We start from the raw sequence: 54,014 nt of genomic DNA on the forward strand, positions 1-54,014 counted from the left end.
GCTGCGCCGCCGCAAGGGCGACAAACAACGGGAGCCCTTCACCGTCCGGGACGCGCAGCGTGGCGTGGACGGCAACTCGTGGGGGCCGGAGGGCGTGACGTCCGAGACCGTGCAGGACGCCATCCATGTGCTGGTCGACAAGGGCTGGGTTGCACCTCTGCCCGCGCCCGAGCGGCCGGAAGGGCAGCGCGGCCGGGCACCGAGCCCTCGGTTCGCTCCCCATCCCCTCGTCTGGGATTCCACATGGAAGAAGAAAGAAGTATCAGAAACACGCCTAAGGAGTGCCTGACAGAAATGACAGAAAGCCGAGTCATTCCCGCCTCCCCTGGCTGGTACGTCGAGGAGACAGACGAGGACGGCGAGGTCAGCCTCGATCCCGTCATCGCCTGGAAGGTCGCCACCGACAAGGACGGCGACGACATCCTCCTGCCCTTCGTCGACAACTCCCCCGGCTTCCCGCCGTTCGCGCACACCGAGGAGTCGTTCGAGGCGCTCAACCGCCACTTCGTCTACCGGCCCAACCACGACCCCGAGAAGGAGACCAACTGATGTCCGGAGAGACCGTCATCACCGTCGTCGGCAACCTGGTCGACGACCCCGAGCTGAGGTTCACCCCGGCCGGCGCTGCCGTCGCCAAGTTCCGCATCGCCTCCACCCCTCGCGTGTTTGACAAGCAGACGAACGAGTGGAAGGACGGCGACGCCCTGTTCCTCACCTGCTCGGTGTGGCGACAGGCCGCCGAGAACGTCGCCGAGTCCCTTGCCCGCGGCGTCCGCGTCATCGTCCAGGGCCGGCTGAAGCAGCGGTCCTACGAGGACCGCGAGGGTGTGAAACGCACCGTGTACGAGCTCGACGTCGACGAGGTCGGCCCGAGCCTCGCCCGCGCTACCGCCAAGGTGACGAAGAACCCGGCGGCCAGCGGCCAGCGACAGGCAGGTGTAACAGCCGGCCAGGGAAATGTGACACCTGATCCATGGGCAACAGGCCAGCCCGCGAACGGCCAGCAGCAGAGCGGCGGCTGGGGCGGCAACCAGCAGCAGCCCGCCGCGCAGGGTGCCGGCTACTCCGACGAGCCCCCTTTCTAGGAGATCGACGTGACCCCGAACGAGATCCAGATGCTGTGCGTCGGCGTAAGCCTCGGCGCGCAGCTCATGGCGGGCCTGCACGCCTTCTGGAACTGGCGCGACGCCCGCCGCGACACCGCGAAGGCTCGAAGCCAGTGGCGGATCACCAACGCCGACCGCTTCCACAACAGCCTCCGCACCTACCAGGCGCAGCAGTTGACCGCCATCGACTCGGGCACCCGCCCGCCATGGACGCTGAAGAACGACGCCGCATCCTCGGCGACGACGTGATCGCCGCAATCCGCAAGAGGGTGAAGGAAGCCCCCGAGCCGAGCGACGAACTGGTTGAGAAGCTGCGCCGGATCATGACGAACCCCGCGGGCGAGATCCCCAAGAAGCCGACCCCACCAGACGACGAAACCACGGAGGATCCGTGACAGCATCCTGCGGCCTGTGCGAGCGGGACCTGGAACACGGCTACCTGTGCCAGCGCGACACCGTCGCCCTCGCCGGGCGCCTCGCCCAACTCCCCGCCTTGGCCAGCGAGCTGGCCATGTTTCTCGTGCCCGCCCGCTCCGGGTTCGGTGAGCTGGTCACAGCGCACACGGCTGGACCCCGGTCACCGATCAACGAGGCCGTGTTCGACGAACTCCACGGCAACCGTGCGGGCGACGTCGTGCACTCGTGGCGAGTGGACGTGCAGCGGGAGCGATGGCCGCAGCACTCGTCCCCGCCCCCGGCCGGACTGCCCGCGGACTGCCGGTGGCTGGCGATGGAGCTGGAGTGGATCGCCGCCACCTATCCGGCGGCTGGCGACCTGGCGCGCGAGGTGCGCGAGGTGGAGGCCGAGCTCCGGTCCCTCGTCGGGGATCCGGTGCCGCGCCGTCAGCGGCTCGGCGTGTGCGTGGCGGTGACGGACGATCAGGGCACGGTGTGCGGGGCGGTGCTGTCCCGGCTGCCGGGTGAGCCGGTGCGGTGCCGGTGGTGCGGGACGGCGTACCGCACCGAGCAGGATCTTCTGCTGCTTCAGCACTACCAACCGCGGGAGTCGGCGTGACCTCCTTGCATCCAACACCGGTATTGGATACCGTGCTGGGGATGGAACCGATGTCCTGGCGGGACCGGGTTCTCGGGGAAGAGACGCTGTTGGAGCAGCTGAACGGACTCGTATCTGATGCCGCCACCCGGCGAGCCGCAGCCCTACGCGAAGGCGTAGCGGAACTCGGCACGGTCGCCGACGTCGCCCGAGAACTCGGGCGCAGCTGGCAGGCCGTCGACCAGGCGCTCAAGCGAGACGAGCGCAAACGCAAGAAGGCGTCCAAACCGGACACCTCCACAACCGAATAGACAGCGAGGGCCGGACGACAGCTCTCCCCGGTGTTGGAGCACCGAGGAGGCGCGCGCGCCGCCCGACCCTCTACCGAACATCCTGACTACACCAGGAGTCGGCATGACCGATCATGTCGCGGGCCCGAACACGCCCGCAAGTTCCCGCCTGGCCGAGCTGCACCAGCTCTGCGACCAGGACTTCACCAAGGGCCAGGCCGAGCAAGCCTCCGCCCAGCCCTTCCCGCCTTACACCCCCTTCGCCACCGCCTTCGCGATCCCCCCGGCCCCCGAGCCCAGCGACCTCGCCGTCGCCATCCGGGTCGCCCGCAAGATGCTCGCCGCCTACGGCGACAGCAGCGCCGACGGCTTCGACTACCCCGCCGCGTACGGAGCCGTCTCCGAGGCGTTGCGCATCCTGGTCCGCGCGGTCGACGGCGAGAAGGGGTGCACGCTGACGGGTACCCCTGGCGGAGACCAGCAGCGTTGCCCGGCCGCCCACCCCGAGGACCCGGACCCGTGCGTGGGCCTGGTCGTTGTCACCGTCCTCGACCGCGAGAACGCCGGCGCCGACGGCTGCGAGCACCACGCCGCCCGGATGCTCGCGTCCCTCGACGGCGCCCGCGTCTACGCCCTGCCCGACGCCCCCGACGGCGCGGCCATCCGCGCCTTCAAGGCCGCTGACAGCCTCCGCCCGTTCCCGTGGGTCGACGGCCCGCGCACCCGCCCCGAGCAGCTGTCCCGCGCCGAGACCCGCGAGCGGGGTGAAGGCCAGTGAGCACCGAGCCCCGCACCGCCACCGTCAACGTGTTCGTCACCAAGCCCCTGGAGATCGACGAACCCGACTGGTGCGCCGGCCACCCCAGCCCGCTCGCCCAGTACAAGGTCGACATCACCCACTACGGGCCCGAGCACGTCATCGAGGCCAACGGCTTCCAGACGCTCCGCGCGATCCTCTCCTCGTCACCGTTCTCCCAGCACCAGCCCGGGCCCGTCCTCTACGTCGAGGGCGGCGACCTCACCGGCTCGTACACCCCCGACGAGGTCGAGCAGCTTGCCGACGCGCTCGTCCAGACGGCGGAGCAGCTGCGCGCCCTCGGCCGCCAGCTCGCCGACATCCTCGCCGGAGGCAGCCAGTGATCCGCCTCCCCAAGTTCCTGGCCCGCTGGTTCCGGCGCCCCGCCCCGGCCACCAGTCGCCCGGCCGCCCCGCTGTGGGTGCGCGGCCTCACCGCCGGCGGACGCCCCGTCGTCCTCGGCGTCGCCCTCCTCATGTGCGCGCCCGGCGAATACCACCTCGCCGAGAATGCCGGATGGAACGACCCCTTCACCTACGGCATGCCGGTCGTCCTGTCCGCCTACGCGGGCATCGCGGCCGCCGTCGCCTCCACCCGCCGCCCCGGCGACCGAGGACGGTGGTCCGCCATCATCGGCGCCTGCCTCGCCCTCACCCTGGCCATGGCCGCGCAGGTCGTCTCCCACCTCATCACCACCGGGCACGTCATCGCCGACCAGCCCGTCCTGATCGCCGTCACCTCGCTGGTCCCGCCCGCCGTCGTCGGACACCTCCTGCACCTCGCCGCCAGCCCGCCGGACGCGCACCAGGACGCACAGAACACCGAGGACACCACAGAGTCCGCTCCCGTCCCGGGCGTCCCAGCACCCGCAATTGCAGACACCGACGCGCCCACCGTGACCCTCGAACGGGAGGAGAAGCAGGACGCCCACGGGACGCCTGAACTCCCACCCGGGACGGACCAGGACACCGAGGACGCGCCCCCGCCCGAGCCGCCCCTGATGACGTCCAACGACGTCGCCGACCACTACGGGATCAAGCCGTCCACCGTCCGCAACTGGGTGGCCCTCGGACGCATCCCCGTCCACTGCAAGGACGCGTCCGGACGCAACCTCTTCCACCCCGACGAGCTGCCCAAGTTCCAGGTGGGGGTGCCGGTATGAAGGCGATCCTCTTCGGCGCCCTGCTCGGCGTGCTCCTGCTGTGGCCGGCCGCCCTCGACGCCACCGCGGCGACCATCAGCGCGTGCGCGCAGCCCGCCGTCGTCGCGTTCGTCCTCGGCGTCCTGACGCGTCCCGCCCTCACCGGCCGCATGCGGAGGTGGAGGCCGTGAGCGACGCACTGGAGAAGGCCGAAGCCGCCGCGAAGGAGGCCGCCGTCGACACGGCCGCCGTGCAGCTGGCGTTCGCGGCGATGGAGCTGGCCAAGCTGGCACAGCCACAGCCCACCGCCCAGCCGCACACCTGCCAGCACCAGCACCGGCCCGGCCGCAGCACCGGCGAGTGGATCGGCATCAGCTGCGCCGTCTGCATCGGCAGCATCGGGATCGCGTTCGCCTCCATCGCCATCGCCATCGCCATCGGCGGGATCTCCGTCGCGATCCTGGCCCTCGTCCTGCGCTCCATGTGGCGCGACTTCCACAAAACCCGCTGACCAGGAGGAATTCATGAACCGAGCACAGCACCTGAAGCTGGCCAACGCGGCCGTAACCCGGGCCGAACGACTCGCTGGTGACGCTGAGAAGTACGCCACCAACCCCGACTACCCGCACAAGGTCGCCCCGCTCGCCGCGGCCGCCACCCTGTGGGCGGACATCGCCCGCACCCACACCGCCATCGCCGCCGCCCTGCCCCAGATGGAGGTCTGACCCATGGCCGAGACAAACCCGGAGACCGGCAGCGAGGTCGAGATCGAGGACGACGGCGACTTCACCGTCACCTTCTCCATGACCCTGCCCGACGACGACACCAAGGAGGCCTGAACTATGGCCAAGGACCTCAAGTTCAGCGACTTCACCACCGGCGAGAAGATCCGCGTCGCCGCCCTCGTCGCCCGCATGGCCAAGCGTGGCGCGGCCGGGCCCAACGTCGACCTGAGCGACCTGCAGCGCAAGGTCGTGCGCATCGAGAAGCAGGCGGAGCGCCGCAAGAAGAAGTAGCTACGCCCCGGGGACGGCGTCCTACCGCCAAGCAGCCCGCCGTCCCCGGGCCCCGGACCGCCCAACAGAACGACCGGAGACCACATCATGCAGAACAACGTCGTCCAACTCCACAAGGACGCCCCCCAGGACGCCGAGGACGCCCCAGACACCCGCAGCGTCCTGACCGAGACCATCATCGACGTCATCCAGGACGCGGAGCCCCGGCCCGTCGACCCGCCCGCAGAAGCCCCACCCGCAGGCACGTGGATCGCGGAGAAGCAGGCCTACCTCGCCGAAGCCCCGCCCGTCGTCCCCACGTTCCTGCGCAACGCCACCGAGTTCATCAACGGCGCCCGCTGGACCGTGTCGTACTACGCGCACGTCACCGGCTTCCACGCCCTCCGCGCCCCCGTCTACCTGGCCCGCCTGCTGCTGCGCGCCCCGCGAGGCGCCGGACGGCTCACCGTCCGCTGGGGCAAGTGGGTCGCTGACACCGAGGCCCGGCCCGTCGAGGCCAAGGCCGCCGCCTCCGCGGACATCGAGGCGTGGCTGTCGCTGTCCCGGGAGAAGTCCCGGCGAGTGCGGCCGCGCCGGATCGCCTCCCTCGCCGTCGCCACGACCACCGGCATCACCTCCCTGATCAGCTCGTTCCTCGTACCCGGCTGGACGCTCACCGCCGCGATCGCCGCCGTCGCCCTGACCGGCGTAGCCGGAAAGAAGGGCGACAAGCCCCTCATCACCCGCTACGTCGCCACCAACGTCCTCAGGCGGCTCGACTCCACCGAGGTCTTCGACGCCCTCGCCGCCATCGGCATCGAGGGCAAGAAGGGCCGCAAGGGAGTCGAGTTCGCCTCCGAGGTGATGCGCGACGGCCCCGGCTGGCGTGCCGAGGTCGACCTCCCTCCGGGTATCGAGGCCACCGCCGTCCTGGAGAAGCGGTCCGCGCTCGCCGCCGCCATGCGCCGCCCCATCTCCACCGTGTGGCCGGAGGCCGACCGCACCGCCCACCCCGGCCGCCTCGTCCTGTGGGTCGCCCAGCGCGACCCCGCCAAGGCCGGCCGCAAGCTGTGGCCCCTCATGAAGGACGGCCAGGCCGACGTCTACGAGCCGCTCCCGTATGGCTTCGACCCGCGCGGCAACCTCATCACCATCACCCTCATGTACTCGAACCTCCTGGTCGGAGGCATCCCCGGCTCCGGCAAGACGTCCTGCGCGCTCGCCATCGTCCTCGGCGTCGCCCTCGACCCCAGCGCCGAACTGTGGATCTACGAACTCAAGGGCTCCGGCGACCTCGACTCCGTCAAGCCGATCTGTCACCGCTACGTCTCCGGCGACGATGACCCCGACCTGGAGGCTGCCCTCGCCGGCATGCGCTCCGGGATCGCCGAGTACCAGCGCCGTGCCGCGTTCATCCGCTCCCTGCCCGCCTCCGAGGTCCCCGAGGGCCGCAAGGTCACCCGCGCCCTGGCGGAGAAGTACCCCGAGCAGAACCTCGGGCCGCGCGTCATCGTCATCGACGAGGTGCAGGAGTTGTTCACCCACGACGACTACAAGGAAGAAGCCGCCACCCTGGCCACCCGCCTCATCAAGAAGGCCCGCGCCTACGGCATCATCCTCATCCTCCTCACCCAGAACCCCGACGCCCCCTCCCTGCCCTCCTCCGTCTCCAGCAGCGTGGGCACCCGCCTGTGCCTGGCCGTCATGGACTGGCGGGCCAACAACAACGTGCTCGGCACCGGCGCCTACGACCGCGGCCTGCGCGCCACCGACATCAGCATCGACGAGCAGGGCACCGGCATCCTCGCCCGCGGCCGCGAAGGCATCACCGTCCGCGCCGCGTTCATCAAGCAGACCGAAGCCGAGGACATCGCCAAGCGGGCCCTCGCCCTGCGCACCGCCGCCGGCACCCTGTCCGGACAGTCCGTCGGCGCAGTCGTCGAGGAACTGAACGTCGAGACCGTCGTCGACCACCTCCGCGCGATCTGGCCCGACGGCGTCGACTCCGTGCACTCCCACCGCCTCGTCGAAGCCCTCGCCCGCTACCGCGCCGACCTGTACGGCCCGTGGACGGAGATGGACACCGCCGCCGCCTCGACGGCCCTGTCCGCCGCCCTGAAGCCCTTCAAGGTCTCCACCCGGCAGATCACCATCCGAGAGTGCTGCGGGGGCGCCAAGGGCCTGCGCTGGGTGGACATCGCGCCCACCGAGGACAGCGAATAGACCCCCGCGAGCCGGTTTCGGATCAAGCCCGTGGTTTCACCTTGATCCGAAACCGGTTTCGCCCCCGATATCGGCCCCCACCTGCGAAGTTTCGAGTTTCGGGGCCTCCCGCGACAGACCAAGAATTGCCCGGGATCAGCCCCGCTACGGCTCGCACGCGACACCATCACCATCCCGGTCCAGGTGCGGCCCATACCCGGGATCGCCGGCGAACAGCGGGGCATCGCCAGCAGCCCGCGCCTCGTCGCAGTTCTCGTAGTACACGTCTGCGGGCGGCGCCGTCGTGGGCCCCGTGGGTTCCGACTCCGTGGTCTCCGGCGTTGTCTCCTGCGAGGGTGGAACGGGCAAAGCCGTCCCGGTGGCCGTCTCTGTCACGGGAGGCCTGGACGGCGGTACGCCAGGCGAGGAGGTTGTCGGCGCCGTGCGCGACGGAGACGGAGACTCGGGTGTCTCCTCCTCCCCCACGCCACATGCCGCGAGGATCGCCCCGAGGACGATGAAGACCACCAGAAGGCCGATGACCGCGGCCAGGACGGCCGTGACGATTCGGCGGGGCAACCCCATGGCGGCCCACCTTCTCCGAGCCCGCCGCACAGGCCCTCGACTCCGTCGCCCTTCAGCGCCAGCCATAGCCACCACCACCGATGTGCCGAACAGCCACCGACCATTTAGTCCACCACGCCCCCGCGTTGACTGCACGTTGCACACTGACGTCATGGAGTCGCAGATCATCCGGCCCGGCCACCTCACCGCCCACCAGACCGCCCAGGCCCTCGGCATCGGCCTCCCCGCCGTCCGCAAGCTCGTCCAACGCGGCAAACTGGCCCGCTCCGGTGGGACCGAACGCCAGCCCTGGTACCCGGCCGCCGACGTCGCTGCTCTCGCCGCCAAACGCGCAGCCGCCAAGGTCGCTTGACCGCAGGTCAGCCGGGTGTCACGATCTCGGTGTACAACTGTGCCCTCAGGAAGCCCCTGAGGGCGTCGTCGTGTCTGGGGGTGGACGTGGCGAAGAACCCCCGCAACGGGCGTCCCTACCGTCGCCTCGTCGCCGCCCAGAAAGCCCAGGGCCTGCCCTGCTGGATCTGCGGCCACAACATCCCCGCCAACGTCGACGGCCGCCGCCACCCCCTCGCCTTCACCCTCGACCACGAGACGCCCCTGTCGAAGGGGGGCAAGCTCCTCGACCCCACCAACGCCCGCTCAGCGCACCGCCGCTGCAACAGCGCCCGCGGCAACCGCCCCACTGTCAAGGCCAGCAGACAGAAGCCCGCACTGAGGTGGTGACCATGGCTCAACCCGCCGGGCAGAAGCCCACGTTGACGCCCCGACGCACACCGGCCAACCCGCCGCCACCACCCCCGGCGAAGTGCCCATGCTGTACGTCGTGACCGGCCCGCCCGCCGCAGGCAAGTCGTCGTGGATCGAAGGCAAGGCCAAGGCCCGCGACATCGTCATCGACCTCGACCGCATCACCCAGGCCCTCGCCGGGCCCGGCGCACCGCAGTGGAACCAGGACCCCACCCTGCTGCGCGTCGCCCACAAAGCCCGCTACGCCGCCATGTACGAAGCGTTCGAGCACCGCGACAAGGTCGACATCTACCTGATCCACACCATGCCCACCACGAAATGGCTCGCCCGCTACAAGCGCATGGACGCCACGATCATCGCCGTCGACCCCGGCCGCGACATCGTCATGAAGCGCATCGAAGCCATGCGCGACCCCGAAATGCGCAGAGTAGCCAGCCGCTGGTACCGGCAACGGAAGGCACCCGAGGCGACCCGGGCCGGCCGCACCCTCGACTGGTGATCAAGGCATCCGGCCCCGTTTTTGAGGGCAGGGCCGAGCGACCCAAACGCCCTTGTCGCCCGGTTTTTTGCGCGGCCAAATCCAAAGCCCTAATCCGGCGAAGCGAGCGCCAGCGATTTAGCGAGCGTCACTCTGCGTGACGTGACGGTGTGTGACGACCGGGGGTGATCATGGGCGGGCTGGTCGACCAGATCGAATCCGAACTCGAAGATCTCCACGCTCACGAGACTTCGCCCGGCATGGCGGCCGTCGCTGTCGAGCTCGCCAAGGCGATCGTCGCGTCGGACGCCCCCACCGCCAAGGCGGTCGTCGCCGACAAGCTCCGCACGATCATGGCCGACCTCCGCAGGCAAGCCCCTGTCGAGTCGAAGGGGGACGCGGTCGATGACGTTGCTCAGCAGCGAGAAAAGCGCAGGTCAGAGGCTAGCAAGCGGGCCTCAGGCGGATGACGGCCGCGTGTACGGCTGGCAGACACCGCCGATCGAGGCGGCCCCGGTGTCCGTTTCGACGGCGGGCCAGGAAGCCGTCAGCCTGGCGGCCAAGGCCGGCCTCAGCCTGGACCCGTGGCAGCAGCACGTGCTGCGGGTCGGCATGGGTGAGAAGGCGGACGGCGACTGGTCGGCCCCCGAGGTGTGCGTCAACATCCCGAGGCAGAACGGCAAAGGCGCGATCATCGAGGCGCGCGTGCTGTGGGGCCTGTTCGTAGGGGGCGAGCAGGAGATCCTGGTCAGCGCTCACGAATTCAAGACCGCGATGAACACGATGAAGCGCATCGAGCGCCTCATCCGTGACTGCCCTGACATGCACAAACGCGTCAAGGCCTACCACAAGACCGTTGGGCGTGAAGGGGTAGAGCTACACGACGGACGGCATGTTCTCTACGTCGCCCGATCGCGTGGCTCGGGGCGCGGGTTCACGGCGGACTGCGTCATCTTCGACGAGTGCATGATCCTCGGTGACGACGCGATGGCCGCGCTGGCGCCGACGACGGACGCTGTCGACAACAGCCAGCTCTGGTACCTGGGCAGCGCCGGGATCGGTGGCCTGTCGCAACAGATGGGCAGGCTGCGCAGGCGAGCCGTGGCGGCCCTGGAGTCCGGTGTGCCCGACCCGGTCCTGGCGTACATGGAGTGGTCGATCGATCCGCACGTCGACGAGTGCGCGCAGGACTGTACGGACCACGACGCCATCGATTCCGTCGCCTCGCTGCTGAAAGCCAACCCCGCCGTCGGCTACCGGCTGCAGGTCGAGAAGAGCATGCACCGGAGGCTGACGATGGGCGACGCCCTGTACGCGCGTGAGCGGCTCGGCGTCGGCGACTACCCGTCGGACGAGGCGGACACGTGGCAGGTCATCTCTGAGGAGGCGTGGCGGGCCCTGGCGGTCGGTGACGTCAAGGAGATCGCTGAGGCGCGCGCGACGGCGCCGGTGGCCCTGTCCATCGACATGACCCCAGAGCGGTCGCACGCGGCGATCTGCGCGGCGATCCGGTGGCGGGGCGGCGTGCACGTCACGGTGGTCGACCACCGGCCCGGTACGGGCTGGATCGTCGAGCGGGCCAAGGAACTGCACGCCAAGTGGAATCCGCGGTGCTGGGTCGTCGACCCGGCGAGCCCGGCGGCGTCGCTGATCGCCACGCTGGAGGACGCCGAGGAGGGCCTGGGCGTCGAGGTGGTCAAGCCGAAGGCGCGGGAGATGGCGGCCGCGTGCGGCCAGTTCTACGACGCGGTCACGACACAGGCGTTGACGCACTTCGACGATGCGCCGCTGGCGTCCGCGCTGGCGGGTGCGCAGAAGCGTGACCTGGGTGATGCGTGGGCGTGGGCGCGGCGCACGGTCGGCGTGGACATCAGCCCGCTGGTGGCAGCGACAGAAGCGGCATGGGGCCTGGGCGCCGAGGTCGAGGAACCGCCGGGCGACATTCTGAGCAGCGTGTGGTGAGGGGGCAGTGGTGAAGTGGTGGCCCTTTCGCCGGACGGCGTTGAAGCGGGCGATCTCCTATCAGGACGTGTGGGGTGCCGGGGCAGACCCGGCTGTCCTGCGCGGCACCGGCCAGGAGCGGGCCCTACGGCTGGGCCCCGTGTACGCGGCCACACGGCTGCTCGCGGACTCGGTGGCTTCCCTGCCCCTGAAGTCCTACCGGGCGGACGGAGAGGACCGGCTGCGGGCCCCGCTGCCCGCGCTGTTCCGCCGCCCGGCCGCGGTCGGTACGCGCTACGACTGGCTGCACCGGTGCATGACGTCGCTGACGCTGCGCGGCAACGCCTACGGCCTGATCGTCGCCTGGGGGCCGGACGGCTGGCCCAGCCAGATCGAGTGGCTGCACCCGGACGACGTGCACATCGAGGACAACCTCGCGCCGGTGCCGGTCTGGTACTACAAGGGCCGCCGCCTGGAGGACGGGCAGCTGTTCCACATCCCCGCCTACACGGTGCCGGGGCAGATCCTGGGGCTGTCGCCGATCGCGTACTTCGCGACGACGACGGAGGCCGGGCTGCTGGCCAACCAGTTCGGCCGGGACTGGTTCGCGAACGGCTCCACCCCGAGTGCGGTCCTGGAGACGGACATGGTCGTCGACCGGGATGCGGCGACGATCCTGAAGGCCCGCTTCAAGGAGGCCGCTCAGGGCCGCGATGTGGTGGCGCTGGGCAACGGTGTGAAGTACCGGGCCATCTCGGTACCGGCGAACGAGTCGCAGTTCCTGGAGACCATCAAGGCGACCGCGAACCAGATCGCGGCGATCTATGGGGTGCCGCCGGAGAAGGTGGGCGGCGAGACGGGCGGCAGCCTGACCTACGCGACGGTCGAGCAGAACAGCATCGACCTGCTGACGTGGACCCTGCGCCCGTGGCTGGCCCGCCTGGAGGACGCGTTCTCGCTGCTGCGCCCGCCCACCGAGGAGGCCCGGTTCAACGCGGACGCGATGCTGCGCACCGACACCCTCACCCGCTACCAGGCCCACCGGATCTCCCGCGCGATCGGCCTCCACAACATCGACGAGCTGCGCCGCATGGAAGACGAACCGCCTCTGCCGGGCGGCCTGGGCAAGGACTACGCGCCACTGGGCAACGTGGCCAAGGACGAAAGCGAGAAGTGATGAACGGCGACACCGAGCGTCGGTTCACGCGCGGCCTCGTGGAGGTCCGGGCGGCCGGCGGCAGGACGATCGGCGGGTACGCGGCGAAGTTCAACACGCTGTCGCGCAACCTCGGCGGGTTCGTCGAGCGCATCGACCCCGGCTTCTTCGCGAAGTCCGAAGGCGACGGCTGGCCCCGTGTGATGGCCCGCTACAACCACGACAACAACATGCTGCTGGGCACCAGCCGGGCGAAGACGCTGCGCCTGCTGACGGACGGCACGGGCCTGGACTACAGCGTGGACGTGCCCGCCGCTCGCGATGACGTGTACGAGCTGGTGCAGCGCGGCGACGTCACCGAATCCAGCTTCGCGTTCTTCACTTTCGAGGACGACTGGTCGATGACCGATGACGGCTTTCCCGTGAGGACCCTGCTGTCCGGGCAGCTGGTCGACGTCGCCCCCGTCAACGACCCCGCGTACCTCGACACTTCGACCGGTCTGCGCTCCCTCGCCGAGAAGGCTGGCGCCGAGCTGGCCGAGGTGCGGGCCGCGGCCGAGGAGGGCGAGCTGAAGCGGTTCCTCGCCCCCACCCCCACGATCATCCCGCCGGCCGGGCAGGGCGACCCCCACCCGGTCATGGCGGTACGGCAGCGGCGAGCCGAGCTCATGAGTCGCCGCACCTTCTGAGGCAGGGCGAAACCCACCTCGACACCCCACCCATCTGACGCCCCGGCCACCGGCTGCAGGGCGTCTTCGTCATGCCCAGGAGGGCGACGTGAGTTCGTTCATCAAGGCGCTCCAGGAGCGCCGGGCCAACGTGTGGGAGCAGGCCAAGGATCTGCTCGACACGGCCGAGAAGGAGAAGCGGGACCTCACCGCTGAGGAGGAGGCCAAGTACCAGGCCTTCAACGCCGACCTCGACAAGATCGACGCGCGGGCGAAGGACCTGGCCGAGGCCGAGCAGCGGACCAAGGACGCCGAGGCGGCGTTCGCCGGGCTGCTCGCCAAGCCGCAGGAGCAGGAGCGCAAGAGCGAGACCGACTCCGAACTGCGCCGCTGGGCGCGCGGCGAGCAGCGCGCCCTCGACGTCGCGAAGCCAGAGGGCGTTGCCTTCCGTGACCTGGTCAAGGGCACCGCGACGGCGGGCGGTAACACGGTCCCGACCACCTTCTACGGCAAGCTGATGGCCCACCTCATCGAGGTGTCCGGCATCATGATGGCCGGGCCGACCGTGCTGTCCACGTCGTCGGGCGAGTCCATCGAGATCCCGGTGACGACGGCGCACTCCAGCGCCGCGCTCACCGCGGAGGCCGCGGCCATCTCCGAGTCGGACCCGGCGTTCGCCAAGCGCACCCTGGGCGCCTACAAGTACGCCGTCCTGCTCCAGGCGTCCACCGAACTCCTCGCCGACACCGGGGTCGACCTGGAGGGCTACCTCGCCATGCAGGCCGGCCGGGCGCTGGGCAACGCGTTCGGCGTCCACGCCATCACCGGTGACGGCTCGTCCAAGCCGTCGGGAGTCATCACCACGGCCTCCGCCGGTGTGACCGGCGGCACCGGCGTGGTCGGTGCGTTCACCGCGGACAACCTGATCGACCTGTACTACAGCGTCATCGCCCCGTACCGGAACAGCACGTCGTGCGGCTGGCTGATGCGGGACGCCACGCTCGGCGCCGCGCGGAAGCTGAAGGACGGTCAGGGTCAGTACCTGTGGCAGCCGTCCATCCAGGTCGGCGCACCGGACACGCTGCTGGGCAAGCCGGTCAACACCGACCCGAACATGGCCGCCGTCGCGCTGAGCGCGAAGTCCGTCGCGTTCGGCGACTTCTCGCAGTACTTCGTCCGCATGGCGGGCGGCGTCCGCTTCGAGCGCTCCGACGACTACGCGTTCAACTCCGACCTGGTCACCTTCCGCGGAATCATCCGCGCGGACGGCCTGCTCGTCGACCAGACCGGCGCGGTGAAGGTCTTCACCGGCGGGGCGACCTGATCCATCCGCACCCAGGGCGGCCACCATCCGGTGGCCGCCCGTCGCACCCCTGAGAGGAACGACATGCGAGTCCGCATGAAGGTAACCATCTCCGGCACCCGCAACGGCGAGCCCTGGCCCGAACTCGGCGGGATCAAGGAACTGCCCGACGGTGAGGCCAAGTACATGATCAGCGTCGGCCTGGCAGAAGAGGCCGACGCCAAGGACGGCGACGTGCCGGCCGAGGAGAACGCCGCCTCCCCGGGCGAGCCGGAGAAGGCCACCGGTCGCCGCAAGCCGATGACGAAATCCACGCTCGACGGCAAGTAGGGGGGAGGCACCCGTGGCGCTGCTCACCCTCGCCGAGGCCAAGGCCCAGCTCGACATCACCACCGACACGGAAGACGTCGAGCTGCAGGCGTACATCGACGCGCTCACCGCGCCGATCGAACGGCACATCGGGCCCGTCGAGGTCCGTGAGTTCACCGAGACGATCGAGGGCCGCAGCGCCAGCGTGTGCCTGTCCCGCATCCCCGCCGTCGCCCTGGTCTCCGTCGAGCCGGCCGTGGACGAGGGCGACGCCCTGGACCTGGCCCGGCTCGTCCTGGACGGCACTACCGGCATCGTCCGCTACCGCGGAGGCTCCTTCGCCGGAACGCTGTGGCGCTTCGTGTACACGGCCGGCCGCACCGAGGAGTTGCCGACGGTCAACCTCGCGGCCAGGATCCTGCTCCAGCACCTGTGGCGCACCCAATACGGGGCGTCCCGGGGCCTGTCGTCGGTCGGCGGTGGTGACGACTTCCTCGTCACCGAGCAGATTGCTGGCTGGGGCTACGCGATCCCCAACCGGGTCCTGCAGCTGCTGGAGCCGTACAAGGTCCCGCCGGGGGTGGCATAGATGGCGACTTCCCGGGTCCCCGCCGCCGTCGACGCGCTGCTGGCGATTCTCCAGGCGGCCCCAGCCCTGGCGGACATCCGCATCGTCGACGGCCCGGAGTCGGTCAACGTCACCGACCGGCACCGCATCCACGTCGGCTGGCAGCCCAGCGGCGACTCGGCCGTCGCCCTCCAGCAGTCCTTCAACTCGGCCGGGGGCCGCACCCGCGATGAGGCCTTCACCATCGCCTGCTACGCCGAAAGCCGGTCGGGTGAGAAGGACATGGCCGCCCGACGCGCCAAGGTCTTCGAGATCGTGGCGGCCGTCGAGACCGCCCTGCGCGCCACGAACGAGGCGCCCACCGCGCCGACCCTGACCGGCACGGTGCTGTGGGCGCACCTGACCGCAGGCGACCTGTCCCAGTGGCAGCAGGACGGCGCCAACGCGGGGCTCAACTTCACGGTGACCTGCCAGGCCCGTATCTGATCCATCCAGCAGAGGAGTACTGCCATGGCGCGTGTGCGCTATCTGGGCCCTGAGCCGGTGACTGTGCCCGAGCTCGGACCCGAGCGGGTCGTCCACCCCGACGAGGTGGTCGAGGTGCCTGACGACCGTTTCGACGGCTACGTCTGCCAGACCTCGAACTGGGAGCCGGTCGAGGAGCCCAAGGACCAGGAGCCGGCTGCCCCGGCGAAGAAGACCGCGGCCAAGTCGGCGCCGCAGAAGGAGGGCTGATCCGTGGCGATCGGATCCGGACTCGGCGCGCAGATCGGCATCGCGGCCGAATCGGCATACGGCACCTTCACGGCGTCGTCGAAGTTCATCGAGTTCACCAAGGAATCCTTGGCCTTGAAGAAGACGACGGCGCAGTCCGCGGGGATCGCGGCGGGTCGTCTTCTGCCGCTGTCGGCGCGGCGTGTGCTGACGCGCAAGGAGGTGCAGGGCAGCCTCGAAATGGAGATCGCCAACAAGGGCATGGGGTTGCTGTTGCAGCAGCTCATGGGTACCACGGTGACTCCTGTGCAGCAGGCCGCGACCACGGCGTACCTGCAGACCCACACGTTGTCATCCGTCGCGGGCAAGAGTCTGACGATCCAGAAGGGCGTGCCGCTGACCACGGGCACGGTCACGGACAAGACCCTCGTCGGCTGCAAGATCACGTCTGGTGAGTTCTCGTGCGGAGTCGGCGAGATGCTTGCCGGCTCGTTCGAGATTGACGGCAAGGACTGCGACGAGACGCAGACCCTGGCTGTCGCCTCGTACTCGAACATGTCGCCGTTCCACTTCGGGCAGATGGCCCTGAAGACTGGCACGTTCGGTACGGAGACCGCACTCGACGGGATCCGTAAGGTCAGCGTCAAGATCGAGCGCCCGCAGGACGTCGAGCGCTTCTACGCCAACCAGGCCGCATTGAAGCGCGAGCCGATCGAGAACGACCAGGTGAAGATCACCGGGTCGTTGGAGACGGACTACGTCGCGGCGACGCTCGACGACCTGCACACCTCGGACGGCGCGACCAGCCTGGTGTGGGAGTTCATCGGCCCAATCATCGCGAGCACGTATGCGGAGACGTTCCGAATCACTCTGCCCGCGGTCAAGCTCGACGAGGGGCCGCCCGTCGTGGACGGCTTCGGCGTGATCAAGCCCACGTTCTCGTTCACCGGCCTGTACGACGGCACCAACCAGCCGAAGATCGAGGTCATCAGCACCGACGTCACCCTGTGACACGGCGGTGACCCAGGATGTGCGGATCCTCAACACCGGCAGCCTGCTGGAGCTGTCACGGCGCCTGCGCGCTGCCGGTGGCGAGAACATCCGCAACTCGATGCACCGCCGCATCCGACGCGCGGCCGAACCGCTGCGCGACGACTTGCAGTCCACGATGCGCGGCCTGGACATCCGCAGCCAGGGCCGGCGCACCCGGCGCGGCGGACCGTCACCGAACACCCGCCCCCTGCGGGAAACCCTCGCCGCGGCCATCCGCATCAGCGTCCGCACCGGCAACGCCATGGGCGCCACGGTGTGGATCGACAAAGGCCGCCTCCCGCGCGACCTGCGGGGCGTCCCCGGCCAGTTGAACGACGGCCGCCTGCGCCACCCCACGTTCGGCAACAAGAGCCGCGGCGGCTGGGTCAACCAGTACGCCTCCCCGCCCTGGTGGGACACCACCGTCCGCCAGCACCGACCCCGTATGGAGCAGGAGGTGGCCCGCGTCCTCGACGACGTGCGGCGCCGCCTCGAATAGGAGCACCCGTGATCATCATCTACGAGCCCGAGGGCTCCGAGCCGCAGCCCTTCGACGCCGGCCGCGGCAAGCTGCGCGCCTCCGAGATCCAGATCATCGAGCGCACCGCCGATGCCCGCTGGCCGGACATCAAGGAGGCCGCAGCCGAGGGCTCCATCCACGCCATGCGCGTAATCGTGTGGGCCATCCGCAAGCGGTCCGAACCCACCCTTCGGTTCGCCGACTTCGACCCGTTCGAGGGCGAGCTGCGCTCCCGGCTCGACGCCCGCGAGGTCCGGGCCTACGCCGAGGACATCCTGAAGGAGTACGGCGAGAACCCCGACGACCTAGCCGCCGCGTTCGACGAGCTGCGCGACGCGGCTTACGACCGTGAAGACACCGATGCGGCGATCGCCGACGTGACGGCCCCAAAAGACCCGGCCCCCGCCCCGGAGCCGGAATCGCTGCCGGTTCACGCGTACAAGGAGCTGGAGACAGTTTCACCGAGCGGCGGCTGAGCTACCTGCCGCTGTTCGGGCTGCACTTCGGCTACACCCCGCGCGACGTCGACGACCTCACCGAGGAAGAGTTCGACCTGCTCACCAACTGGATCGACAACCACCAGGCCCAGCTGCGGGCCCACGCTTCGGGGGGTGAGTGATGTCAGACCGGATGCGGTTCATCCTTGATGGCGACGACCGGCTCAGCCGCGTTCTCAACCGGGCCGGTGACAGCGCGGACCGCCTGCACCGCCGCCTGGCCGACACCAGCCGCCGCGGCTCTCAGGCCATGCGGACGATGGCCGACGACACCGGCACCCGGCTCCGCTCGCTTCAGGGCCGCTTCTCCACGACCGCCGACTCTGCGGACTCCATGGGCACCCGGGTCATGGCGGCAGCCCGTCGTCTGCTGAGCGTCAGCGACGCCAGCCGCCAGGCGCAGCGCGGTGTGGCGTCGTTCACTACGGACGCCAGCGGGCGCCTGCACGACCTGCGTGGCCGGTTCATCTCCGCGGCCGACGCACAGCGGCTCCTGGGCGACGGTGCACCCGACGTTGCCCGCCGTCTGGGGGAGACCGCCCGGGCCGCCAGCTCGGCTGGCGAGGCGGGCATGGGCCTGATGGGCGCCCTTAAGGGCGTTGCCGTCGTGGCGGGCGTCTCGTTGCTGCCCGCCCTGGGCGCGGTCGTGCCGATGCTGGCGGGTGGGGCCCTGGCCGCAGTCACCATGAAGCTCGGCTTCAACGGCGTCAGCGACGCCATGGAGGCCGCGGGTAAGGGCAAGAAGGAGTACGCCGAGGCCCTCAAGAAGCTGTCCCCGGAGGCGCGGTCCTTCACCAAGGAACTCGTCGGAATGAAAAAGGAGTTCTCCGGGGTCGGCAAGGACGTCCAGAAAGCGATGCTGCCCGGCTTCACCCGCGCGCTGAAGGACGCCGCCCCGGTGGTGAAGATCGTCGGGAAGTACGCGACCGAAATGGGTGCCGGGTTCGGCGATGCCGCCCGAGGGGTCGGCCGTCTCCTGAAGGACTCGGGCTTCAAGGAAGACCTGCAGACGAACCTGAAGCTCGGCACCGGGTTCGTCCGCGACATGACGTCGTCGATGGGCCCGTTCACCCGTAGCCTCCTCGACTTCGGCGCCGCTTCCGGTCCGACCCTGACCGCGTTCTCGGACGGCATCGGCGGCCTGCTGTCCAAGGGCCTGCCCTCCATGTTCGACGGGCTCAAGACGGGCATCCCCGGCACAGCGAAGATGCTCGACGGACTCTTCCAAGCCGGGGAGCGCGTCCTCGGCGGGATCGGCCGCCTGGGCGGGGAGGCCGGCCGCGTCCTCGGTCCGCTGTTCGGCGATACCTTCAAGATCGGCGGGGACATCGCGACCGGCGCCATGGACGCCCTGGCGGGCGCCCTGGACAAACTCCAGCCGCTGTTCACGGACATCACCTTCGGGCTGAAGACGGTCCGCGACGTCGGAGCCCTCGTCGGCCCCACCCTGAAGGACACAGCGCTCGGGGTCGCCGGGGCGTTTCTGCCCATCGGCGACTCCGTGTCTACCGCGGTCGGCCCGCTGCAACGGCTCAACACCTGGGTCCGCGAGAACAAGGTCACTGTCCTTGAGTGGGCGCGCGTCTTCGGCAACGCGACGATCGACGTCGCCGGGGCTGCGATCAGCGCCGCGCCTACGGTCATCGGCGGCTACAAGATGATGGCGACGGGCGTACTGACCGCGCTCGACGGGATCATCTCCGGGGCAGCTCACGCCTTCGGCTGGATCCCCGGCATCGGCGACAAGCTGAAGACCGCGAACCGGGAATTCGACTCCTTCAAGGGATCGTTCCTCTCCGGCCTGGACAGCGCGCAGCGCAAGGCCTCGGACTTCGCGGCGTCGGCGGCGCCGAAGCTGGCCGCGGGCAAGCTGAAGCTGGACATCAACAACTGGCAGTCCCAGATCGAGGCGGCCAAGGCCAAGCTGAAGACGGTGCCCCCGTCGAAGCAGGCCGCCCTCAAGGCGACGATCGCCGACCTGGAGGCGAAGGTCGCCTCCGCCCGGGCGAAGCTGAACAGCATCGACGGCAAGACCGCCACCACGTGGATCTACACCAACGTGCAGACCAACTACGTGCCCAGCGCGACCAGAAAGGGCAGCCTGCACGATGCCCTCGCCGGCGGGGGCCGAGTGCGCGGATACGCGGGTGGCGGCGGCATCCAGTACTTCCCGAACGGCGGTCTGGTCTCCGGCCCGGGCGGGCCTCGTTCGGACAGCATCTTCGCCCTGCTCGCGTCCGGCGCGCGGGCTCGGGTCTCCGACACCGAGTTCGTCGTGCAGTCGGCTGCGGTCCGCAAGTACGGCTTGCCGTTCCTCAACGCTCTCAACGCCGGCCGCCTCGCCGATGGCGGCGCGGTGGGGGCGGGAGCAGCGGTGGCGGGCGGCCTCGTCTCCGGAATGGCCGGAGCCGCGGGTTCGGTGGGGGCTGCGGCCAGGACGATGGCGGCCGCGATCACGGCCGGTATCCGGGACGAGATGCAGATCGCCTCTCCGTCGAAGAAGACGACCGCGCTCGCGAAGGACATCGGCCGAGGCCTGATCGTCGGTCTCACGGGCAGCCAGGCGAAGATCAAGTCGGTCAGTGCGGACCTGGCCAAGGACATCAAGACCGCATTCTCCGGCCGCAAGGAATCCGGGCTGGTCCGGTACGTCGACAAGCAGACCGACCGGCTGTTGGCGACCGCGAAGAAGCGCGACGCGATCGCCGCGCGGATCGCCGACGCGAAGAAGTACGCCTCCGAGCTGACGAGTTCGGCGCGCGAGGGCGCTGGGCTGTCCAGCCTCGGTCTGGAGGAGGGCGGCATCAACGCGGGCACCATCAAGGGCGGGCTCGCCGGGAAGCTGGCGCAGATCCGCCAGTTCACCGACTACATCACCATCCTGGCGAAGAAGGGCCTGAACAAGGGGCTGCTGCGGCAGATCCTCAACATGGGCCCCGAGGCCGGGTACGCCTACGCCAGTGCACTGGTGGGTGCGGACAAGGCCACCTTCAAGTCGATCAACTCCATCCAGTCGCAGCTCGACGCGTCGACGGCGACCCTCGGCCGGGTCGGCGCGGACAAGCTGTACGACAGCGGCCGCAACGCGACGAAGGGCTTCCTCGCCGGTCTGACCTCCCAGGAGAAAGACCTGGAAGCGACGATGGTGAAGATCGCCAAGGCCATGCAGAAGGCGCTGCGAAAGGCGCTGGGGATCAAGTCCCCGGCGCGGGCGATGATCCCCGACGGCGTCAACGCGGCCCGCGGTGTGGCGGTCGGTGTGCTCGCCGGGCTGCCGCATGTGGACCGGGCCATGCAGGCAGTGGCCGGCCGGATGGCGGGCCACGCGCTGGCCGCCCCGGTGGCGGGCAGAGCCGCGGCCGTCGGCGGCGGGGGCGTCACCTACAACGTGCAGGTCGACGTGCACGACGCCATGGATCCCGTTGCGGTGGGCCGTGAAGTGCAGCGCGTTCTGGTCAAGTTCGGCCGTCACCAGGGAACAACGATCGTCTTGTCGCCGGGGAGGTGATCTCGTGCCGCTGATCGTCGAGGTCGGCTGGGGCGGGGTGGTGCAGTACCCGACCACCATCACGTGGACCGACATCAGCACCTACGCCGATGTGGTCAAGCGGGGGGTGACGATCAACCGGGGCGCCTCCGACGAATTGTCGGAGACGCAGCCCGGGACGGCCAGCCTCCTGCTCGACAACTCCGACGGCCGGTTCACGGCGGGCAACGCCCTGTCGCCGTACTACCCGTATGTGCGGCGCAACGCCCCTATCCGGATCTCGGTCGCGGTCATCCCGGCCGCGCCGACGGGAGCACAGCCGTATGCGCTGGAGCTGCTCGGCGACGACTTCGACGACAACCGGCTGGACACCTCGCTGTGGCTCAACAGCTACGGCGGGGTGTCCGAGGTGGGCGGCCGGGCCCGGGTGCCGGCCACGGTCAACGGGTTCGCCGCTTACCAGTCGGCCCGCGTGTGGCGGCTGTGGGGCACCTCGTTCTGCGTCAAGGTGGTGGCTCTTCCGCAGGTGAACGGCTCGTCCTCGGCGACCGCAACCCTGATGATCAACTCCGGTACGAGCGGCACCCGGATCGGGTTCTCCTATAACCCCGTTACCGGGCAGCTGCGGCTCGTCAGCGAGGTCGCGTTCTTCGACGCCGCCGCGACCGTGCTCACCTACAGTGCGATCGACCACGCCTGGTGGCGGGTGCGCGAGGCGTCCGGCACCGTCTACTGGGAGACCAGCGGGGACGGCTTCAGCTGGACAGTGCGGCGCTCACTGGCCCGCCCCGCATGGGTGGGTGTCGACCAGGTAACCGCCGAGCTCGGCGCGTCCCGGTCGAACAACGGCAGCAGCGACTACGCGGAATTCGACCTGGCCGGTGCCCAGGTCCGGCCCCGGTTCTGGGGCGTGGTCAACGAGTTCCCTGTCGGGTTCGAGGGCCTGTCCTCCACCGTCCCGATCACGTGCACTGACCTGTTCAAACCGCTCAACCGGCGGCCCGCCCTGCGCTCGATGGTCGGCGAGGAGATCCTCGGCCTGGTCCCGCTGGTGTACTACCCGCTGTCCGAGGACAGCACCTCCACCACGGCCGGCGACGTCGGCGGGTCCGGTGCCCCGAGCCTGGCCATCACCCAGGCCGGAGCGGGCGGCACTCTCACCCTGGGCAGCGCCGACGGCCCGCCGGAAACCGGCGAACAGGTACCGGTGTTCACGCCGTCCACGGCGACCGCCGGGAAGTGGCTGACGGCCGACCTGGGCGCCCAGTTCGAAGACTCGATGAACCTGTATCTGATCTTCGAGGCCTGGTTCAAAACCACCACCACGGGCCGCGCCATCATGGGCGTGCACTCCGTGGACCTGACCAACCAGCATGTGCTGTCCATCGCCGCGGGCGGCACCCTGCAGATCGAGTGGACCTCCGACGGCACCGCGCTCACGGTCGAGGCGGTCACCAGCCCGGCCACCCTCGCCGACGGCAACTGGCACCACGTCGTCTACGACCAGATGGAAGGCAAGGTCTACATCGACGGCGTCCTGACCGACTCCGCACTCGCGGTGCCCCGCCGCTTCTACGAACGCGTCCTGCACGTGGGCGGCTACCGGGGCACCCGGCTGTTCAACGGATCGATCGGGCACGCCGTCGTGTACGCCAAGGAGTCCGCGATCGTCGGGCCCATCGCCGCCACCCACTACGACGCCGGCATGACCGGCTATGCGGGCGAGGACGGCGACGCCCGGATCGAGCGGCTCGCCTGGTACGCGAACTACCTCTCGGTCACCGTGTGGGGATCGACGTTCGATCCGGTCGCCTCCCAGGGACCCGGCGGCTCCACGGTCGTGGCCCGCATGCGGGAGATCGAATCCACCGAATCGGCCCGCCTGTTCGCCGAACGCGACTTCTACGGGATCGCCTTCCAGTCCAGGGACCTGCGCTACAACCCCGACCCCTCCAGCGAGGTCTTCACCATCAGCTACGCCGACCTGGAGACCAACAGCGTCGAGCTCGCCGACGACGACCAGAAACTGGTCAACAGCCTGGAGGCCTCCCGCCCCGGCGGCGCCACCCAGAAGGTCACCGCCCCGGCCTCCATCCTGGCGTTCGGCCTGTACGACCCGGGCGCGGTGTCCGTGCTGAAGACGTCCGACAACAGCGTCCTGGACGCCGCGTACTGGCGGGTCTCCCGCTACGCCAACCCCGCCCCCGAACTGCGCGAGGTACCCATCGAGGCGTACACGATGGCCACCTACCTGGACATCCTCGACGCCGACATCAGCAGCTACTTCTCCGTCACCGACATGCCCTCCCAGGCGCCGACCTCGTCGATGCGGGTCACCGTCGAGGGCTACACCGAGACGATCAAAGAGAAGTCCCACCTGATCCAGTTCCACACCTCCGCCACCAACAACGACAGCGTGTGGGTGCTCGACGACCCGACCTATTCGGTCCTCGACTCCACCACCCGCCTCGCCTACTAGGAGCCCCGCATGCCCATCGCCGTGGTGCGCGCCGAGACGTTCTACAAGCCGCCCCCGTCCATGCCCGCCGACGCCTGGGCGAACGTGCCGGCCGCCGAACTGGTGTGGCGCTGGTACGAGGTCCGCATGGGACGGCGCGTCACCCCGCCCGAGGGCACGGTCGACGAGTCGTACTACGCGCGCATCAACCAGAACCGGTGGCTGGCCGACTGCACGTCCTGCGGGTCCGCCGCCGTCGTCTCGCCCACCGACCCGAGGTATGCGTGCACCGAATGCCAGTGGGGATGGTGCCTGCTGGTCTTCCCCGAGGACGTCGCCGCGGTGGAGGCCGCGCTGCTGCCGCTGAGGCCGGCCCTGCGTAACTGGTGGCACGAAGACGACCCGGCCAACCCGGTCAACCAGGTCATGGCCGCCGAGCCGGGAGGTGAGCCCGCGTGACGTTCACGCCCCGCACCTGGGTCGTCGGCGAGGTGGTCTCCGCCGCGACCATGAACCAGGAGATCCGCGACCAGTTCAACTCGATGTTCGGCGCCTGGACTGCGTACACGCCGACCTGGACGGCGTCGACTACGAACCCGGTCCTCAACGACGGCACGATCTCCGGCCGGTACATGAAGATCGGCCGGACGGTCGTCGGCGAGGTCATCCTCACGTGCGGCGCATCCACCACCTACGGCTCCGGCGCCTGGTCCTTCAGCCTCCCGTCTGCCGCGGCGAGCGCCGGGTTTTCCGCGCTGGGCTCTGCGCGCATGATCTCCACCGACACCTGGCACGGCCAGGTCTCCATCAACACCGGCGCCTCGACCTTTCAGGTCACGTTCCCCACCTCAGCGACGAACACCCGCTCCGCCAACGCGAGCCAGGGCACACCCGCCACGCTCGCCTCGACCAACTCGATCAGGGCGTTCTTCATGTACGAGTCCGCGTCCTGACCCTGCCTCACCCCGCACGCCCCGCGCCGACGGCCGGGGCTTTCCTCATGTCTGGAGCCTTGGCCTTGAAGCTCGTCACCAGATCTCAGCTCGGCTGGCCCGCGTCGGCCGCGCCGACGCAGACGTCCACGAAGGGCGTCAAGGTCCACTACGAGGGGACCGAGGTGAGCACTCGTCTGCTCACCGACCACGACGCGTGCATCGCCGAGTGGAAGGCCATCCGCAAGTCCCACCTGGCGAACACCAGAGAGGGCTACTCGGACATCGCCTACAACTACGGGGCCTGCCCACACGGGTTCTTGCTGGAAGGCCGCGGCATCGGCAAGCGCACCGGCGCCAACGGCAACCAGGACCTCAACAAGGCGCACTACGCGATCGTCGGACTCGTCGGCAGCGAAGGCCTGACCGAGCCCACTGACGCGATGCTCGGCGCGATCCGCGACGGCATCGAGCTGCTCCGCAAGCACGGCGCCGGAACCGAGATCAAGGGACACAAGGACGGCTACGCCACCGCGTGCCCCGGCAAGGCCCTGTACGCGTGGGTGCAGAAGGGCGCCCCACGGCCGAGCGGCACCGTGACGGAGACGGCCCCGGCCAAGCCGAAGGTGTCGCTGGCCCACGTCGTGTACGCGGCCCGGCACGACCCGGCCGCCGCACAGGGACACACCACCTACAAGGCCGAAGTGCTCACCGTCGAGAAGGCACTCAAGGCGGAAGGCCTGCTCGCCTCCACCTACGTCGACGGCAGCTTCGGCACCAAGACCGTCACCGCCTACGCCCGTTGGCAGCGGTCCCCGGCCGGGGGCGGCTACACCGGCGACGACGCCGACGGCATCCCCGGCAAAGCCTCCCTGCGGCTGCTCGCTGCACGACACGGCTTCACCGTCACCGACTGACCTACGAGAGGAACCACCATGCCTGAGTTCACCCTGCCCCCGGAGGCCGAGACCGTCGTGAAGACGGCGAAGACCTACGCCCGCGACCTCGCCGAACGGACCCTCGCCACGGCAGTCGTCGCAGCGGGCGGTGTCGCAGTGGCTGCGGGCCCGGCCGACATGTTCCACGCTTCGTTCTGGGAGACGATGGCTGCGGCCGGGATCGCCGCTGGAGGCACGCTGCTGAAGGGCATGCTCGCCAGAGCCTTCGGCACGAAGAACTCCGCGAGCCTCGCCAAGGGCGTCTGATGCGCGCGGCGGCCCGGCAGCTGGGCAGGCGGCTGGGCCGCCGCGGTGCCCTCCTCACCATGAAGGGCACCATCGCCAGCCTCTACGGATACGGGCAGATCGCCGAACCTATCCGTGACCGGAGGGGCTTGTGCCTGCTACTCAAGGCCATGCCGCTGGAAGCCTGGGGCTGGGCGTGGATCGCTGCCGGCGTCACCGCCCTCGTCTGTGCATGGCTACCGCCGCGCAGAGACTGGCCCGGCTTCCTCGCCGTGTGGGCGATCACCGCCCCATGGTCGATGGCCTACCTGGTGGCGTGGTGGCCGCTCGGCGAATACCCGCGGGGCTGGGTCGCAGCCCTCATCTTCGGCGCGTTCGGAGCCGTGTGCCTCGTGGCGATCGGCTGGGACGAACCCCCGGCACGACAGGAGCCCGTGCGTGAGACCTGAGATGCTGACCGCGCTGTCCGCGCTGGGCGTCGCCATCGTCACCGCCATCGGTGGCATCGTCATGGCCGTCATCGGCCGGCGCCAGCCGCGCGGGCAGCGGCGCCGCGACGACTTCACCACCATCGTCGGCGAGTTGCGTACCAGCCTGACCGAGGTGAAGACGGAACTCGGCAATCAGAAGGAACAGTCCGAACGGGACCGCGCGAGGATCACGGCGCAGGATTTCGCGATTCGGTACCTCGCTGGCTGGGCCCGCTCCCTCGTTGGATACATGCGGCAGCAGCGGCTGGAGCCGCCTCCGCCGCCGCAGCCTGTACCCGAAGAGGTGCGGCCCTTCCTGCACGACATCACGCCATGACCGCGGCCCCTCTCTCCATACGGTGGAGAGAGGGGCCGCTTTCGTGCGTCCGGGGTCGGTAGCCTCGCGACATGGCTGACTACCTGACCGTTTCCACCGCCACCGAGACCCGCGAGCAGGCCGTGGCCCTCGCTCAGTCCGCAGTCCGCGAGCGACTCGCCGCAGGCTCGCAGATCATTGGCCCGGTCACCAGCGTGTTCTGGCACGCCGGGGAGTTCGGCACCAGCGAGGAGTACCAGCTGCTCCTGAAGACCACCGGCACCCGGTATCCCGAGTTGGAGGCGCACCTCCTGGAACAGCACCCTTGGGATAACCCAGAGGTGTGCGCCACCGAGATCGTGCGCGGAGCGGCCGCCTGCCTTGAATGGATCGACCGCTCGACCGCCTCCGCCTAGGCCGTCCGCTCGACCAGTTCGGCGACCGCCGGCACCGTGCCGTGGTCGAGGGCGAGCGCGGACACAACCTGCTCGATGCGCCGGCGGGGCCTGGCAGACGCCACCCCGTCGGCGAGCTCCACCGCCCGTCCGACCACCCGCGCGGCTTCCTCGACCTCCCCTGCCGTCGTGTACGCCTCCGCCAGCCACGTCGAATACAGGGACGCGTCCCGGGCGTGCGCATCGTCGAACTCACCGAGCCCGCGCATCAGGAGCGGCACCGCTCGCAGCGGTCGGCGCAGCTCCGTCCAGCATCGGCCCGCCATGATGTCCAACTCCACCCGGTCCACCCACACCGACCAGGAAGGCTGAGGCTCGCCAGCGTCGTCCGCTGCAAGCGCGGTCCTGGCGGCGGTCAGCGCTTCCTCCGTTCCGGCGGCATCCCCGGCAACGGCCCGCGCCCACGCACACCGCTCCCACAGCAGCGCGCGCACGGTCGCCGGAGTCTCCTCGGTGATCGCCTCACAGGAGACGGACGCTATGGCAGCAGCTGCGCGCGGATCAGCGCTGGCCGCCTGGTACGCCAGGAAGGCCAAGGCGTTCCGGGCGAGATCCTCCGCGCCTGCCTCCTCGGCCGCCGAACGGCTCTCCCGGTACAGGGCGCTGGCATCCCGTTCCCTTCCGCCGTCGAACGCCGCCCACCCGGCTTGCTGCGCCTGCTCTGCAGCGAGCGCCAGCAGCTCCCGGCCGGTGCTCTCGCCGTAGGTGCTGTCCCTCAGGATGTGCTTCGTCCGCTGGTACTCCGCGGTGTACAGCCGGTACGTGTCGCCGCCGCCGAGGACGTCGTCGAGGCGCCGTAACCGGGCCGTGCGCTCCCGCAGACGGGCGACCGCACTGGCGCCGACCCGCTGGGAAACGGAGGCCGGGAGAACGTCGGGCAGCGCCGCCGCGAGGCCGGCCGCGCCGACCGCCTGGAGGACGTTGCGGCGCCCCACGGGGGCGGTGTCGGCGGCTGTCTCCCAGGGGCGGGGGGCGAGTCCGACCATGTGTCCGGGGATTCGGAGTGCGTCCGCGATGGCTGCGATCTTGTCGTAGCTCTCGACGCGGCCCCGGCCGCGGGCGAGCGCGCCGACCCGCTCCGGCTTGATGCCGCACTCGGCGGCGAGTTTTTGGTAGCTGATGCCAGCCTCCTTACGGGCGATCTGGAAGACCGTCCCGAAGTCGTGCGTAGCCAACGCCTCGACCATATGGGGGAGTTCGAGGACGTCGGGCGGCAGCGCAGTGGGCGGCTGGATCACCGACATGTGGTCCCCCAATCCTGGCGAACGCTTCAGCTGCGGGCCCTACCCATCATGGGGATACCCATCGGAGGGATGGCGGTTGTGGTGCGGAAGCGAAAGGTGGTCGAAGACCCGGCAGCCGCGCGAACGGCCCCGGGCATGGCCGACTGTGAAGGAGTCGACGTGCCGAACCGTACCGCCCGGACGCCCGCCCCGGCAGGCCTCGACGATCCGCCGGACATCGCCACCATGCGTTCCACCGCCGCCCGGATCCTCGACTTCGACGCGAAGCCCGTCAGCACCGAGGAGCTGGAGACGCTCCGGCTCGCGATGCGCGGCCAGATCGAGCTGATGATCCCCACCGTCGAGGCCCTGGCGGCCGGCTTCCCGAAGGGCGACATCCCGCGCGAGTGCGCGCTGGCCGGTGCGAGGGAGGCCAGCATGCGACTCCGCCTCGGCGTCGGCGGCAGCCGTCCCGTGCGCATGTCCGTGTCGATGAAGCTCGCCCGTTCCGTGATGGCCCTATGCGACCACTTCGAGAACCTCGGCGGCCGGTGACCCGCACACCCCTGAACTCCCGCCCCGGCTCCCCAACCCTGGACAGGTCGAGCAGCCGGGGCGGGTTGCACTACCCACGTCCGAAGCACCACCCACCAAGGAGGCACGGAACGTGACCGAAACGACGAAGCGCCCACTGATCGACGCGCGAAGCCTCATCAGCGATGAGATGCGGGCAACCCTCATCGCCAACATGTGCGACAAGTTCCCGCAGCTGACGGAGGAGAAGGCGGACCGCGGCGTCGGACAGATGCTCGCCTTCCTCGCCGCATGCGACTACAGCCAGAGGCCGTTGAGCCCGTCGCCGTTCGTGGACGACTTCTGGCACGCCTTCCTGCTCCACACCAAGGCGTACCGCGAGTTCTGCCAGGAGAACTTCGGCCGGTTCCTCGACCACCAGCCCGGCTACCTGGACCCGGAGGAGCACGGCGGCGGCAAGGCACTCCGCGCCCGCACCGTCGACTGCATCACCCTCGCCGGGTACGAGATCGACATGGAGTTCTGGCCCGAGCTGGATCTCGCGGACTGCTCGCAGTGCCACGCGAATTGCTCCGACAGCCCGCACCACCCCCCGACCCGTTCCTGACGGGTTCTCGCCGCCCCCGGCCTGTGCCACGCTGTGGCCAGGCCGGGGGCCTTCCCGTCTTCCCCGACCCGACACAGGAGACTGCGGTGAACCGCATCGAATGGCAGGACCTCCCGGCAGAGACCCGGGCTGCCGTCCAGAAGCACACCGGCACCGTCACCACGGCGCGCACCGCGCCGCACGGCGTCATGTCGCGGCTGGCCTGCACCGTCCACGCGCGAACGAGCCGGGCGTTCGTGAAGGGCATGCAGCAGGACGACCCGCAGGCGTGGGTGTATCGCCACGAGGCTCACGTCACGCGTATCGCGCCGTGCTCGCCCCGAGTGCTGTTCGAGGTCGACGCGGGGGGATGGGTGCTCTACGGGTACGAGTACATCGACGGCCGGTACCCGGACCTTAGCCCCGGCTCGGATGACCTCGGGCCGCTCGTGCACACGCTGACCGTCGTCTCCCAGGCGCGATGGCCGGAAGCGCTGAGTAAGAGGCCGCTTCACTCGCGCTGGGCCGACTTCCTGCCCGAGGACGTACCGCCAGGTCTGCAGGGCCGGGGACTCGCCCACACGGACATGTCCCCGCACAACATGCTGGTGACGGCCAGGGGCGGCCTGGTCCTGCTGGACTGGGCTCTGGCGTGCCCCGCGCCAATGTGGGCCGACACCGCCCTGACCATCCCCCGGCTGATCTCGGCCGGCCACGCGCCCGAGGAAGCCGAGGCGATCGCGCGGCAGGTTCCCATGTACCGTGCGGCGGACCCTGCGGCTGTGACCCTGTTCGCGCGCACCGTCTATGCGGCGTGGGAGGAATGGGAGCGCACGCGTCCTCTGCCTCATCGTGCTGCGCTGACTGCTGCGGCCCGGAAGTGGGCGGCGTGCCGGGAAGGCGTGCCGCGTTGAGCCTTCCACCGACCGGCCTGGCCCCGACCGAGCACGTCCGGCCGGGGCCTTTTCGTGCTTACCTTCGATTCGAAGGTTCAGGCGCAAGCCACTGAAACGGTCCACATCTTCGCAGGTCAGAGGGGTTCTTCTGGGATCCCAGAAGAACTCTCGACCATGATCCTTTGAGTGGTGTCTCAGGCCCATATTGGGGTTGCCGGTGCCGGTACCGCCGCTGATGAGGAAGGACAGCCGCGCGTCGAGCAGCGCCCGCAGCACCCGGTCCCCGCCCGGCGGCACCGTGCCGGCAGCGACCAGTTCGTCCAGCGTGAACGCGCGCGGCCGTACGACCCGCAGCGACAGACAGGCACAGCCGACGGAGACCGGAGGAAGCACCGCGTGCAGCCGGGTTCCGTCCGGCAGCCGGGCGTCCACCCAGGGCCGCGCGTCGTCGAGGCGCCGCCCGGCCACCGCGGCGAGTCGCTGCGCGAGCCGTCGTACGGCGGCCGCGTCCGGGAAGGAGACGGCGGTCAGTTCGAGTCCGCCGCCCCGGTCCACCCAGACCCGGTCCGGGGCCGAGACCAGGACATCGGTCACCGACGGGTCGGCGAGCAGCGGCTCCAGGGGCCCGCTGCCGACCAACTCGGAGCGCAACTTCTCGGCCGCGCCGAGGACTTCGGCGTCCCCGAGGACCCGCCCCTGCTCCCGCAGCGCCTGCGCCACACGCGCGGGTGTCGGTTCGGCCCCGCTCTCGGCCAGCCACTGCCGTACGCCGTCCAGCAGCCCGGGGGCCATGTCCGCACCGTCCGCGAAATCCACGGCAGGCGCCCGTGAGCGCCCCCGCTCACGGGCCGCACCTGAAGGCCCACCCGGCTGCCCCCATCCGACGGACACACCCGAAGACCCGCCCGAGGACCCACCCGCCCGCCACAGCTGACCAGCACCGGCCACGGCCCCCTGCCGACCCGCGCCGTCCACTGCTCCCGCTACCCGCCGTTGCTCGTCAGCACCGCCCGCGGCCCGGCCCACCATCCCCCGCTCGGCCGCCCGCACCGCAGCCGCACCCGATCCCCGCCACCCGATCGGCACATCTGCCGCGCCGTCCGTAAGACCGCCCGCAGCTTGCCCCGCCACCCCTCGCCCGGCCGCCCGCACCGCAGCCGCACCCGATCCCCGCCACCCGATCGGCACGCCTGCCGCGCCGTCCGTAGGACCGCCCGCGGCTCGCCCCGCCATCCCTCGCCCGGCCGCCCGCACCGCGGCCGCACCCGATCCCCGCCACCCGATCGGCACGCCTGCCGCGCCGTCCGTGCACGCACGCCCCAAAGCCCTGCTCATACCGCCCTCGCCTCCACCAACGCCCGCTCCCAGAACTCCTTGCAGAACCGGGCCAAAGGCCCTCGTACGGCCGCGCCCGGGGGTGCCTCGCTCCCCAGGGGCCGCTGCAGTGCCGGCTCGACCGGCACCTCGCCCACCAGGGGCAGTCCGAGCAGCCGGGCCACCTCGCGGTCATCGAGGCCGGGTGCGTACGGACCGCGTACCGCCACCCGCAGGTCGCGCAGGACCATGCCGACGGCGGAGGCCACGCGACCGGCCGCGGCGACGGCCCGCAGTTCGGCGGGGACCACGAGGATCCCGAGGTCGAGCTGGGCGAGTGCCTCGGCGACGCCGTCGTCGAGGCGGCGCGGCAGGTCGACGACGACGGTGCCGCCCCGGCGCCGGGCCGCGGCGAGCACCGCCCGCACGGCCTGGGGCGGCACGGCGATGCGGTCACCGCGATCCCAGCTGAGCACCCTCAGCGAGTGCAGCCGCGGCAGTGACTCCTCCAAGGCGCCGCCGCCGACCCGCCCACGCGAGGCGGCGAACGCGGGCCAGCGCAGCCCTTCGGTGCTCTCTCCGCCGAGGAGTACGTCGAGTCCGCCGCCCAACGGGTCGGCGTCCACGAGGAGTGTGCGCAGGCCTTCACGCGCGGAGGTGACGGCGAGGGCGCACGCGAGCGTGGAGGCCCCGGCCCCGCCCCTGCCACCGATGACTCCGACGGTGAGGGCGGGCCTGCCGACGCCTTCGGTGACGTCGGCGATGCGGTCGACCAGCCACTGCTCGCCGTCGGGGAGCATCAGCACATGGTCGGCGCCGATCTCGACGGCCCGTTTCCACACCCCCGAGTCGTCCTGGTCCCGGCCCACGAGCACCACTCCGCGCCGGCGCGCGGCCCCGCGCACACGGTGGGCTGCGTCGTCGCCGACCAGGACGAGCGGGGCCGCCTCCCAATTGCCTCTGGGCTCCGGCACTCCGTGGTGCACCTCGGGTTTCGCGCCGGCCGCCGCGCACAAGCGCAGCAGATCGTCGAGCAGGTCCTCGTCCTCCGTGACGATCAACGGCTGCCCCGGCCGCCCTCCGGCGGTGGGCTGCGGATCATGTGTGACAGCTGCGGTCACGTCTCCATCCCCCTTCACTGCGACGCGCAAGGCCCGCGCAGCGCCTCTTCACTGCGACGCGCAAGGGCCCACGCAGCGCCTCTTTCACGCGGCCCCTTCGGCCCCGCGATTCCCAAACCTGTGAAGAACCGGCAATCGGCCTTCATATGAACGGCCGATACGAACCGGCCAAGCACGCCCGACTAACCAGAACCGGCCATCAAGTCGGTCGGAGCGGGACGCGTTGGAATCACGGTGCAGCGATCCCGGAAATCGTGTGGATCTTGGTCGATAACTGTGGACAACTCAGCGGTTGTGAATATCGCCGTCACCCATCCCGGTGAGCCCTGTACGGCCTGCGTGCGACCTCCGCAGAGCAGCGCGACGACTACGCACAGTGACGGATCATGAGCATGCAGGAAAGGCGGCCGCAGCCGCCTCGAAGCGGTCGCAGGACCGCGCACAAACGAGGAAAAACCACCCGGACATGCGACGACCCCCACCGGGGGGGAGAGTGGGGGTCGTCTCCACGGCCGACTCGGGGGGGGAGGAGCCGGGCCGGGTTAGCACGGTCGCGAACGATCCGTGACTTCCATGGTGTACCCGAGAGCCCTCTCAGGCAAACCCACGCGCCCCACCTTACGCCGAATGGGCTGCACCTATGCTCGGGGTCGTGGAAAACCACTCCTTGCCCCGCACAGCCGCCTTCTTCGACCTGGACAAGACGGTCATTGCGAAGTCGAGCACGCTCACGTTCAGCAAGTCGTTCTACCAAGGCGGGTTGATCAACCGCAGGGCGGCCTTGCGGACCGCCTATGCCCAGTTCGTCTTCCTCGTCGGCGGTATGGACCACGACCAGATGGAGCGCACCCGCGAGTACCTCTCCGCGCTCGTCCGCGGCTGGAACGTCCAGCAGGTCAAGGAGATCGTGGCCGAAACGCTCCATGACCTGATCGACCCGATCATCTACGACGAGGCCGCCTCGCTCATCGAAGAGCACCACACCGCAGGCAGAGACGTCGTCATCGTCTCCACGTCCGGCGCCGAGGTGGTCGAGCCGATCGGCGAACTGCTCGGCGCGGACCGGGTGGTGGCGACCCGCATGGTCGTGGGCGAGGACGGCTGCTACACCGGCGAGGTGGAGTACTACGCGTACGGCCCGACGAAGGCCGAGGCGATCAAGGAGCTGGCGGAGTCCGAGGGTTACGACCTGGAGCTCTGCTACGCCTACAGCGACTCGGCGACCGACCTGCCGATGCTCAAAGCCGTAGGCCATCCGCACGCGGTCAACCCGGACCGGGCCCTGCGCCGCGAGGCTCTCGCGCGCGGGTGGCCGATTCTCGATTTCCACCGGCCGGTCCGGCTCAAGCAGCGGCTGCCTGGGTTCGCCGTACCGCCCCGTCCGGCACTCGTCGCGGTCGCCGCGATAGGAGCCGCGGCGGCCACGGCGGGCTTCGTCTGGTACGCGAGCCGGCGCCGGTCGACGGTGGCCTGAGACAGCGACCCGAGATGATTCCGCCCACTTGACACAATTTGAGGATAAAAGTAAAGAACAACGGCCAGGGGTTCCGCTTACCCCGGTCCAGGAGTACAAAGGGATTAACGGCCCGCGAGACCAAGGACATCCGAGAGGATCACCTTAATAACGCATTTGGCCCCACGGACCGAGCATGAACATCGAGCACCCACGCGACGTCGACCCGTCGATTACGGGCCAGCCACACCAGGTGACGGGCAAAGTTCCCGGCCTGATGGGCAATATATCGAGGACGCTTGGTAACCCGGTGAACATGCCAGCGGCGGTACGAATCCTCGTACCGCCGCAACCCTGTTCAGGGACCTCTACGCCGCCCCGCGCTGCAGTGCCTCACACACGGCCGTGGACTCGCGCGCGCCCAGTTCGATCGCGCTGCCGCAGTGGGCGATCCAGGCGGCCATGCCCTCAGGAGTACCGGACACGTATCCGTCGAGGGCCGCCAGATAGACCGCACGGCCCAGTTCGGCGTGACCGACCTCCGGCGGGCAGACCGACTTCGGGTCGAGACCGCTGCCGACCAGGACGATCCGCGCGGCCGCGCGCGCGACCAGGCCGTTGTGGGAGACGAAGGGCCGCAGGGCGAGGAGTTCTCCCTGTACGACGGCGGCCGTGACCAGGGCGGGGGCGGAACTGCCCGCGATGATCAGCTCGGACAGGCCTTCCAGCCGACCCGAGACCTCGGCCGCGCTCGGCAGGGGCAGCTCGATGAGCGGCTCGTCGACGGTCTCGCCGGCCTGCCGCGGACGCCCGATCTCGTCGCCCTTGTCGGCCGCGGCCACCAGATGCAGCCGGGCCAGCACCCGCAGGGGCGACTGGCGCCAGATGGACAGCAGTTGGCCGGCCTCGGCGGTCAGCCTGAGGGCCGCGCCCATGACCCGCGCCTCGTCGTCGACACCGAAGTCCGAGCGCCGGCGCACCTCTTCGAGGGCCCAGTCCGCGCCGGACAGCGCGGCCGAGCCACGGGCACCGCGCAGGGCCGCCTCGGAGGTGATCTCGTTGCTGCGGCGCCGCATGACGCGGTGTCCGTAGACCCGGTCCACGGACTTGCGCACGGACTCCACGGACTCGGGCACACCGGGCAGCGAACCCAGGGCCGCTAGCGGATCGGCGGCCGCGCCTGTCGTACTCATGAGTACGACACTACGCAACCCAGCCCCGCACCCCTCGATGGAGTGGTCTTCTTCACTCACGCCTGCCACATACAGCTATCACCCGACTACGCTTCGCGAACATGAAAATTGCTTTCGTCGGGAAGGGCGGCAGCGGCAAGACCACGCTGTCCTCCCTGTTCATCCGCCACCTCGCGGCCACCGGAGCGCCGGTGATCGCCGTTGACGCCGACATCAACCAGCACCTGGGTCCGGCGCTCGGCCTGGACGAGGCGGAGGCGGCCGCACTGCCCGCCCTCGGCGAGCGGCTGTCGCTGATCAAGGAGTACCTGCGCGGCACCAACCCACGCATCGCCTCCGCCGCGGAAATGATCAAGACCACGCCGCCCGGCGAGGGCTCCCGGCTGCTGCGGGTGCGCGAGGACAACCCGGTATACGACGCCTGCGCCCGGTCGGTGGAACTCGACGGCGACGCCGTCCGTTTGATGGTCACCGGCCCCTTCACCGACGCCGATCTGGGGGTGGCCTGCTACCACTCCAAGACCGGAGCGGTGGAGCTGTGCCTGAACCACCTGGTGGACGGGCAGGGCGAATACGTCGTGGTGGACATGACGGCGGGCTCGGACTCCTTCGCCTCCGGCATGTTCACGCGTTTCGACATCACGTTCCTCGTCGTCGAGCCGACCCGGAGGGGGGTCTCCGTCTATCGCCAGTACAGGGAGTACGCCCGCGACTTCGGTGTCGTCCTGAAGGTCGTCGGCAACAAGGTGCAGGGCCAGGACGACCTCGACTTCCTCCGCACCGAAGTCGGGGACGACCTGTTGGTGACGGTCGGGCACTCCGACTGGGTGCGTGCCCTGGAGAAGGGCCGGCCGCCCCGGTTCGAGCTCCTGGAGGACGTCAACCGTCGCGCCCTGCACCGGCTGCGGACGGCCGTCGACGCGACGTACGAACTGCGGGACTGGGAGCGCTACTCCCGGCAGATGGTGCACTTCCACCTGAAGAACGCCCAGTCCTGGGGCAACCAACGCACGGGGGCCGACCTTGCGGCACAGGTCGACCCCTCGTTCGTGCTCGGCGAGAGCGCGGTGACGGCCGTCTGACGACGACCGCCGGGCGCCTACTGCTTCTTGGTCGTCGGCGCCCCCGGTACGCCCTTCGGTGCCGGGGCGGGGTGGTCGGACAGGAAGGCCGACCAGCCCTGCTTCGGCGCCTCGCCCACACCCAGGGCACCCAGCTTCTCCAGGATCTCCGGGTCCTGGGCGTCCAGCCAGTCGGCCAGCTGCCGGAAGGAGACACAGCGCACGTCGGACTTGTTGCACACCCGCTCGATGGTCTCCTTGACGGCGCGCATGTAGGTGCCGCCGTTCCAGGACTCGAAATGGTTGCCGATGATCAGAGGCGCGCGGTTGCCGTCGTAAGCCCGGTGGAAGCCCTTGAGCAGACCGTCGCGCATCTGGTCGCCCCAGATCTCGAACTTGCCGGGGTTGCCCTGGGTCGCGGTGCCGGACTGGTTGACCATGAAGTTGTAGTCCATGGTGAGCTGCTCGTAGGAGTGCCCGGGAAAGGGCACAAGCTGCATCGACAGGTCCCACAGGCCCTGCTTCTTCTTGGGCCAGAGCTGCTCGTTGACGCCGCTGGTGTCGTAGCGGAAGCCCAGCTCACGGGCGGCCTTCATGAAGTTCTGCTGGCCCTCCAGGCAGGGCGTGCGGGCGCCGATGAGCTCCTTGTCGTAGTCGAAGGGCAGCGGGGAGGCCTTCGTCATCCCGGTGTTGGTCTTCCAGGACTTCACGAACTTCTTGGCCTGGGAGATCTCGTCCTTCCAGTCCGCCACCGACCACTCGCCGACCCCGCCGCCCTTGCCGCAGAAGTGGCCGTTGAAGTGGGTGCCGACCTCGTTGCCCTCCAGCCAGGCCAGGCGCAGCTGCTTGACGGTGTCGGCGATGCCCTGCTCGTCGTTGAAGCCGATGTCGGAGCGGCCCGGGGAGTGCTGCGGCGGCTTGTACTCGTCGCGCTTGTCCTCCGGCAGCATGTACACGCCGCTCAGGAAGTACGTCATCGTCGCGTGGTTCGCCTTGCCGACCTCGCGGAAGTGGGAGAACAGCTTCTGGCTGTCCTCGCCGGCGCCGTCCCAGGAGAACACCACGAACTGCGGAGGCTTCTCACCGGGCTTGAGGCGTTCGGCTCTGGGCAGGTGGGGCTGGGCTCCGGTGTACGCGGTGGAGCCGTCGCCGATCAGGCGGAACACCTTCTTGGGCGGCGCCTGGGCGGGCTTCGCCTTCTGCGGGCCCGCGGCCCCTCCCTCGGAGGTGTCGGTGCCGGTCGCGCAACCGGCCAGTGAGGCGGCACAGACCGCGGCGACCACGGCTCCCGCGGCAATCCTCTGGGTGGCGGCCATGTTCCGCCCACCTTCTTCCTTCTCTCGGGGCCAACGACAGCGCCGCCAAGTTCACATGGGCCCGAGAAGGAATTAGTACGACAAGCCGATGAAATTGTCATTTCATCCATTCAGGTGAGCTATTAGTCCATTTGCCCGGAAAGTCTATGCCTGGCCTTTACTCTGCATTACGATCTGTTTACCGAGCGTTGATTCATCCCGCCGCTGCACGCCGTGACCCACGGCCGCGACCCGCCCCCGCCATCGAGGGGGGACCACCTGTTCCGCGACCGCGCTGCCCCGGAGGAGACGGGAAAACATGTCAGCCTGCGTCCCCACCCGCGCCACCGACCCGAGCGACTCGCACCGTACGAGGCGCATCCACCGACCCCACAGCCCGCCGCCGACCCCGCCCCGCCGCTTCCGTGTCGCGGGCGCCGACGTGTCGGCCTCGATCGCGGTCTTCCTGATCGCGCTGCCCCTGTCCCTCGGTATCGCCCTCGCCACCGGCGCCCCCCTGCAGGCCGGCCTCGTGGCCGCAGCCGTCGGAGGGATCGTCGTCGGCCGACTCGGCGGTTCCCCGCTCCAGGTCAGCGGCCCCGCCGCCGGGCTCACCGTGGTCACCGCCGACCTGATCCACCGCTACGGCTGGCGGACGACCTGCGCCATCACCGTGCTGGCCGGAGTGGTCCAGCTGGGCCTCGGCTGCCTGCGCGTGGCCCGCACCGCGCTCGCCGTCAGCCCCGCGATCGTGCACGGCATGCTCGCCGGCATCGGCGTCACCATCGCCGTAGCCCAGCTGCACATCGTCCTCGGCGGCACCCCGCAGAGCTCCGTCCTCGCCAACCTCCGCGGTCTGCCCGCCCAGTTGGCGCACGTCCAGCCCGCCGCGGTGTCGGTGAGCGTGCTGACCCTGACGCTGCTCTTCTTCTGGCCGCGCATCCCCGGCCGGGCCGGTCACCTGCTGCGCCGTATTCCGGCCGCGCTCGTCGCCGTCGCCGGAGCCACCGCCGCCGCCTCGCTCACCGGGCTGACCCTGCCCAAGGTCGGCCTGCCGTCCTGGAGCAGCCACGCCCTGGCCGGACTGCCCGAGGGCCCTGCGCTGGGCCTCGCCGCCGCCGTGCTCACCACCACGCTGGTGTGCAGCGTGCAGTCGCTGCTCGGCGCGGTCGCCGTGGACAAGCTGGTGGCGGGCCGCCCCGACCTGCTCGCCGCGAGCACCGGCACCGGCCGCGGCGCCCGTGTCGGCCGCTCCGACCTGGACCGCGAACTGCTCGGACAGGGCGCCGCCAACATCGTCTCCGGCACGCTCGGCGGGCTGCCCGTCGCCGGTGTGGCGGTGCGGAGTTCGGCGAATGTCCAAGCCGGTGCCGTCAGCCGGAACTCCACGATGCTGCACGGCGTTCTCGTAGTGATCGCCGCGCTGCTGATGGTCCCGGTCCTGGAGTTCATCCCGCTCGCCTCGCTCGCCGCCCTGGTGATGGCCGTCGGCATCCAGATGGTGTCCCTGCACCACATCCGCACGGTGACCCGCCACCGCGAGGTGCTGGTCTACGCCGTCACCACCCTCGGCGTGGTCCTGTTCGGCGTCCTGGAGGGCGTGATCCTGGGGATCGCCGTCGCCGTCGGGGTCGCCCTGCACCGCCTCACCCGCACCCGCATCACGCACTACGAGAGGGAAGGAATCCATCACGTCCATGTGCGAGGACAGTTGACGTTCCTCGCGGTGCCCCGGCTCAGCCGGGCCCTGCATCTCGTCCCCCAAGGGGCCGACGCCGTCGTGGAGTTGGACGGGTCGTTCATGGACCACGCGGCGTACGAGTCGCTTCAGGACTGGCAGAAGACGCACACCGCGCAGGGCGGTTCCGTCGAGCTGACCGGGCGCAGACCGGGGACGCGCATCGCCGAGCCCTCCGATTCCGCCCACTGCCGCTGCCGCCCCTGGACGCCCTGGCGCAACCACCAGTGCGAGCGCCCGACATCCGCACCGTCAGCCGGACACTCCGGTGCGCCGGCTGAGCCCGGTACGGCACACGATCCGAGCTGGCCACCCCGCGAGTCGAGCGGGCGTGAACTGGCCCGTGGCATCAGCGCGTTCCAGCGCAACACCGCACCGATCGTGCGGGGCGAGCTGGCCCGGCTGGCGCGCGAGGGCCAGCAGCCCGCCCAGCTCTTCCTCACCTGCGCCGACTCACGGCTGGTCACCTCGATGATCACCTCCAGCGGTCCGGGAGACCTGTTCGTGGTGCGCAATGTGGGCAACCTCGTTCCACTGCCTGGCGAGGAGAGCGGAGACGACTCGGTGGCGGCCGCGATCGAGTACGCGGTGGACGTGCTGAAGGTGCGTTCCATCACGGTGTGTGGGCACTCCGGCTGCGGAGCCATGCAGGCGCTGCTCAACTCCGAGCCGGGCGGGGCCCGAACCCCGCTGAAGCGATGGCTGCGCCATGGCCTGCCGAGTCTGGAGCGGATGGCCGACGACGGTCGGCCCTGGGCGAAGCTGGCCAGGCGGACCCCCGCCGACGCGGTCGAGCAGCTCAGCCTCACCAACGTGGTGCAGCAGCTGGAGCACCTCAGCGCCCATGACTCGGTCGCCCGGGCCCTTCGAGAGGGGAAGTTGGAGCTGCACGGGATGTACTTCCATGTGGGAGAGGCCCAGGCGTATCTGCTCACCGGGGCGGACGGGGACGAGCTCTTCGAACACGTGGAGGCGGCGGCGGACCTGCCGGCGTGAACTCATATGGGTGGGCGGCCCCTTCAAGAGGGGCCGCCCACCGCCGGACGGACACTAAGAACGCTGAGACCGGTCCGGCGTCGGCTTCACCGGGACAGAGGGCTCGACGTCGGCCTCGGTCGGGTAGACATGGACCCTGTACGGCGTTTCCCTGTCGTTGCGGTTCACGAAGACCAGCACATTGCCCCCTCACCCGTACTTGGGCGGGAGTGTGAAAGGCGTTACAGGCACTGAACTCGGCCTGGTCGGCGTACGTGGGTACGGATGACCCGGGCCGCCGGACTCGGTACGCAACAGGTCTAAACCAATTCCAGGTCTGCCCTTGTCATCGCACCCCTGGTCTGATGAGCTGTGGCCTGGGACACAACGGACACCCTGGGAAAGGCAGATGCCGTGAGCAACGAGAGCCTGGCCAACCTGCTCAAGGAAGAGCGCAGGTTCGCGCCACCCGCCGACCTGGCGGCGAACGCCAACGTCACCGCGGAGGCGTATGAGCAGGCCAAGGCTGACCGGCTGGGTTTCTGGGCCGCGCAGGCCCGTCGACTGAGCTGGGCCAAGGAGCCGACCGAGACGCTGGACTGGTCGAACCCGCCGTTCGCCAAGTGGTTCAAGGACGGCGAGCTCAATGTGGCCTACAACTGCGTCGACCGGCATGTCGAGGCGGGCAACGGCGACCGGGTCGCCATCCACTTCGAGGGCGAGCCCGGCGACAGCCGCGCGATCACCTACGCCGAGCTCAAGGACGAGGTCTCCAAGGCCGCGAACGCCCTGCTGGAGCTGGGAGTCCAGAAGGGCGACCGGGTCGCCGTATACATGCCGATGATCCCCGAGACGGCGATCGCGATGCTCGCCTGCGCCCGGATCGGCGCCGCGCACTCCGTGGTCTTCGGCGGGTTCTCGGCGGACGCGCTCGCCACCCGCATCCAGGACGCCGACGCGCGTGTGGTCATCACCACCGACGGCGGTTACCGCCGCGGCAAGCCGTCCGCGCTCAAGCCCGCCGTCGATGAGGCCTCCGACAAGGCGGGCAACGTCGAACACGTGCTCGTGGTGCGCCGTACCGGCCAGGAGGTCGCCTGGAACGACAGCCGGGACGTGTGGTGGCACGACCTCGTCGACCGGCAGCCGAACGAGCACACCCCGGAGGCGTTCAACGCCGAGCAGCCGCTCTTCATCCTGTACACGTCCGGTACGACGGGTAAGCCGAAGGGCATCCTGCACACCTCCGGCGGCTACCTCACCCAGGCCGCCTACACCCACCACGCCGTCTTCGACCTCAAGCCGGAGACCGACGTCTACTGGTGCACCGCCGACGTCGGCTGGGTCACCGGGCACTCCTACATCGTCTACGGCCCGCTCGCCAACGGCGCCACCCAGGTCATGTACGAGGGCACCCCGGACACCCCGCACCAGGGCCGCTTCTGGGAGATCGTGCAGAAGTACGGGGTGACGATCCTGTACACGGCGCCCACCGCCATTCGTACGTTCATGAAGTGGGGCGACGACATCCCGGCGAAGTTCGATCTCAGCAGCCTGCGGGTGCTGGGCTCGGTCGGTGAGCCGATCAACCCCGAGGCGTGGATCTGGTACCGCAAGCACATCGGCGGCGACCGGACGCCGATCGTGGACACCTGGTGGCAGACCGAGACCGGCGCGATGATGATCTCTCCGCTGCCAGGCGTCACCGCGACCAAGCCCGGTTCCGCGCAGACCGCGCTGCCCGGCATCTCCGCGACCGTCGTCGACGACGAGGCGAACGAGGTCCCGAACGGCGGCGGTGGCTACCTGGTCCTCACCGAGCCATGGCCGTCGATGCTGCGCACCATCTGGGGCGACGACCAGCGCTTCCTCGACACATACTGGTCGCGCTTCGAGGGCAAGTACTTCGCCGGTGACGGCGCGAAGAAGGACGACGACGGCGACATCTGGCTCCTTGGCCGGGTCGACGACGTCATGCTCGTCTCCGGCCACAACATCTCCACGACGGAGGTCGAGTCGGCGTTGGTGTCCCACCCGTCCGTCGCCGAGGCCGCCGTCGTCGGTGCCGCGGACGAGACGACCGGGCAGGCCATCGTCGCCTTCGTGATCCTGCGCGGCACGGCGAACGCCGAGGACGAGGGCCTCGTCGCCGATCTGCGCAACCACGTCGGTGCCACCCTCGGCCCGATCGCCAAGCCGAAGCGGGTCCTGCCGGTGCAGGAACTGCCGAAGACCCGCTCCGGCAAGATCATGCGCCGGCTGCTGCGGGACGTCGCCGAGAACCGCCAGCTCGGAGACGTGACGACCCTGACCGACTCGACGGTCATGGACCTCATCCAGGCCAAGCTGCCGGCGGCGCCCAGCGAGGACTGACCGGCTCCTCAAAAAAAGGGGGTGCCTGGCGCGGCAGTGCGCCGGGCGCCCCTTTTAGGTAAACTAAACAAAACAACGTGATCCTCAAGGTGTGCCGGGAAGTCTGGTCGGCGAGCAGTCCCGCCCTGCCCATCGACCGGAGGTCACCCCATGTCCGCGCCCACCCGTAAGGTCCTCGGACGGTTGTCCCTCCCCGAGCGGACCTTCGTCGCGGACGCGCTGCGCACCGAGACCGTCGGTGGCGTGCTGCTGCTCATCGCCGCGGTCGCCGCGCTGATCTGGGCGAACGTCCCCGCACTGCACAACAGTTACGAGAGCTTCAGCCACTTCCACCTGGGCCCCGGCGCCCTCGGCCTCGACCTGTCGATCGAACACTGGGCCGCCGACGGCCTCCTCGCGGTCTTCTTCTTCGTCGCCGGCATCGAGCTCAAGCGCGAGCTCGTCGCCGGTGACCTGAAGGACCCCAAGGCGGCCGCGCTGCCCGTGGTCGCGGCCCTGTGCGGCATGGCCGTACCCGCGCTCGTCTACACCCTCACCAACCTCACCGGCGGCGGCTCGCTCGCCGGGTGGGCCGTGCCCACCGCCACCGACATCGCCTTCGCGCTCGCGGTGCTCGCCGTCATCGGCACCTGGCTGCCGAGCGCGCTGCGCGCCTTCCTGCTCACCCTCGCCGTCGTCGACGACCTCTTCGCGATCCTGATCATCGCGGTCTTCTTCACCGCGGACATCGACCTCGCCGCGCTCGGCGGCGCGGCCCTGGGCCTCGCGGTCTTCTGGCTGCTGCTGCGCAAGGGCGTACGCGGCTGGTACGTCTACGTCCCGCTCGCGCTGGTGATCTGGGCGCTGATGTACAACAGCGGGGTCCACGCCACCATCGCGGGCGTCGCGATGGGCCTGATGCTGCGCTGCACCACGCGGGAGGACGAGAAGCACTCCCCGGGTGAGGACATCGAGCATCTCGTACGACCGCTCTCGGCAGGCTTGGCCGTCCCCCTGTTCGCCCTGTTCAGCGCGGGTGTCTCCGTCTCCGGCAGCGCGCTCGGGGATGTGTTCACCCAGCCGGAGACGCTGGGCGTGGTGCTGGGGCTGGTCGTCGGCAAGGCGCTCGGCATCTTCGGCGGGACCTGGCTGACCGCCCGCTTCACCCGGGCCTCGCTCAGCGACGACCTCGCGTGGGCCGACGTGTTCGCGGTGGCGACCCTGGCCGGCATCGGATTCACCGTCTCGCTGCTCATCGGCGAGCTCGCCTTCGACGACGCCACGCTGACCGACGAGGTCAAGGCCGCCGTACTCCTCGGCTCGCTCATCGCGGCGACCCTCGCGACCGTGCTGCTCAAGCTGCGCAACGCCACGTACCGCAGGCTGTACGAGGCCGAGGAGCGCGACGACGACCTCGACGGCATCCCGGACATCTACGAGGAGGACGATCCGGCGTACCACCTGCGGATGGCGGCGATCCACGACCGCAAGGCCGCCGAGCACCGCCGGATCGCCGAGCTCAAGACTGCCGAGCGGCTTACCGAAGTGGCGGGCGGGGCAAGCGAGGACGACGACCGTCGGGCATGATCTGACGGGACGGTACAAAAGACACGGCACACAAAGAGTCCCAGTGATAGGGAGACCGCGATGAGCGCACCCGACGGCAGCCCGGTCGGCGCCGAACGCAGCATCGGCCAGCTGTTCGCCCAGGCGACGACCGAGATGTCGGCGCTGGTGCACGACGAGATCGCCCTGGCGAAGGCGCAGCTCAAGCAGGACGTGAAGCGCGGCGCGGCGAGCGGTGGCGCGTTCAGCGGGGCCGGCGCGGTCCTGGTGTTCTCCCTGCCGATGCTGAACTTCGCCCTGGCGTACGGCATCCGGACCTGGAGCGACTGGAACCTCGCGGTCTGCTTCCTGCTGTCCTTCGCCGCCAACGTCCTCGTCGCGCTCGTCCTCGCGCTGCTCGGCGTCGTCTTCGCGAAGAAGGCGCAGAAGAGCAAGGGCCCGCAGAAGGTCGCCGCGTCCATGAAGGAGACGGCGGGCGTGCTGCAGAACGCCAAGCCGCACCCGCGACCCGGCAGCGACAACAAGATCCTGGAGGAGCGGGTCAGGGAGACGAAGGCCATCGAGGCTGTGGCACGCTCGTCGTCATGACGGATCCCGCCTCTTCGGCGCAGCAGCCCGCTTCTCTCGTACGGCCCGACGGTCCCTGGACGCACCGGGACGTGGCCGCCAACGGCGCGCGCTTCCACATCGCCGAAATGGGCGACGGACCGCTGGTGATGTTCCTGCACGGCTTCCCGCAGTTCTGGTGGACCTGGCGGCACCAGCTGGAGGCGCTCGCCGACGCCGGCTTCCGGGCCGTGGCCATGGATCTGCGCGGCGTCGGCGGCAGCGACCGCACCCCGCGCGGCTACGACCCCGCCAACCTGGCCCTCGACGTCACCGGTGTGATCCGTTCCCTGGGTGAGCCGGACGCCGCGCTGGTCGGCCACGACCTGGGCGGCTATCTGGCGTGGACGGCCGCCGCGATGCGCCCCAAGCTCGTACGGCGGCTCGCGGTCTCCTCGATGCCGCACCCCCGGCGCTGGCGCTCGGCGATGCTCTCGGACGTCAAGCAGACACGCGCCGGTGCCTACATCTGGGGGTTCCAGCGGCCCTGGATCCCGGAGCGCCGGCTGACCGCGGACGACGGCGCGCTGGTGGCCGAGCTGATCCGGGACTGGTCGGGGCCGCGCCTGCCGGACGACGAGGCGGTGGAGACGTACCGGAAGGCGATCTGCATCCCCTCCACGGCGCACTGCTCGGTCGAGCCGTACCGCTGGCTGGTGCGGTCGATGGCCCGTCCCGACGGCATCCAGTTCAACCGGCGCATGAAGCGGCCCGTCCGCGTGCCTACCCTCCACCTGCACGGCTCGCTCGACCCGGTGATGCGCACGCGCAGCGCCGCCGGGTCCGGGGAGTACGTCGAAGCCCCGTACCGCTGGCGGCTGTTCGACGGTCTGGGGCACTTCCCGCACGAGGAGGATCCGGTCGCCTTCTCGACCGAACTGATCAACTGGTTGAAGGATCCCGAACCCGATCGGTGACGGTTCCGTCGCGCCCGGTATCCGGACCTGAACACCTGTACCACGAACAGCCACTTGCCCGGCGCATAGGCCAATTGGGGGGCGTGAGGGAGGTTATCGACCTTGGGGCGGGGGCACACGTCGGGGTATGGGCTGGACGCACGACTACAGTGACGCAGCACGCAATCGACGCTCTGGCGGTGGCCTGAGCTCCCACCATCAGGGCGGTGCCCCGCAACTGCCGGGCGGCACGGACCTGAGGGTGGGCATCCCGCGCATTCTGCGGCGCCGGGCCCGCTGGGTGTCGGTACGCCTGCGTCACCCCCGAGGCTGACGCGCCTTACCCGACCCCCTCACAGCGCGCAGCTGTCGCTGTCCACCTGCTGGTTCGCGGTGCGCCCCTTGGCGATGTCCTCCTGGATCTCGTCCGCGGTGAGCGCGTACCCGGTGTCGGCGTCGTCGAGTGACTTCGCGAAGACCACGCCGTACACCTTGCCCTCCGGGGTGAGCAGCGGGCCGCCGGAGTTGCCCTGGCGGACGGTCGCGTAGAGGGAGTAGACATCACGGCTGACGGTGCCGCGGTGGTAGATGTCCGGTCCGTGGGCGTCGATGCGCCCGCGCACGCGCGCGGAGCGGACGTCGTACGAGCCGTTCTCCGGGAAGCCGGCCACGATCGCGCCTTCCCCGCTGGCCGCGTCCTGTGACGTGAACTGCAGCGCGGGCGCCTTCAGATCGGGCACGTCCAGTACGGCGATGTCGCGCTCCCAGTCGTAGAGGACGATCGTGGCGTCGTACTTCCTGCCCTCGCCGCCTATCTGGACGGTGGGCTCGTCGACGCCGCCGACGACATGCGCGTTGGTCATGACGCGGCGGTCACCGAAGACGAAGCCACTGCCCTCCAGGACCTTGCCGCAGCTCTGCGCGGTGCCCATGACCTTGACGATGGAGCGCTGGGCGCGGGTGGCGACGGCGCTGTTCGCGAGCCTGGGGTCGGGCGGCTGGACCTCTTTGATCGGCTCGTCGGCGAACGGGCTGAAGACCTGCGGGAAGCCGTTCTGCGCGAGGACCGAGGTGAAGTCCTTGAACCAGGTGTCGGCGTCCGAGGGCAGCGCCTCCTGCACGCCCAGCAGCACCTTGGAGCCGCGCACCTCCTTGCCGACCGTCGGCATCGTGGTCTGCGCGAGGGTGGCGCCGATCAGCCAGGCGACCAGGAGCATCGCGAGGACGTTGACGAGGGCGCCGCCGGTGGCGTCCAGGGCGCGCGCCGGGGACCAGGTGATGTATCGGCGCAGCTTGTTGCCGAGGTGGGTGGTCAGGGCCTGGCCGACCGAGGCGCAGACGATGACGACGACCACCCCGACCACGGCGGCGACCGTGCCGACCTCCGCGTGATCGGTCACCGCGTCCCAGATGACGGGCAGCGTGTAGACGGCGACGAGACCACCGCCCAGGAACCCGATCACCGACAGGATGCCGACGACGAAGCCCTGGCGATAACCGACGATCGCGAACCACACGGCGGCGACCAGCAACAGGATGTCCAGCACGTTCACGGACGCCACCCTGTCATGAGCGCCAGTCGAGCGGGACCTGCTTCTCGCGGTCCCATGGGCGCTCCCAGCCCGCGAAGTGCAGCAGCCGGTCGATGATTCCGGCGGTGAAGCCCCACACCAGGGTCGATTCGACCAGGAATGCCGGACCTCGGTGACCGCTGGGGTGGACGGTGGTCGCACGGTTGTCGGGATCCGTGAGATCCGCCACGGGAACGGTGAAGACGCGGGCGGTCTCGTTCGGATCGACGACCCCGACCGGGCTCGGCTCGCGCCACCAGCCAAGGACCGAGGTCACCACGAAGCCGCTGACCGGGATGTACAGCTTCGGCAGCACGCCGAAGAGCTGGACGCCGGAGGGGTCGAGGCCGGTCTCCTCCTCCGCCTCGCGCAGGGCGGCCCTGAGCAGCCCGTCGCCCTTCGGGTCGCCGTCCTCCGGGTCGAGCGCGCCGCCGGGGAACGACGGCTGCCCCGCGTGCGACCGCAGTGAGCTCGCCCGCTCCATGAGCAGCAGCTCGGGGCCCCGCTCACCCTCGCCGAAGAGGATCAGCACGGCCGACTGCCGCCCCGCGCCGTTCTCCGGCGGCAGGAAGCGGCTCAGCTGCCGCGGCTCGACCGTCTCCACGGCGTGCACGACGGGGTCGAGCCAGTCGGGCAGCCCTTCCCGACTGACCGTCACCGGCCCACCCCGCGTATTGCTCGCCCGTGTCATCGCCACCCCCGTCGTCCTGCACTGCCCAACGCCCGACGCGCCCTAGATCGTTCCGACCGGGCACGCCGCGCATTCGACTGCCGCGGTCCCCGCGTCGAGTGCGCCGCCCGGACCGGGCACAACCGCCCCGACCGGCACTGCCCGCCCACCCCGCCGCTCGCGTCCGCCCGACAGGACCACTGATGTCGGTCCGTCAGACCCGCCCGGCCACCCGACACCAGCCGTCCCCGCATCAAGCCCACCGCCCGGGACACAGGGCACAACCGCACGTCCGCCCGACAAGACCGCACGTCCGCCCGACAAGACCGCTGATGTCGGCCCGTCAGACCCGCCCGGCCACCCGGCACCAGCAGTCCCCGCGTCGAGCAGGCCGCCCGGGTCACCGCGCACGACCATCCCAACCGGCGCAGACCGTCCACCGCACGGCGCACGTCCGCCCGACGGGACCACTGATGCCGCCCAGCCCGATCCACCTCACCGCCCGGCACCGACGCCCGCACTCCGCACGGCCCGCCCCGCCAGCGCGATCCCATCGACCGCACCGCATGCGCGCCCCCGTCCACCTGAGCCGACCGCGACGGCCCTCCTGGCCACACCACCCGCACCCTCACCCAGCGGCCCCCAACGGCGGCGCGGCCTTCCCCCCGGCGTCCAGATAGGCCTGCGGCGGATTCAGTCGCTGCCCGGGGAAGCCGCCCTTCTCGTACTTGAGGAGCTTCCGCGCCTTCTCCGGGTCCGTCTCGCCCTCGCCGTACGCGGGGCAGAGCGGGGTGATGGGGCAGGCGCCGCAGGCGGGCTTACGGGCATGGCAGATACGGCGGCCGTGCCAGATGACGTGGTGCGAGAGGTCCGTCCACTCGCTCTTCGGGAAGAGCGCGGAGACGGCGGCCTCGATCTTGTCGGGGTCGGTCTCGGCGGTCCACTGCCAGCGCTTGACCAGCCGCATGAAGTGCGTGTCCACGGTGATCCCGGGCCGCCCGAAGGCGTTGCCGAGCACGACGAAGGCGGTCTTGCGGCCCACGCCGGGCAGCTTGACGAGGTCTTCGAGCCGCCCCGGGACCTCACCGCCGAAGTTCTCCACAAGGGACTTCGACAGCCCTATCACCGACTTGGTCTTGGCCCGGAAGAACCCGGTCGGCCGGAGGATCTCCTCGACCTCCTCGGGGTTGGCCGCGGCCAGGTCCTCGGGGGTCGGGTACTTGGCGAAGAGCGCGGGGGTCGTCTGATTGACCCTCAGGTCGGTGGTCTGCGCGGACAGGACCGTCGCCAGGATCAGCTGGAAGGGGTTCTCGAAGTCCAGCTCGGGGTGGGCGTACGGGAACACCTCGGCGAGTTCGCGGTTGATGCGCCGGGCGCGACGCACGAGGGCGGTCCGCGACTCGTTCCGCGGCGGCTTCGGGGCGACGGTCTTCACCGGAGCGGCCTTCTTCACGGCGGCTGCGGCCTTCATGGGAGCGACGGCCGCCTTCTTGACCGGAGCCTTCGCGACCGCCTTGGCCGGAGTCCCGGCGGCCTTCTTCGCCGGAGCCTTCGTGACCTTCTTCGCCGTACTCACCGGAACCTTCCCTGCCGCTTTTGCCGCTTTCTTTCCACCGCCGGCGCCCTGTTCGCCCACAGCGGAATCTCGACGTGCAACCACCCGTCCAGCCCCCTTGGCCTGTGCTCTCACCGGCGTTTTGGACACCCGGCCAGCCTAGAGCCCGGCACTGACATCCGCCCCGGACCCCGAGGACCGGCCCCCAATTGGACCCCTGCCGCTTACCCCGGGACATGTGTGCGGCATCCTTGTGACAGATCACACTGTTTGGACCGTCCGGCAAAATGGGCACCACGGTCCCCTGGTACCAAGGGGGAACAAGATCCCCTGAGCAGGTCGACAAGGAGAGAACTCGTGGACGACGTCCTCCGGCGCAACCCGCTCTTCGCGGCTCTCGACGACGAGCAGTCCGCGGAGCTCCGCGCCTCCATGAGTGAGGTGACCCTCGCGCGCGGCGACTCGCTGTTCCACGAGGGCGACCCGGGAGACCGGCTCTACGTCGTCACCGAGGGCAAGGTAAAGCTCCACCGCACCTCCCCCGACGGCCGCGAGAACATGCTCGCCGTGGTCGGCCCCGGCGAACTCATCGGCGAACTGTCCCTGTTCGACCCGGGCCCGCGCACGGCGACCGCCACCGCGCTCACCGAGGTGAAGCTGCTGGGCCTCGGCCACGGCGACCTCCAGCCCTGGCTGAACGCCCGCCCCGAGGTGGCCACCGCCCTGCTGCGCGCCGTCGCCCGCCGTCTGCGCCGCACCAACGACGCCATGTCCGACCTGGTCTTCTCGGACGTCCCCGGCCGTGTGGCCCGGGCCCTGCTCGACCTCTCCCGCCGCTTCGGCGTGCAGTCCGAGGAGGGCATCCACGTCGTCCACGACCTCACGCAGGAGGAGCTCGCCCAGCTGGTCGGCGCCTCCCGAGAGACGGTCAACAAGGCCCTCGCGGACTTCGCCCAGCGCGGCTGGCTCCGCCTGGAGGCCCGCGCGGTGATCCTCCTGGACGTCGAGAGGCTCGCCAAGCGCTCGCGCTGAGCACGGATCGCCGTACGACCTCGAAGGGCCCTGCCACACGGCGGGGCCCTTCTCGTATCGCCGGGGGTGGGGATGCGCGAGGACAGGGCGCCGGAGTCGTGATCGCCGTGGGCTGCTCCGCCGGCGGAGACACCCGCCGTCTCCGCGTCTTCCGCCGGCTCTGACCCGTTCGGCCCGCCACGGCCCGTCCAGGGCCCTAAATGAGCTGCCCCGGGGCCCGCCCCCGGGCACAGTGATCCTCATGGCCGCCGAAACCGTTCCCCCCGTCTCTCCCAAGGGACTCGACGCCCAGGGCTACATCGAGCGCGAGGGCTCCCTCGGACGGATCCCGCACCCGTTCCGTCCGGTCGTCGTGACCGCCCGGGACCGGGTGCTCGACCTGTTCGGGCCGAGGCTGCACAGCGCGTACCTCTACGGTTCGATCCCGCGCGGCACCGCGCGTGTGGGCCGCAGCGACCTCGACCTCCTGCTGGCTCTGCTGGACGAACCGACCGACGCGGACCGGGAGGGCGTACGGGCGCTCGGCGAGGCGCTCGACAAGGAGTTCCCGCAGATCGACGGCGTCGGAACGCTGCTGTACAGCCGCGACCTCCTGCTGAGTGAGCTGGAGCGCCACGACCTGGGCTGGTTCGTGGCCTGTCTGTGCACCCCGCTGCTCGGCGACGACCTGGCCGAGTACCTCCCCCGCTACCGCCCCGACTCCCTCCTGGCCCGCGAGACCAACGGCGACCTGGCCCTCCTGCTCCCGCGCTGGCGCGAACGGATCGAGGCGGCGGACTCCGACGAGGCCCGGCGCCCTCTGGTCCGCTTCATGTCCCGCCACCTGGTCCGCACCGCGTTCACCCTGGTCATGCCCCGCTGGAACGGCTGGACGAGCGACCTGGCCGAGATGGCGGAGATCTTCGGCGCGTACTACCCCGAGCGCGCCGACCAGCTCCGCGCGGCTGCCGTCCTGGGCCACACCCCGACCACGGCCCCGGCCGTCCTCCGCACGTACATCGACGACCTGGGCCCCTGGCTCGCGAACGAGTACACGCGCGTGCACGGCACGAAGGCCCCTAGATGAGCCCGTGCTCCTCCAGATACTCCAGCTGAGCCCGCACCGACAGCTCGGCAGCGGGCCAAAGCGACCGGTCCACATCCGCGTACACATGCTCTACGACGGCGCTCGGCGTCCGGTATCCGTCCTCCACAGCCGTCTCGACCTGGGCGAGCCGATGGGCCCGGTGGGCGAGATAGAACTCGACGGCCCCCTGGGCGTCCTCCAGGACGGGCCCATGCCCCGGCAGGACGGTGTGGACGCCGTCGTCCACGGTCAGCGACCTCAGCCGCCGCAGGGAGTCCAGATAGTCGCCCAGGCGGCCGTCGGGGTGGGCCACGACGGTCGTACCGCGCCCCAGGACGGTGTCACCGGTCAGCACGGCCTGATCGGCCGGGAGATGGAAGCACAGCGAGTCCGCGGTGTGCCCGGGGGTGGATACGACCCTGAGCTCAAGCCCGCCGACCCGCACCACGTCCCCGGCGCCCAGCCCCTCCTCCCCGAGCCGCAGCGCCGGGTCGAGGGCCCGCACCTTGGTTCCGGTCAGCCCGGCGAACCGGACGGCGCCCTCGGCATGGTCGGGATGGCCATGGGTGAGCAGCGTGAGGGCGACCCGCTTACCCACAGCCTCCGCGGTGTCGACGACGGCACGCAGATGCCCTTCGTCGAGCGGCCCGGGATCGACCACGACCGCCAGCTCCGAGTCAGGCTCCGACAGGATCCAGGTGTTGGTCCCGTCCAGGGTCATCGCGGAGGCGTTGGGCGCGAGGACGTTGACGGCCCGTGGGGTGGCGGGGCCCGAGAGGACCCCGCCCCGAGGCTGGCCGGGCAGGGCTGCGGCGTCGGTCATACGGAGGCTCCACCGGTCGGGATGTGCTTGGTGAACTCGTCGTGCCCGGGCCAGGAGAGCACGATCTCGCCGTCCTCCAGCCGGGCCCGCGCGAGCACCGGGGTCAGATCACGCCCGGGCGCCGCGGCGACCGCGTCGGAGGCGTTCCCGTACCCGCTGAGCTGCCGCAGCGTGGCAATGGTGGGCGGCATCATCAGCAGCTCGCCCTTGTCGTAGCCGTCCGCCGCGTCCTGGGGCCGGATCCACACCGTACGGTCGGCCTCCGTGGAGGCGTTGCGGGTGCGCTGCCCCTCCGGGAGGGCGGCGACGAAGAACCACGTGTCGTACCGGCGGGGTTCGAACTCGGGAGTGATCCAACGCGTCCAGACCCCGAGCAGATCCGACCGCAGAACGAGCCCCCGCCGCTCCAGGAACTCGGCGAAGGAGAGCTCCCGGGCCACGAGAGCGGCCCGATCGGCCTCCCACTCCGCCCCCGTGGTGTCACCGACCACCGACTCGGCCGTCGGCCCGGCCAGCAACACCCCGGCCTCCTCATACGTCTCCCGCACGGCCGCACAGACAATCGCCTGAGCCGTCGTCCCATCCACCCCGAGCCGATCCGCCCACCACGCGCGCGTGGGCCCCGCCCAGTGGATCTGGTGCTCGTCGTCGCGGGGGTCGACCCCGCCACCGGGGTAGGCGTACGCCCCTCCCGCGAAGGCCATGGAGGCACGCCGGCGCAACATGTGCACGGCGATTCCGGCCGCCGTGTCCTTCAGCAACATCACAGTGGCAGCGCGTCTTGGCTCGGCAGGCCGCAACGTGCCGTCCGCGAGCGCGCGGATACGGTCCGGCCATTCCGCTGGGTACCACTGCCCGTTTGCCATGGGCGGAGGCTAACTCCTGGGGCGCGGATGTTCGAGGCCGGGCGCGTGAGGGGGTGCCGGGGTTTGTCGGGCGGGTGCAGGGTGAGTGGGGGCTGGTCGCGCAGTTCCCCGCGCCCCTGGGGTGGGGACGGTGGACGCACCTTTAGCCGCGTACGGCGCGAAGGGGACGGGGTGGGGGGTGTCCGCCCGCAGCGGCCGGCGTCCGTCACAGAGCACTGTTGAAGCAACAGCACCCCCCCGACCGAGGCCCGACCCCCCCCCCCCCCGGCCCCCGCCCCCCC

General features: G+C 70.2%; 62 protein-coding genes and 1 pseudogene (1 of these 63 running past the window's edge). 52 read left to right on the plus strand and 11 right to left on the minus strand.

The genetic code is table 11. From position 1 onward, the window contains the following. From ACI2L1_RS12045 to ACI2L1_RS12115, 15 genes are all read left to right on the plus strand, one after another. Positions 1-289 carry the 3' end of a DUF3987 domain-containing protein gene (locus tag ACI2L1_RS12045; RefSeq protein WP_404739202.1) on the plus strand. It extends 2,282 nt beyond the left edge of the window, so 289 of the gene's 2,571 nt are visible here — the last part of the coding sequence; its start codon lies off the left edge, out of view; it ends in the stop codon at positions 287-289. A gap of 5 nt (positions 290-294) precedes the next feature. Further along, positions 295-549 carry a hypothetical protein gene (locus ACI2L1_RS12050; RefSeq protein WP_404739203.1) on the plus strand — a complete coding sequence of 85 codons (255 nt, stop codon included), beginning with the start codon at positions 295-297 and terminating at the stop codon, positions 547-549. After that, positions 549-1,085: a single-stranded DNA-binding protein gene (locus ACI2L1_RS12055; protein WP_404739204.1), complete on the plus strand. Its 537-nt coding sequence runs from the start codon at positions 549-551 to the stop codon at positions 1,083-1,085. The genes ACI2L1_RS12050 and ACI2L1_RS12055 overlap by 1 nt, the downstream gene beginning before the upstream one ends. Positions 1,086-1,094: 9 nt before the next feature. Next, complete coding sequence (locus ACI2L1_RS12060; RefSeq protein WP_404739205.1) at positions 1,095-1,355, plus strand: hypothetical protein; 261 nt, start codon at positions 1,095-1,097, stop codon at positions 1,353-1,355. After that, positions 1,352-1,501 (plus strand): hypothetical protein, encoded by a 150-nt coding sequence (locus ACI2L1_RS12065; protein ID WP_404739206.1) that lies wholly within the window; start codon positions 1,352-1,354, stop codon positions 1,499-1,501. Before ACI2L1_RS12060 ends, ACI2L1_RS12065 begins: the two co-directional genes overlap by 4 nt. Next, positions 1,498-2,121 (plus strand): hypothetical protein, encoded by a 624-nt coding sequence (locus ACI2L1_RS12070; RefSeq protein ID WP_404739207.1) that lies wholly within the window; start codon positions 1,498-1,500, stop codon positions 2,119-2,121. Before ACI2L1_RS12065 ends, ACI2L1_RS12070 begins: the two co-directional genes overlap by 4 nt. Before the next feature lie 41 nt (positions 2,122-2,162). Next, positions 2,163-2,411, plus strand: coding sequence for a hypothetical protein (locus tag ACI2L1_RS12075; RefSeq protein WP_404739208.1), 249 nt, complete (start codon positions 2,163-2,165; stop codon positions 2,409-2,411). A gap of 103 nt (positions 2,412-2,514) precedes the next feature. Further along, positions 2,515-3,168, plus strand: a complete 654-nt coding sequence (locus tag ACI2L1_RS12080) for a hypothetical protein (RefSeq protein WP_404739209.1) — start codon at positions 2,515-2,517, stop codon at positions 3,166-3,168. After that, on the plus strand, positions 3,165-3,530 hold the full coding sequence (locus ACI2L1_RS12085) for a DUF6907 domain-containing protein (protein ID WP_404739210.1): 366 nt from the start codon (positions 3,165-3,167) through the stop codon (positions 3,528-3,530). Before ACI2L1_RS12080 ends, ACI2L1_RS12085 begins: the two co-directional genes overlap by 4 nt. Beyond that, on the plus strand, positions 3,527-4,348 hold the full coding sequence (locus tag ACI2L1_RS12090; RefSeq protein ID WP_404739211.1) for a helix-turn-helix domain-containing protein: 822 nt from the start codon (positions 3,527-3,529) through the stop codon (positions 4,346-4,348). Before ACI2L1_RS12085 ends, ACI2L1_RS12090 begins: the two co-directional genes overlap by 4 nt. Further along, on the plus strand, positions 4,345-4,518 hold the full coding sequence (locus tag ACI2L1_RS12095) for a hypothetical protein (protein ID WP_404739212.1): 174 nt from the start codon (positions 4,345-4,347) through the stop codon (positions 4,516-4,518). Before ACI2L1_RS12090 ends, ACI2L1_RS12095 begins: the two co-directional genes overlap by 4 nt. Then, positions 4,515-4,838, plus strand: a complete 324-nt coding sequence (locus tag ACI2L1_RS12100; protein ID WP_404739213.1) for a hypothetical protein — start codon at positions 4,515-4,517, stop codon at positions 4,836-4,838. Before ACI2L1_RS12095 ends, ACI2L1_RS12100 begins: the two co-directional genes overlap by 4 nt. Positions 4,839-4,851: 13 nt before the next feature. Further along, positions 4,852-5,052: a hypothetical protein gene (locus tag ACI2L1_RS12105; protein ID WP_404739214.1), complete on the plus strand. Its 201-nt coding sequence runs from the start codon at positions 4,852-4,854 to the stop codon at positions 5,050-5,052. 117 nt (positions 5,053-5,169) lie between these two features. Further along, on the plus strand, positions 5,170-5,343 hold the full coding sequence (locus tag ACI2L1_RS12110; protein WP_404739215.1) for a DUF6257 family protein: 174 nt from the start codon (positions 5,170-5,172) through the stop codon (positions 5,341-5,343). 87 nt (positions 5,344-5,430) lie between these two features. After that, positions 5,431-7,545 carry an FtsK/SpoIIIE domain-containing protein gene (locus tag ACI2L1_RS12115; RefSeq protein WP_404739216.1) on the plus strand — a complete coding sequence of 705 codons (2,115 nt, stop codon included), beginning with the start codon at positions 5,431-5,433 and terminating at the stop codon, positions 7,543-7,545. 144 nt (positions 7,546-7,689) lie between these two features. Here ACI2L1_RS12115 and ACI2L1_RS12120 read toward each other — a convergent pair whose 3' ends face one another. Continuing rightward, a complete protein-coding gene (locus ACI2L1_RS12120) occupies positions 7,690-8,325 on the minus strand; it encodes an excalibur calcium-binding domain-containing protein (RefSeq protein ID WP_404739217.1) in 636 nt (211 codons plus the stop codon). Here ACI2L1_RS12120 and ACI2L1_RS12125 point away from each other — a divergent pair. The 24 genes from ACI2L1_RS12125 (at position 8,261) to cutA (ending at position 27,302) form a co-directional block, all read left to right on the plus strand. After that, positions 8,261-8,461, plus strand: a complete 201-nt coding sequence (locus ACI2L1_RS12125) for a hypothetical protein (RefSeq protein WP_404739218.1) — start codon at positions 8,261-8,263, stop codon at positions 8,459-8,461. The genes ACI2L1_RS12120 and ACI2L1_RS12125 overlap by 65 nt on opposite strands. Positions 8,462-8,547: 86 nt before the next feature. Continuing rightward, a complete protein-coding gene (locus tag ACI2L1_RS12130) occupies positions 8,548-8,829 on the plus strand; it encodes an HNH endonuclease (RefSeq protein WP_404739219.1) in 282 nt (93 codons plus the stop codon). Positions 8,830-8,917: 88 nt separating this feature from the next. Next, entirely contained in the window at positions 8,918-9,352 is a 435-nt protein-coding gene (locus ACI2L1_RS12135; RefSeq protein ID WP_404739220.1) for a hypothetical protein, read from the plus strand. A gap of 170 nt (positions 9,353-9,522) precedes the next feature. Beyond that, entirely contained in the window at positions 9,523-9,801 is a 279-nt protein-coding gene (locus ACI2L1_RS12140) for a hypothetical protein (RefSeq protein ID WP_404739221.1), read from the plus strand. A gap of 46 nt (positions 9,802-9,847) precedes the next feature. Beyond that, on the plus strand, positions 9,848-11,293 hold the full coding sequence (locus tag ACI2L1_RS12145; protein WP_404739222.1) for a terminase: 1,446 nt from the start codon (positions 9,848-9,850) through the stop codon (positions 11,291-11,293). Between the two features lie 10 nt (positions 11,294-11,303). Further along, positions 11,304-12,449: a phage portal protein gene (locus ACI2L1_RS12150; protein WP_404739223.1), complete on the plus strand. Its 1,146-nt coding sequence runs from the start codon at positions 11,304-11,306 to the stop codon at positions 12,447-12,449. Further along, positions 12,449-13,117, plus strand: a complete 669-nt coding sequence (locus tag ACI2L1_RS12155) for an HK97 family phage prohead protease (RefSeq protein WP_404739224.1) — start codon at positions 12,449-12,451, stop codon at positions 13,115-13,117. The genes ACI2L1_RS12150 and ACI2L1_RS12155 overlap by 1 nt, the downstream gene beginning before the upstream one ends. A gap of 88 nt (positions 13,118-13,205) precedes the next feature. Continuing rightward, on the plus strand, positions 13,206-14,420 hold the full coding sequence (locus ACI2L1_RS12160; RefSeq protein WP_404739225.1) for a phage major capsid protein: 1,215 nt from the start codon (positions 13,206-13,208) through the stop codon (positions 14,418-14,420). A 75-nt stretch (positions 14,421-14,495) separates the two neighbouring features. Further along, positions 14,496-14,729, plus strand: a complete 234-nt coding sequence (locus ACI2L1_RS12165; RefSeq protein WP_404739226.1) for a hypothetical protein — start codon at positions 14,496-14,498, stop codon at positions 14,727-14,729. Between the two features lie 13 nt (positions 14,730-14,742). Further along, a complete protein-coding gene (locus ACI2L1_RS12170; RefSeq protein WP_404739227.1) occupies positions 14,743-15,297 on the plus strand; it encodes a head-tail connector protein in 555 nt (184 codons plus the stop codon). Next, positions 15,298-15,762 carry a hypothetical protein gene (locus ACI2L1_RS12175; RefSeq protein ID WP_404739228.1) on the plus strand — a complete coding sequence of 155 codons (465 nt, stop codon included), beginning with the start codon at positions 15,298-15,300 and terminating at the stop codon, positions 15,760-15,762. Positions 15,763-15,786: 24 nt separating this feature from the next. Beyond that, a complete protein-coding gene (locus tag ACI2L1_RS12180) occupies positions 15,787-16,011 on the plus strand; it encodes a hypothetical protein (RefSeq protein WP_404739229.1) in 225 nt (74 codons plus the stop codon). Between the two features lie 3 nt (positions 16,012-16,014). Beyond that, positions 16,015-17,001, plus strand: a complete 987-nt coding sequence (locus tag ACI2L1_RS12185) for a phage tail tube protein (protein WP_404739230.1) — start codon at positions 16,015-16,017, stop codon at positions 16,999-17,001. Positions 17,002-17,008: 7 nt separating this feature from the next. Further along, the gene (locus tag ACI2L1_RS12190; protein WP_404739231.1) at positions 17,009-17,521 is read left to right on the plus strand and encodes a hypothetical protein; all 513 of its coding nucleotides are present in this window, start codon (positions 17,009-17,011) and stop codon (positions 17,519-17,521) included. 8 nt (positions 17,522-17,529) lie between these two features. Beyond that, positions 17,530-18,018 carry a hypothetical protein gene (locus ACI2L1_RS12195; protein ID WP_404739232.1) on the plus strand — a complete coding sequence of 163 codons (489 nt, stop codon included), beginning with the start codon at positions 17,530-17,532 and terminating at the stop codon, positions 18,016-18,018. Between the two features lie 142 nt (positions 18,019-18,160). Beyond that, entirely contained in the window at positions 18,161-21,547 is a 3,387-nt protein-coding gene (locus ACI2L1_RS12200; RefSeq protein WP_404739233.1) for a hypothetical protein, read from the plus strand. A gap of 4 nt (positions 21,548-21,551) precedes the next feature. Further along, on the plus strand, positions 21,552-24,005 hold the full coding sequence (locus tag ACI2L1_RS12205) for a LamG-like jellyroll fold domain-containing protein (protein ID WP_404739234.1): 2,454 nt from the start codon (positions 21,552-21,554) through the stop codon (positions 24,003-24,005). 9 nt (positions 24,006-24,014) lie between these two features. Continuing rightward, positions 24,015-24,443, plus strand: a complete 429-nt coding sequence (locus ACI2L1_RS12210; protein ID WP_404739235.1) for a hypothetical protein — start codon at positions 24,015-24,017, stop codon at positions 24,441-24,443. Next, complete coding sequence (locus ACI2L1_RS12215; protein ID WP_404739236.1) at positions 24,440-24,937, plus strand: hypothetical protein; 498 nt, start codon at positions 24,440-24,442, stop codon at positions 24,935-24,937. The genes ACI2L1_RS12210 and ACI2L1_RS12215 overlap by 4 nt, the downstream gene beginning before the upstream one ends. Positions 24,938-25,002: 65 nt before the next feature. After that, positions 25,003-25,833 (plus strand): N-acetylmuramoyl-L-alanine amidase, encoded by an 831-nt coding sequence (locus tag ACI2L1_RS12220; protein WP_404739237.1) that lies wholly within the window; start codon positions 25,003-25,005, stop codon positions 25,831-25,833. 18 nt (positions 25,834-25,851) lie between these two features. After that, positions 25,852-26,121, plus strand: coding sequence for a hypothetical protein (locus ACI2L1_RS12225; RefSeq protein ID WP_404739238.1), 270 nt, complete (start codon positions 25,852-25,854; stop codon positions 26,119-26,121). Next, positions 26,121-26,549, plus strand: coding sequence for a hypothetical protein (locus ACI2L1_RS12230; protein WP_404739239.1), 429 nt, complete (start codon positions 26,121-26,123; stop codon positions 26,547-26,549). The genes ACI2L1_RS12225 and ACI2L1_RS12230 overlap by 1 nt, the downstream gene beginning before the upstream one ends. A 1-nt stretch (position 26,550) precedes the next feature. After that, positions 26,551-26,907, plus strand: a complete 357-nt coding sequence (locus tag ACI2L1_RS12235) for a hypothetical protein (protein WP_404739240.1) — start codon at positions 26,551-26,553, stop codon at positions 26,905-26,907. Between the two features lie 71 nt (positions 26,908-26,978). Next, the gene (cutA, locus tag ACI2L1_RS12240; RefSeq protein WP_404739241.1) at positions 26,979-27,302 is read left to right on the plus strand and encodes a divalent-cation tolerance protein CutA; all 324 of its coding nucleotides are present in this window, start codon (positions 26,979-26,981) and stop codon (positions 27,300-27,302) included. On the opposite strand, the gene ACI2L1_RS12245 is transcribed toward cutA, so the two are convergent. Further along, positions 27,299-28,585 (minus strand): helix-turn-helix domain-containing protein, encoded by a 1,287-nt coding sequence (locus tag ACI2L1_RS12245; protein ID WP_404739242.1) that lies wholly within the window; start codon positions 28,583-28,585, stop codon positions 27,299-27,301. The two genes, cutA and ACI2L1_RS12245, sit on opposite strands and share 4 nt — an antisense overlap. A 159-nt stretch (positions 28,586-28,744) precedes the next feature. Here ACI2L1_RS12245 and ACI2L1_RS12250 point away from each other — a divergent pair, with 159 nt between their 5' ends. From ACI2L1_RS12250 to ACI2L1_RS12260, 3 genes are all read left to right on the plus strand, one after another. Next, positions 28,745-29,119, plus strand: a complete 375-nt coding sequence (locus ACI2L1_RS12250) for a DUF6415 family natural product biosynthesis protein (protein WP_404739243.1) — start codon at positions 28,745-28,747, stop codon at positions 29,117-29,119. A gap of 112 nt (positions 29,120-29,231) precedes the next feature. Continuing rightward, positions 29,232-29,705: a glycine-rich domain-containing protein gene (locus ACI2L1_RS12255; protein WP_404739244.1), complete on the plus strand. Its 474-nt coding sequence runs from the start codon at positions 29,232-29,234 to the stop codon at positions 29,703-29,705. Positions 29,706-29,791: 86 nt separating this feature from the next. Next, entirely contained in the window at positions 29,792-30,598 is an 807-nt protein-coding gene (locus ACI2L1_RS12260) for a phosphotransferase (protein WP_404739245.1), read from the plus strand. A gap of 183 nt (positions 30,599-30,781) precedes the next feature. Here ACI2L1_RS12260 and ACI2L1_RS12265 read toward each other — a convergent pair. Then, positions 30,782-31,372: pseudogene (locus ACI2L1_RS12265) on the minus strand (ATPase, T2SS/T4P/T4SS family); the annotation flags it as partial. A gap of 539 nt (positions 31,373-31,911) precedes the next feature. Further along, a complete protein-coding gene (ssd, locus tag ACI2L1_RS12270; RefSeq protein ID WP_404739246.1) occupies positions 31,912-33,015 on the minus strand; it encodes a septum site-determining protein Ssd in 1,104 nt (367 codons plus the stop codon). Positions 33,016-33,655: 640 nt separating this feature from the next. Here ssd and ACI2L1_RS12275 point away from each other — a divergent pair. Then, a complete protein-coding gene (locus tag ACI2L1_RS12275) occupies positions 33,656-34,489 on the plus strand; it encodes an HAD family hydrolase (RefSeq protein WP_404739247.1) in 834 nt (277 codons plus the stop codon). Positions 34,490-34,836: 347 nt separating this feature from the next. Here ACI2L1_RS12275 and ACI2L1_RS12280 read toward each other — a convergent pair whose 3' ends face one another. Beyond that, on the minus strand, positions 34,837-35,661 hold the full coding sequence (locus ACI2L1_RS12280) for an oxidoreductase (RefSeq protein ID WP_404739248.1): 825 nt from the start codon (positions 35,659-35,661) through the stop codon (positions 34,837-34,839). A gap of 101 nt (positions 35,662-35,762) precedes the next feature. On the opposite strand from ACI2L1_RS12280, the gene ACI2L1_RS12285 reads away from it, so the two are divergent. After that, positions 35,763-36,743, plus strand: a complete 981-nt coding sequence (locus ACI2L1_RS12285; protein WP_404739249.1) for an ATP-binding protein — start codon at positions 35,763-35,765, stop codon at positions 36,741-36,743. Between the two features lie 17 nt (positions 36,744-36,760). On the opposite strand, the gene ACI2L1_RS12290 is transcribed toward ACI2L1_RS12285, so the two are convergent. Further along, positions 36,761-38,038, minus strand: coding sequence for a hypothetical protein (locus ACI2L1_RS12290; RefSeq protein WP_404739250.1), 1,278 nt, complete (start codon positions 38,036-38,038; stop codon positions 36,761-36,763). A 298-nt stretch (positions 38,039-38,336) separates the two neighbouring features. Between ACI2L1_RS12290 and ACI2L1_RS12295 the strand changes: the two genes are divergently transcribed. The 6 genes from ACI2L1_RS12295 (at position 38,337) to ACI2L1_RS12320 (ending at position 46,484) form a co-directional block, all read left to right on the plus strand. Next, on the plus strand, positions 38,337-40,751 hold the full coding sequence (locus ACI2L1_RS12295) for a bifunctional SulP family inorganic anion transporter/carbonic anhydrase (RefSeq protein ID WP_404739251.1): 2,415 nt from the start codon (positions 38,337-38,339) through the stop codon (positions 40,749-40,751). 393 nt (positions 40,752-41,144) lie between these two features. Continuing rightward, a complete protein-coding gene (acs, locus tag ACI2L1_RS12300; RefSeq protein ID WP_404739252.1) occupies positions 41,145-43,103 on the plus strand; it encodes an acetate--CoA ligase in 1,959 nt (652 codons plus the stop codon). A 150-nt stretch (positions 43,104-43,253) separates the two neighbouring features. Then, positions 43,254-44,669, plus strand: a complete 1,416-nt coding sequence (gene nhaA, locus ACI2L1_RS12305; RefSeq protein ID WP_404739253.1) for a Na+/H+ antiporter NhaA — start codon at positions 43,254-43,256, stop codon at positions 44,667-44,669. 60 nt (positions 44,670-44,729) lie between these two features. After that, the gene (locus ACI2L1_RS12310; protein WP_404739254.1) at positions 44,730-45,236 is read left to right on the plus strand and encodes a phage holin family protein; all 507 of its coding nucleotides are present in this window, start codon (positions 44,730-44,732) and stop codon (positions 45,234-45,236) included. Beyond that, positions 45,233-46,171, plus strand: a complete 939-nt coding sequence (locus tag ACI2L1_RS12315) for an alpha/beta fold hydrolase (protein ID WP_404739255.1) — start codon at positions 45,233-45,235, stop codon at positions 46,169-46,171. Before ACI2L1_RS12310 ends, ACI2L1_RS12315 begins: the two co-directional genes overlap by 4 nt. 127 nt (positions 46,172-46,298) lie before the next feature. Then, the gene (locus ACI2L1_RS12320; protein WP_079072518.1) at positions 46,299-46,484 is read left to right on the plus strand and encodes a hypothetical protein; all 186 of its coding nucleotides are present in this window, start codon (positions 46,299-46,301) and stop codon (positions 46,482-46,484) included. Positions 46,485-46,503: 19 nt separating this feature from the next. On the opposite strand, the gene ACI2L1_RS12325 is transcribed toward ACI2L1_RS12320, so the two are convergent. The 3 genes from ACI2L1_RS12325 to nth form a co-directional block, all read right to left on the minus strand. Next, complete coding sequence (locus ACI2L1_RS12325; protein WP_404739256.1) at positions 46,504-47,703, minus strand: MarP family serine protease; 1,200 nt, start codon at positions 47,701-47,703, stop codon at positions 46,504-46,506. Positions 47,704-47,716: 13 nt separating this feature from the next. Then, a complete protein-coding gene (locus tag ACI2L1_RS12330; RefSeq protein WP_404739273.1) occupies positions 47,717-48,412 on the minus strand; it encodes an NUDIX hydrolase in 696 nt (231 codons plus the stop codon). A gap of 607 nt (positions 48,413-49,019) precedes the next feature. Further along, positions 49,020-49,967: an endonuclease III gene (gene nth / locus ACI2L1_RS12335; protein ID WP_404739257.1), complete on the minus strand. Its 948-nt coding sequence runs from the start codon at positions 49,965-49,967 to the stop codon at positions 49,020-49,022. A gap of 336 nt (positions 49,968-50,303) precedes the next feature. On the opposite strand from nth, the gene ACI2L1_RS12340 reads away from it, so the two are divergent. Continuing rightward, positions 50,304-50,978 (plus strand): Crp/Fnr family transcriptional regulator, encoded by a 675-nt coding sequence (locus tag ACI2L1_RS12340; protein ID WP_015658871.1) that lies wholly within the window; start codon positions 50,304-50,306, stop codon positions 50,976-50,978. Between the two features lie 241 nt (positions 50,979-51,219). Then, on the plus strand, positions 51,220-52,044 hold the full coding sequence (locus ACI2L1_RS12345) for a nucleotidyltransferase (RefSeq protein WP_404739258.1): 825 nt from the start codon (positions 51,220-51,222) through the stop codon (positions 52,042-52,044). On the opposite strand, the gene ACI2L1_RS12350 is transcribed toward ACI2L1_RS12345, so the two are convergent. Both ACI2L1_RS12350 and ACI2L1_RS12355 read right to left on the minus strand, forming a co-directional pair. Continuing rightward, positions 52,037-52,867, minus strand: coding sequence for an MBL fold metallo-hydrolase (locus ACI2L1_RS12350; RefSeq protein WP_404739259.1), 831 nt, complete (start codon positions 52,865-52,867; stop codon positions 52,037-52,039). The genes ACI2L1_RS12345 and ACI2L1_RS12350 overlap by 8 nt on opposite strands. Further along, entirely contained in the window at positions 52,864-53,733 is an 870-nt protein-coding gene (locus tag ACI2L1_RS12355; RefSeq protein WP_404739260.1) for an NUDIX hydrolase, read from the minus strand. The genes ACI2L1_RS12350 and ACI2L1_RS12355 overlap by 4 nt, the downstream gene beginning before the upstream one ends. Positions 53,734-54,014: the final 281 nt, after the last annotated feature.

Source organism: Streptomyces sp. NPDC019531 (genome assembly GCF_044903305.1).
Taxonomy (GTDB): Bacteria; Actinomycetota; Actinomycetes; order Streptomycetales; family Streptomycetaceae; genus Streptomyces.

Coding starts and splice junctions, on each gene's coding strand:
- ACI2L1_RS12345 (WP_404739258.1), top strand. CDS start 51,220: ATGGCCGCCGAAACCGTTCCCCCCGTCTCTCCCAAGGGACTCGACGCC.
- ACI2L1_RS12330 (WP_404739273.1), bottom strand. CDS start 48,412: ATGACACGGGCGAGCAATACGCGGGGTGGGCCGGTGACGGTCAGTCGG.
- ACI2L1_RS12275 (WP_404739247.1), top strand. CDS start 33,656: ATGCTCGGGGTCGTGGAAAACCACTCCTTGCCCCGCACAGCCGCCTTC.
- ACI2L1_RS12355 (WP_404739260.1), bottom strand. CDS start 53,733: ATGGCAAACGGGCAGTGGTACCCAGCGGAATGGCCGGACCGTATCCGC.
- ACI2L1_RS12115 (WP_404739216.1), top strand. CDS start 5,431: ATGCAGAACAACGTCGTCCAACTCCACAAGGACGCCCCCCAGGACGCC.
- ACI2L1_RS12245 (WP_404739242.1), bottom strand. CDS start 28,585: ATGTCGGTGATCCAGCCGCCCACTGCGCTGCCGCCCGACGTCCTCGAA.
- ACI2L1_RS12110 (WP_404739215.1), top strand. CDS start 5,170: ATGGCCAAGGACCTCAAGTTCAGCGACTTCACCACCGGCGAGAAGATC.
- ACI2L1_RS12075 (WP_404739208.1), top strand. CDS start 2,163: ATGGAACCGATGTCCTGGCGGGACCGGGTTCTCGGGGAAGAGACGCTG.
- ACI2L1_RS12320 (WP_079072518.1), top strand. CDS start 46,299: ATGGGCTGGACGCACGACTACAGTGACGCAGCACGCAATCGACGCTCT.
- ACI2L1_RS12120 (WP_404739217.1), bottom strand. CDS start 8,325: ATGCCGAGGGCCTGGGCGGTCTGGTGGGCGGTGAGGTGGCCGGGCCGG.
- ACI2L1_RS12280 (WP_404739248.1), bottom strand. CDS start 35,661: ATGAGTACGACAGGCGCGGCCGCCGATCCGCTAGCGGCCCTGGGTTCG.
- ACI2L1_RS12290 (WP_404739250.1), bottom strand. CDS start 38,038: ATGGCCGCCACCCAGAGGATTGCCGCGGGAGCCGTGGTCGCCGCGGTC.
- ACI2L1_RS12235 (WP_404739240.1), top strand. CDS start 26,551: ATGCTGACCGCGCTGTCCGCGCTGGGCGTCGCCATCGTCACCGCCATC.
- cutA (WP_404739241.1), top strand. CDS start 26,979: ATGGCTGACTACCTGACCGTTTCCACCGCCACCGAGACCCGCGAGCAG.
- nhaA (WP_404739253.1), top strand. CDS start 43,254: ATGTCCGCGCCCACCCGTAAGGTCCTCGGACGGTTGTCCCTCCCCGAG.
- ACI2L1_RS12135 (WP_404739220.1), top strand. CDS start 8,918: ATGCTGTACGTCGTGACCGGCCCGCCCGCCGCAGGCAAGTCGTCGTGG.
- ACI2L1_RS12350 (WP_404739259.1), bottom strand. CDS start 52,867: ATGACCGACGCCGCAGCCCTGCCCGGCCAGCCTCGGGGCGGGGTCCTC.
- ACI2L1_RS12285 (WP_404739249.1), top strand. CDS start 35,763: ATGAAAATTGCTTTCGTCGGGAAGGGCGGCAGCGGCAAGACCACGCTG.
- ACI2L1_RS12105 (WP_404739214.1), top strand. CDS start 4,852: ATGAACCGAGCACAGCACCTGAAGCTGGCCAACGCGGCCGTAACCCGG.
- ACI2L1_RS12210 (WP_404739235.1), top strand. CDS start 24,015: ATGCCCATCGCCGTGGTGCGCGCCGAGACGTTCTACAAGCCGCCCCCG.
- ACI2L1_RS12155 (WP_404739224.1), top strand. CDS start 12,449: ATGAACGGCGACACCGAGCGTCGGTTCACGCGCGGCCTCGTGGAGGTC.
- ACI2L1_RS12125 (WP_404739218.1), top strand. CDS start 8,261: ATGGAGTCGCAGATCATCCGGCCCGGCCACCTCACCGCCCACCAGACC.
- ACI2L1_RS12080 (WP_404739209.1), top strand. CDS start 2,515: ATGACCGATCATGTCGCGGGCCCGAACACGCCCGCAAGTTCCCGCCTG.
- ACI2L1_RS12050 (WP_404739203.1), top strand. CDS start 295: ATGACAGAAAGCCGAGTCATTCCCGCCTCCCCTGGCTGGTACGTCGAG.
- ACI2L1_RS12175 (WP_404739228.1), top strand. CDS start 15,298: ATGGCGACTTCCCGGGTCCCCGCCGCCGTCGACGCGCTGCTGGCGATT.
- ACI2L1_RS12310 (WP_404739254.1), top strand. CDS start 44,730: ATGAGCGCACCCGACGGCAGCCCGGTCGGCGCCGAACGCAGCATCGGC.
- ACI2L1_RS12095 (WP_404739212.1), top strand. CDS start 4,345: ATGAAGGCGATCCTCTTCGGCGCCCTGCTCGGCGTGCTCCTGCTGTGG.
- ACI2L1_RS12055 (WP_404739204.1), top strand. CDS start 549: ATGTCCGGAGAGACCGTCATCACCGTCGTCGGCAACCTGGTCGACGAC.
- ACI2L1_RS12315 (WP_404739255.1), top strand. CDS start 45,233: ATGACGGATCCCGCCTCTTCGGCGCAGCAGCCCGCTTCTCTCGTACGG.
- ACI2L1_RS12180 (WP_404739229.1), top strand. CDS start 15,787: ATGGCGCGTGTGCGCTATCTGGGCCCTGAGCCGGTGACTGTGCCCGAG.
- ACI2L1_RS12165 (WP_404739226.1), top strand. CDS start 14,496: ATGAAGGTAACCATCTCCGGCACCCGCAACGGCGAGCCCTGGCCCGAA.
- ACI2L1_RS12295 (WP_404739251.1), top strand. CDS start 38,337: ATGTCAGCCTGCGTCCCCACCCGCGCCACCGACCCGAGCGACTCGCAC.
- ACI2L1_RS12225 (WP_404739238.1), top strand. CDS start 25,852: ATGCCTGAGTTCACCCTGCCCCCGGAGGCCGAGACCGTCGTGAAGACG.
- ACI2L1_RS12140 (WP_404739221.1), top strand. CDS start 9,523: ATGGGCGGGCTGGTCGACCAGATCGAATCCGAACTCGAAGATCTCCAC.
- ACI2L1_RS12230 (WP_404739239.1), top strand. CDS start 26,121: ATGCGCGCGGCGGCCCGGCAGCTGGGCAGGCGGCTGGGCCGCCGCGGT.
- ACI2L1_RS12200 (WP_404739233.1), top strand. CDS start 18,161: ATGTCAGACCGGATGCGGTTCATCCTTGATGGCGACGACCGGCTCAGC.